Below are 50,461 nucleotides of genomic sequence, written 5' to 3' on the forward strand. Positions count from 1 at the left end.
TGCCATTCAAGCCATCAGGCCAAATCTACCAGGACAATTTCACTGTCTTCAAGGGCCGTAACGCTCAGCACTCGTTCCTGCGCTACCGCTACACCGTCTCGAGCTTGCGCGCGCAAGCCGTTGACTTCAATCACGCCAGTGGCTGGCACCAGATAGGCACGACGACCTTCATCCAACTGATATTCTGCGGTTTCACCCGCCTTGAGGTTGGCCGCGACCAGCCTTGCATCAGCGCGAATCCGCAAGCTCTGGTCGTCACCTTCCTTGCCGCTGGCCAACGTGACAAAGCCTTCGCGCTGGCCTTTCGGGAACGGTTTGGCACCCCACGAGGGCGGTGCGCCGGTTTCCGTTGGCAGAATCCAGATCTGGAAGATTTTGGTGTCCTTGGCTTCCAGGTTGTACTCGCTGTGCGCGATGCCGGTGCCGGCGCTCATGACCTGGACGTCACCCGCCTCGGTGCGGCCCTTGTTGCCCAGATTGTCCTGGTGAGTAATCGCTCCTTCACGGACATAAGTGATGATTTCCATGTCGCGATGCGGATGCTGAGGAAAGCCGGTGCCGGCAGCGATCACGTCATCGTTCCACACCCGCAAGTTGCCCCAGTTCATACGCTGCGGGTCATAGTACTCGGCGAACGAAAAATGGTGATGGGCATCCAGCCAGCCGTGATGGGCGCCGCCCAGCGAGCTGAAAGGTCTGAGTTCAAGCATGATCGTCTCCTCAAAAGGTCCCGTCATGGGGGTGTTAATGGTTGACCCCCAACGCGACACCGGTGGTTTATGACGGCCATCATCTATCAGTCAACAATCGATAAAAAGCGTAAAAAATGCGGTGTTATGATCGAAATATCCGATAAGAAAAGACTCGAAAGCGTCTCATCTCACCTTCAGTTCATCGCCTAAACCAATGACCTGTAAGCATTTCGCTAGAACTGAACGGCAAATACAGACACCATAGCCGCAACAGCCTCACACACTGGAGCCCGTCAGCGTGGCGCAACACACCCCCGATCTCCCTCCCGAACTTCGCCCCTTGGCCGAGATGCCATGGTTCAAACGCCTGGCTGCACGCTTCTTCGGCCACGGTTTGACCCGCCTTCGCGCGCAGCACCGTGCATCGTGGTTGCACGGTCAGGCTGATGGTTTTCGCAGCGGTCATACCGCTGGTGTCGAATATGGCTTTAAGGAAGGCAAGCTTGAGGGGCTGGAAGAAGGCCGTCAGGTGCTGCTGATCCGTGACAGCCGCAACACTGAGCACCGTCCACCGAGCGTCGATAACCATCTGTTCGACGATTGGCGCCTGCCACTGACGGCTGAGCTGAAAAAGCGCATGAAGGCTGATGTCGCCCGCTTGCTGCCTGAGCATGCTCAGCCAAGCACCGCGCAATGGAAAATGATTTTCAGCGAGACCCCGTCAACCTCAGTGGTCGCCGGCGCTGGCGCAGGCAAATCCACCACGTTGGTGCTGCGTATTTTGTTGCTCAACCACTATCTGGGTTTTGAGCTGGATTCGATGACCGTGGTGACCTTCACCCGCGAGTCGCGCAAGGATTTCATCAACAAATTGATCGAGCTGTTCGCGCTCTGGAACCAGACGCTGAGTCTGCGTCAGGCGCGCGAACTGGTGCGCACTTTCCATTCGCGCATTCTGCCGATGGTGCGCAGCTTGCCCGGGTTCGAGCGCTTGCAAGCCTTTGAAAACCTCAGTCATCGAGTTCAAGGTGCAGAGGAGGACGTCGACAGCAATCCGTTCGATTTGCGCATCAACGACGCGCAACGTCAGCAGCTCAACGCCTGCTATCACCGTTTGTTTAACGACGACGAGCGTTTCCGCCAGTTGATTCAGCCGCTGTCTCGCGCCGGGTTGCAGCTCAAGGAGCTGGAACGTGATCACCCGGATGTGCAAAAACGCGTAGCGGTAACGGAGCTGGCATCGCGGCGCGACGAAGTACTGTGCGACGCCATCGAAGATCTGTGGTTCCGCGCTGGCGCCTGGCCGATCAAAGGCATTGAGCCGAACCGTCAGAGTTTCGATATCAACGGCGCAAAATTCCATTGCCACGGCTACATTCCGAGCCTGGATGCGTGGGTGGTGCTCGGTTTTGATTCACGGGAAAACCCGCAGCTAAGTCGACCCAATGCCAAGCTCAGCTTGCGCGCAGAGTGGGCGGTAAAACGCACCCTGTTTCAAGCTTTCTGTCGTAAACCATTGATTTGGCTAGATAGTTACGAGTCATCAAAGCGCGTTTTGGCAACGTTGGCAGGCGACGCCAGTGCCGGGCCGGGCTTCGATTACAAGGTCAAGGGTGAACTGGCTTCCGCGCCGTTGCTCGACTGTTTTGTGGCAGCGGCAGGCTTCATCGAAAACCTGGGCCTGGATGTGCCTGACGCGGTGGGTCGCATGAGTTTTGCCAAGGACGACCCGGATCGTTTCTTCTTTGAGGCCTTGAGTCTGTTCTGGCGCGCCTTTGAAGACCATCTGCTCGATCAGAAACCGCCGGTCATGACCTACAACCGCATGTTCGCGCTGTTCAGCGAGCACTCGCCGGAGAACCTCAAGCTTTTGAGCGACGAGTTACTGAGGCCGCTTTCCCATCTGATGATCGACGAGTTTCAAGACGTTTCGCCGCAGATCGTCTCGTGGATTCGCGCCAGCCTCGCAGAAATCCGCAGCCGTGGCCCGGCCATGCATGTCGGGCGGGGCGCACAGCGTTCATCACTGTTGTGCGTCGGTGATGACTGGCAGTCGATCTACGGCTGGCGCGGCAGTTCGCCGAGTTACTTCATGGCGTTCGACAAGGAGTTCCCGTCGCCAAGCACTACGCGAGTGATGCTCAGCGACAACTACCGCAGTCATCAGCACATCATTGACGCCGCCGAACACATCGTTCGCAGCGCGCCGGCGATCCCGGGGAAAAAAGCCAGGGCCAGCGGCGCGCCCAGGCCGTTGCAGCCAGTCAATGTGCTGGAACGTGACGATCAGGCCTTGGGCCAGCGCCTTGCCGAACACTATCGTCAGGGCCATTCGATCTTGATGCTTTATCGAAAAAGCAGCGATAAGTCATTGATTGAAGAGCATATTCAGTCGGTAGTTAATGTGGATTCGAGCTTGCCTTACGAAGCGCGGCGCCTGAAGCAATTGACCTACCACAGCGCCAAGGGCTTGCAAGCGGATGCGGTGTTTTTGCTCGGCGACTGTCAGCATCTGACCAGTTCGCCTTACAAGAACCAGGTTTATCGCATGGCCGGATTGGGCAAGTCGGGCGACAGCGAGCCATATGACAGCGCGCAGAAGGACGAGATTCTGCGCCTGGCATATGTCGGCATCACGCGGGCGGTCAGCCATTGCTACTGGTATGTCGAACCGCAGGAAGGGCAAGCGGTGAATATGCCTCGAGCGTCCGACCAGGTAGCCAAGGGCAAGCCGTTCTTCGTTGATCATCGAACTACAAAGCAAACCGCTTAAGCACAAAAAAGCCCGCATCGCTGCGGGCTTTTCGTTTTAAATCATTGGTTTATGCGTAATTCTTGAGAGACTCTGGAGGAATGAACGCTTCCAGCTCATCCTCCACAGCCTCGATGATTCGCTCGACATCTGCTGCGTTCATCACTGTCGCACAAGGAATGCCGGCAATGGCGATCATGGTTTCGCCACTGGCACGATCGAACAGACGGGCGATCATGCTGCCCGGCGCGTCCATCGTCGCCTCGAAACCCATCGGATGAAAATGCCAACGCATCAACTGGCATGCGTTGGGGAACGTGACTTTGCTTGACCCTTTATTCATGTGTTGCCCGCCTTCTTCATCGAGCGCTTCCGTTTGCTCATGTTAGGTGGGAAGAGCCTTCATTGGCTCAACCGGTGACTGACATTAAAAGTAGCATCCGGATGTGAAATTCCTGTGAGATTTTTCAGTTCATTTTGCGATTGCTTCGCATTTTTTGATGTAAGTCACGGCCTACGCAATCATCGCCAAAGTGCCATCACGGATTAGTGATTGAAGCCTGTGGCGAACTTGGGCAAGCTCGGTTTTTTTGCGCCGAGTCCTTTATGCACGCCGACGACGACGGCCCAGAACAGACGCAAGCCACGGCAGCCACGGTCATGCGCTATCACCTGAGCTGGAAACACCGCGACCTCGACAGCGTCATGGCGCTGTATCACCCGGACATTCAGTACAACGATTTCTTTCAGAACCGCGTGCTTGGCCTCGACGACTTGCGCGAGTACGTGCGCGTGAGCATGCCGCGAGAATCCGACGAGCTGCTTGAACATTGCGACCGTATTCGCGTCGACGGCAACACCGCGTTCATCCAGTACGAGGTGACCTTGCGCGGCGGCGACGGTCTGGTGTCGTTTCGCTCCAGTGAGGCGCTCACGGTCAAGGACGGGCTGATCTGGCGCGTTAACGAGTACGCCTCGCTGGTGCGCACACAAACGGCTGGCACGGCCTCGCCCAGTCAGCGCCCGGCGGTCAGTCGCCTGGGGCTGTCGCCGCGTCAGCTGAGCTTTATGGCTGAAGACCTGCAGCAGTATTTCGAAAAGCAGCAGCCGTACCTCGATCCTGAACTCGACCTGCAGCGGGTGGCGAAGGAGTGTGGCTACAGCCGCAATCAGATTTCCTATCTGCTCAATCAGGTGCTTGGGCAAAGCTTCTATCGCTACGTCAATCAGGCGCGCCTGCAACATCTGCTGCGTTCGCTCGATAACGCGACGCCGCCGCTGCGCATCGATGAGTTGGCCTTCGCCGCCGGTTTCAATTCGTTGTCGGCGTTCTACAGCTGTTTCCGCCAGCACACCGGCCAGTCGCCGAAGGCTTACGCGAAACAAATTTCTTTGCGGACACGCGCGCAAGACATCCGCTGAGCACAGCCACTAGGATCGACGCCATCGAAGTTCTCAGTGGCGGAGTCTTGCATGCCGGCGTGGCGCACTATCAGTTTGTGGATGGATCAACTTGATGAGCCGCTGACCGCGCGGCCCGAGCTCGAGCGAGATCTGGACGTCGACGTGGCGATCATCGGCGCCGGTTACACGGGGCTGTGGACCGCGTACTACCTGAAGAAACTCGCCCCGGGTCTGGATATCGCCATTGTCGAAGCGCAGACCGCCGGTTTCGGCGCCTCCGGGCGCAATGGCGGCTGGTTGATGGGCAATCTCCTCGGCGAGGATCGGTTGTTGGCCGGCCTCTCGCCAGACCAGCGCCGCGCTTCCTTCGACTTGCTGCACAGCATCCCCGATGAAGTGGAAGTCGTCCTCGAACGCGAAGGCATTGACTGCGATTACCGCAAGGGCGGCGTACTGTATTGCGCCGCGCGTTACCCGGAGCAGGCAACCTCTCTGCGCGAATACCTGAGCAAACTGCATGCCCAGGGCCTGACCGACGACGATTACCGCTGGCTCAACCCCGAACAACTCGCCCGGCAGATCCGCGTGGCCAAGCCTTACGGCGGGATTTGCGCGCCCCATGTGGCGACCATTCACCCGGCGAAACTGGTGCGCGGTCTGGCGCGCACCGTGCAGAACATGGGCGTGAAAATCTACGAAAACAGCCCGGTCACTCATTGGCAGTCGGGCAGTTTGCGCACGGCGAAAGCCAGCGTGCGCAGTCGCTGGGTCGTGCCCGCCGTGGAAGGTTATTCGGTGACTCTGCCGCCGCTGGGCCGTTATCAGTTGCCGGTGCAAAGCCTGATCGTCGCCACCGAGCCGTTATCGGCGGCGACCTGGGACGAAATCGGCCTCAGCCGAGGGCAGGCATTCAGTGAATTCAGCCGTCAGGTCACTTATGGCCAGCGCAGCGCCGACAACCGCTTGATCTTTGGCGCCCGTGGCGGTTACCAGTTCGCCGGCAAGCTGCGCCATAACTTTGATCTGACCCGCGATGAAGTCGAGCTGCGCCGTTATCTGTTCGGCGAGTTGTTCCCGCAGCTGAAAAACGTACAGATCACCCACGCCTGGGGCGGCAACCTCGGCATGTCCCGGCACTTCAAGCCGCACATGCTGTGTGATCGCGCCAACGGTATCGCGCTGTCCGGCGGTTATGGCGGGGAGGGTGTCGGCGCCAGCAATCTCGGCGGGCGCACCCTGGCGGACCTGATTCTTGAGCGCGACACCGAATTGACTCAGCAGCCGTGGGTGCTGCCGGACGGCGGCATCCACGCGCTGCGTGCGTGGGAGCCCGAGCCATGCCGCTGGCTCGGTTACAACGCAATCATCAAAAGTTTCGTCCACGAAGACCAGACCCTGGCCAACCCGGCGACCTCGCCATGGCGGCGCAAGCTTGCGAGCCAGGTCGCGGAGTTCATGGAAGGTTTCATGCACTAAACGCCGTTTATTTAAAAGACAGGACAGACCATGAGCATTACCCAGTTTAAAAACACCGCGACCTTGCAGCTCGACGACTCCAGCCCGGTGGCCGTCCCCCTCGACGAGCCGATCGCGATTGCCTCGACCACCAGCGTCGAGCGCGATGACGGCGTCGAAACTGGCGTCTGGGAATGCACCCCCGGGCGCTGGCGCCGGCAGATCACCGCGCAGGAGTTCTGTCATTTCATTTCCGGGCGTTGCACGTTCACCCCTGACGGTGGCGGCGAGACCCTGCACATACAAGGTGGCGACGCACTGATGTTGCCGGCCAACACGCTCGGTGTCTGGGATATCCAGGAAACCGTGCGCAAGAGCTACGTGCTGATTTTCTGATTGTTTGATCCTTTGATTGCCTGCCAACAAAAAAGAAAACCCACACAGGAATCGATCCATGATCCGCAAGACCCTCGCTCTGGCACCGCTGATGCTCGCTGTTTCCCTTGCTCAGGCAGCGGAAACGGTCAAGGTTTACAACTGGTCCGACTACATCGCGCCGGACACCACCAAGAACTTCGAGAAAGAGACCGGCGTGGGTGTTACCTATGACGTCTACGACAGCAACGAAACCCTCGACGGCAAGTTGATGACGGGTAAATCCGGTTACGACGTGGTGTTTCCGTCCAACCATTTCATGGCCCGGCAGATTCAGGGCGGGGCGCTGAAGAAGCTCGACAAGAGTCAGTTGCCGAACTGGAAAAATCTCAATCCGGTGCTGCTCAAAGCGCTGCAAACCAATGATCCGAACAACGAACACGGTTTTCCGTACCTGTGGGGCAGCACCGGCATCGGCTACAACATCGCCAAGGTCAAAGCCGTACTGGGCGACAATGCGCCGGTGGACTCCTGGGATTTGATCTTCAAGCCCGAGTACATGGAAAAACTGCAGAAGTGCGGGGTAGCGATCCTCGACAACGGCCCGGAATTGCTCCCGGCGGCACTCAACTACCTGGGTCTGCCGCACCACAGCAAAAATCCCGAGGACTACAAGAAAGCTGAAGCGCTGCTGATGAAAGTGCGGCCGTACGTCAGCTATTTCCATTCCTCGAAATACACCAGCGACCTGGCCAACGGCGACATCTGCGTGGCAGTCGGGTTCTCCGGCGACATCCTGCAAGCCGAAAACCGTGCCAAGGAAGCGAAAAACGGTGTCGACATCGGTTATGCGATTCCCAAGGAAGGCGCTGCGATCTGGTTCGACATGGTCGCCATGCCGGTCGATGCCCCGGACGAGAAGGCAGGTTATGCGTTCATGAATTACCTGCTGCGCCCGGACGTGATGGCCGGCATCAGCAACTACGTGCATTACGCCAATGGCAATGAACAGGCAGACAGCCTGATCGACCCGGCGATCAAGAACGACACCAAGGTTTATCCGAGCCCGGAGATGATGGGCAAGCTGTTTGCGCTGGAGGCGATGCCGTTGAACATTGACCGGATTCGCACGCGGGTGTGGAACAAGATTCGTACCGGGAGTTGATCAGTGGGCCGGGCGCGCAGCCCGGCCAGCTTGCTTTTGAAGGTATTGGAATAACGTATTCTGTTTTTATACCTGTCATATCTGACAGGTTTCAGCTGGATCATTTTCCTTTCTAATAAAAAAACGAAGATCGCACCGGTCTTCGAAAAGGGAAAAGGAAAAGGAAAATGTTTAAGCCCGAAATTTTTTCTGAATTACCCGATAGCCATGAAGGCCAAAAAGGGGAGGCCTCAGGCACGATCAAGGGGAAGGTGAAAAACCTGAAGACGGGAAAGGTTCACGACTTCAAGGATCCTTGGATCTGGCGTGATGAACAGCAAGGTACATTGCGTTTTCATGGCGTCGTGGACGATCCGGAAGCGCCAGGGGAACACGTCGCAATCGGGTTACAGCTTTCGAGCGCTTCGCAACCGGCTGGTGAGTTCAAGGTGGGCGATCCGAAAATCCTCCATCTCAGCTATACGAAATATGGTCCGCCGGACGTTTATTTTAGGGCTGAGTCAGGTTTGGTGACGCTCCAGAGACAAGCAAATAATCGTATCAATGGCTCTCTCAAGTTCGAATCGATCACCATTGGTGACAACCAATACGCTGTTGATGTGATCTACGACATCGAAGCACCTTGATCGATTTGTCCCAACGAAAAAACCGTGGGTGCGAGCCTGCTCGCGAAGGCGGTCTGTCATTCAGCATCAATGTTGTCTGACCCGACGCCTTCGCGAGCAAGCTCGCTCCCACAATGGGTTTTCAGTATTTTAGAAGGTGATATCAATACACTGGCATCGCACTTATCAAGTGCGGGAAAGTGAGACGCGTCTAACAAAAAACAACTTACCCATATTTAATATTTAAATAGAAAATCGTCAGACAATTAGGCAAAAGCCCTGCAACTAAAATATTCTTCCTTCCCCACACGCTTTGTTTCCGGCAGTTTCGTGAAACTGCGCGATTTGATCTCAAAAAAATCCTTTACGACAGATTTCAAATTGTGTCAGGTTTCTTACGCCTTCATTGGGCGAGTGATAGGACGACCTCGCCAGAGATCGTTCTGTCGGACAAAAACTGTTCCATTGCTAAACAAGGAAGTGTGTTTATGTCGAAAGTTAAAGCGAATGCTATTGATACTGCCGAACAGGCTTTCCAGCTGTCAGCCTTCAGCTCGGCGTACAACCAGATCAATAGCTTCAGCCATCAATACGATCGTGGCGGTAACCTCACGGTCAATGGCAAACCCTCCTACTCCGTCGACCAGGCCGCCACCCAGTTGCTGCGCGACGGTGCTGCCTACCAGGACAAGGACGGCAGCGGCAAGATCGAACTGACCTATACGTTCCTGACTTCTGCATCGTCCAGCACGATGTACAAGCACGGGATCAGCGGGTTCAGTCAGTTCAGTGCCCAACAACAGGCCCAGGCCAAGCTCGCCATGCAATCCTGGGCTGACGTGGCCAACGTGACCTTCACCGAGAAAGCCTCGGGCGGCGATGGCCACATGACCTTCGGTAACTACAGCGGCGGTCAGGATGGCGCTGCAGCGTTCGCGTATCTGCCAGGCACCGGCGCCGGTTATGACGGCACTTCGTGGTACCTGATCAACAGTGGCTACACGCAGAACAAGAATCCGGATCTGAACAACTATGGTCGTCAGACCCTGACTCACGAGATTGGCCACACTCTGGGCCTCGCCCACCCAGGCGACTACAACGCCGGCAATGGCAACCCGACCTACAATGACGCCACCTACGGCCAGGACACCCGCGGCTACAGCGTCATGAGTTACTGGAGCGAAAGCAACACCAATCAGAACTTCAGCAAGGGCGGTGTCGAAGCCTATTCGTCCGGCCCGCTGATGGACGATATCGCGGCTATCCAGAAACTCTACGGTGCCAACACCACCACCCGTACCGGTGACACCACCTACGGCTTCAACTCCAACACGGGTCGTGATTTCCTCAGCGCTTCGTCGTCGAGTGACAAAGTGGTGTTCTCGGTGTGGGATGCCGGCGGCAAGGATACTCTGGACTTCTCGGGCTTCACTCAGAACCAGAAGATCAACCTCAATGACGCCTCGTTCTCCGACGTTGGCGGCCTGGTGGGCAACGTGTCCATCGCCAAGGGCGCGATCATCGAGAACGCCATTGGCGGTTCGGGCAGCGACCTGTTGATCGGCAACAGCGTGGCCAACGAGCTCAAGGGCGGTGCCGGCAACGACATCCTCTACGGGGCTGGCGGTGCCGACAAGCTGTGGGGCGGTGCCGGTTCGGACACCTTTGTGTTTGCGGCCAGCTCGGACTCCAAGCCGGGTGCGATCGATCAGATCCTCGATTTCGTCAGCGGTCTGGACAAAATCGACCTGACCGGCATCACCAACGGTTCCGGCCTGCATTTCGTGAGCAGTTTCACCGGTTCCGCCGGTGACGCGATCCTCACCTCGTCGGGCGGCAACAGCCTGTTGTCAGTGGACTTCTCCGGGCACGGCGTGGCCGACTTCCAGGTCAGCACCGTTGGCCAGGCAGCGACCAGCGACATCGTGGCGTGATGTAGCAGTGGGAAGCGGCGTGCGATGCGCCGCTTTCTTTGCTTGCATCGTATTTGTCGGTAAGCAAGGCTACACGCCGGAGCGAATATTCCCATGATCAGAAAAGCTTTTACCTACAAGGTAGTGGCGTGGCTTCCGGCGGCGCTCATGATGATTTCAGGAGAAACCAGTATGGCAAGCAGCCTCAGACTTGAAGAACCGTCCGTTTTTGCCGGCCAGTGGCAGGCCACCTTGTTGACTCAAGGTGACGATTCGCAAGCGCAAAAGCAGCAGGACAAGCCCTCCAATACCTGCGTCGTCGAATTGCAGCCAAACCAGACGCTGGGCAAGGGTGCCGACTGCCTCGGCGCATGGCTTGGACAAACCCCGATCGGCTGGTTTCCAGATCCGGACGGTCTGTCGGTCACCGGCAAGGAAGGCTCAAGAATTGTGTTGTTCAGCCGACAACGTGGTGAGCTTTTTTCGGTGACTTTGAAATCGGGCCTGGTGATCACACTTGAACGCGCAGCGCCAACGTCTTGATCGTCCGGCGAGCGACACAGTTTTAATATAAGGCGTGACAGTGTGGTTATAAGCAGATAGTTCAATGGCAACTGCACCGCATTAAATAGCGAAAGTTGTTATGAAAGTGTAAGCAGCCACCTGGAATAAAACTCCAACGGTGCGCGGGTAATTAATTGAAGTCTCGTCAAAGGTTGGCGAGAGATATCTTTCAGGAATAATCAATGAAGATGGCGAAGGCCCCAGCCACCGCTCCCTTATTCAAGGCTCTGGGTGACTATAAAAGTATCCTGATCAGCGTCGGCTGCTTTACCGCGCTGATTAACGTGCTGATGCTGGTGCCCTCCATCTATATGCTCCAGGTCTATGACCGGGTGCTGTCGTCGCAGAACGAAACGACCCTGGCGATGCTGTCGCTGATGGTGGTCGGCTTCTTCGCCTTTATCGGTCTGCTGGAAGTGGTGCGCAGCTTCATCGTGATCCGCATCGGCAGCCAGTTGGAGCGCCGCTTCAATCTACGCGTCTATCAAGCGGCGTTCGAACGCAACCTGTTCAAAGGCGAGGGCAACGCCGGGCAATCGTTGGGCGATCTGACCCACATTCGCCAATTCGTCACCGGGCCGGCGCTGTTCGCGTTTTTCGATGCACCATGGTTCCCGGTCTATCTGTTCGTGATTTACCTGTTCAATGTCTGGCTCGGCGTGCTCGCTACAGCGGGCGCACTGTTGTTGATCGGCCTGGCCTGCCTCAACGAATACATGACCAAAAAACCGCTGGGCGAAGCGGCCGGTTATTCGCAGAAGTCCAGCCAGTTGGCTACCAGCCATTTGCACAACGCCGAAACCATTCAGGCGATGGGCATGCTCGGTTCGCTGCGCAAGCGCTGGTTCCAGGTGCATTCGCGTTTTCTCGGCCTGCAAAACCAGGCCAGTGACACCGGTGCGGTGATCAGCTCCCTGAGTAAAACCCTGCGCCTGTGCCTGCAATCGTTGGTCTTGGGCCTGGGCGCCTTGCTGGTGATCAAAGGCGACATGACCGCCGGGATGATGATTGCCGGTTCCATTCTGATGGGGCGCGTACTCAGCCCGATCGACCAGTTGATCGCCGTATGGAAGCAGTGGAGCGGGGCAAAGCTGGCTTACCGCCGTCTTGATGCGCTGCTGCAAGCGTTCCCGCCCAGCGATGACGCCATGGCGCTGCCGGCGCCGAAAGGTCAGATCACCTTCGAGCAGGTCAGCGCCGGCCCACCGGGGCAACGTGCCGCGACTTTGCAGATGGTCAATTTCAATCTGAATGCCGGCGAAGTGCTCGGTGTGCTCGGCGCTTCCGGTTCCGGCAAATCGACTCTGGCCCGTGTGCTGGTCGGTGTATGGCCGACCCTCGGCGGCACTGTGCGTCTCGACGGCGCGGATATTCATCGCTGGAACCGCGACCAGCTCGGCCCCTACATCGGCTACCTGCCGCAAGACATCGAACTGTTCAGCGGCAGCATCGCCGAGAACATCGCGCGTTTCAGCGAGGCCGACCCGCAGAAGGTCGTCGCCGCCGCGCAACAGGCCGGCGTGCACGAAATGATCCTGCGCCTGCCGCAAGGCTACGACACGCAACTGGGCGAGGACGGCAGTGGCTTGTCTGGCGGTCAGAAGCAGCGCGTGGCACTGGCGCGTTCCATGTATGGCACGCCGAGTCTGGTGGTGCTGGATGAACCAAACTCCAATCTCGACACCGTCGGCGAAGCCGCGCTGGCCAGCGCCATCGCTGCGCTCAAAGCCCAAGGCACCACGGTGGTGCTGGTGACGCATCGTTCTTCGGTGTTGGCCCAGGCTGACAAGCTGCTGGTCCTCAATGACGGTCGTCTGCAAGCCTTCGGCCCGAGTCAAGACGTACTCAAGGCTCTCTCAGGCCAGCAGGACCAACAACGGGAAAAACCTGCACAGGCACCGGGCGGGCTCAGCATGAGCCGACAGTATCAGCCCTCGACCAGGAATTCGGGTGTATGAGCAGCACACGCATGAACACTGAAAACGAAGCGAGCATGGAGCACGCCTACATCACCGAGCGCCCGGAGCGCGATGCGAAGTTTTTCGCGCGCATGGGCTGGATTCTGGCGATCGTCGGCGCCGGCAGTTTCTTCACCTGGGCGGCTTTGGCGCCGCTCGATCAAGGCATTCCGGTGCAAGGCACAGTCGTGGTGTCGGGCAAACGCAAAGCCGTGCAATCGATGAGCAGCGGCGTGGTCAGCCGGATTCTGGTGCGCGAAGGCGAAATCGTGAAGCAGGGCCAGCCGCTGTTCCGCCTCGATCAGACGCAAGTCGCCGCTGACGTGCAGTCGCTGCAAGCGCAGTACCGCATGGCCTGGGCCAGCCTCGCGCGTTGGCAGGCCGAGCGTGACAACCTCAAGCAAGTGACCTTTCCCGCCGAGCTGAGCAATGACCCGGATCCGCGTCTGGCGCTGGTGCTGGAAGGTCAGCGCCAACTGTTCAGCAGCCGTCGCGAGGCGTTCTACCGCGAGCAGGCCGGGCTGCGTGCGAGCATCGAGGGCGCCACCGCGCAACTGGCCGGCATGCGCCGCGCCCGGACCGATCTCAATGCCCAGGCCGACTCGCTGCAACAACAGCTGAGCAACCTGCAACCGCTGGCCGACAACGGCTACATCCCGCGCAACCGCTTGATGGAATACCAGCGTCAACTGTCGCAAGTGCAGCAGCAACTGGCGGAAAACACCGGTGAAAGCGGCCGGGTCGAGCAGGGCATCCTCGAATCACGGCTGAAGCTGCAACAGCACAGCGAGGAATATCAGAAGGAAGTCCGCACGCAACTGGCCGACGCACAACTGAAAAGCGTCACCCTGTCCGAACAACTGACTTCCGCCGGTTTCGACCTGCAACACAGTGAAATTGTCGCCACGGCTGATGGCGTCGCGGTCAACCTCGGCGTGCACACCGAAGGCGCGGTGGTGCGTCAGGGTGAAACGCTGCTGGAGATCGTCCCGCAAGGCACCACGCTGGAAGTGGAAGGGCACTTGCCGATCAATCTGATCGACAAGGTCGGCGCGCATTTGCCGGTGGACATCCTGTTTACCGCGTTCAACCAGAGCAAAACCCCACGCGTACCGGGGGAAGTCAGCCTGATTTCCGCCGACCAGATGGTCGACGAGAAGACCGGCGTGCCGTACTACGTGTTGCGCAGCAGCGTCAGCGATCAGGCCATGGAAAAACTCAACGGTCTGGTGATCAAGCCCGGCATGCCGGCAGAAATGTTCGTGCGCACCGGCGAACGTTCACTCCTCAATTATCTGTTCAAACCGCTGCTCGACCGGGCCGGCTCCGCGTTGACCGAGGAATAAGGATGTTCGGCTGTATGAATAAGCTTTCCATGCTCGCGGCGGTAATGATGCTGGTCGCGAGTCACTCTGCGGTAGCGGCCATGGGGCCATTCGAGATTTACGAGCAGGCGTTGCGCAATGACCCGGTGTTCCTCGGGGCGATCAAGGAACGTGATGCGGGTCTGGAAAACCGTGCGATTGGCCGCGCCGGTCTGCTGCCACGTATCGGTTACACCTACAACAAGGGCCGCAACTCGTCGAAAGCGACGTCTCTCGATGAGCGTGCGCGTAACCGGACCGACGATCGCAACTACAGCAGTTACGGCTCGGCCCTGACCCTGCAACAACCGCTGCTCGACTACGAGGCTTATGCGGCGTATCGCAAAGGTGTCGCGCAGGCGTTGTTTGCCGACGAGAACTTTCGCGGCAAGAGTCAGGAGTTGCTGGTTCGCGTGCTGGACAACTACACCAAGGCACTGTTTGCGCAGGATCAGATCGACATCGCTCAGGCGAAGAAGAAGGCGTACGAGCAGCAGTTCCAGCAGAACGAACATATGTTCAAGCAGGGCGAGGGCACGCGCACCGATATTCTCGAGGCGGAGTCGCGCTATGAGTTGGCAACCGCCGAGGAGATCGAGGCGCGCAACGAACAGGACGCCGCGTTGCGGGAACTGGGCGCGCTGGTCGGCGTACCGGCGGTGGACATCGGTGATCTGGCGCCCCTCGATCAGAACTTCCAGACCTTCGCGCTGATGCCGGCCAATTACGACACCTGGCACGAAATGGCGGTGAGCAATAACCCGAATCTGGCTTCGCAGCGCCAGGCCGTGGAAGTGGCGCGTTATGAAGTGGAGCGCAATCGCGCCGGGCACCTGCCGAAAATCAATGCCTATGCGTCGATGCGCCAGAACGAATCGGAAAGCGGCAACACTTACAACCAGCGCTACGAAACCAACACCATCGGTTTTGAAGTGAGCGTGCCGTTGTATGCCGGTGGCGGGGTCTCGGCTTCGACGCGTCAGGCCAGCCGCACCATGGAGCAGGCCGAGTACGAACTCGATGGCAAGACGCGCGAAACGCTGATCGAACTGCGTCGGCAGTTCAGTGCCTGCCTGTCCGGGGTGAGCAAACTGCGCGCGTATCAGAAAGCACTGAGTTCGGCCGAGGCGCTGGTGGTGTCGACCAAGCAGAGCATTCTGGGTGGTGAGCGGACTAACCTCGATGCGTTGAACGCCGAACAGCAACTGTTTACTACACGCCGCGATCTGGCGCAGGCGCGGTACGACTACCTGATGGCCTGGACCAAGTTGCATTACTACGCCGGGACCTTGAACGAGCAGGACCTGGCGCGGGTGGATGAGGCTTTTGTGGTCGCTCACCAGCCCTCACCCTAACCCTCTCCCAGAGGGAGAGGGGACCGATCCGGGGATATTGCAGAAGTACACCGACTTGAACGAGCGTCACCGAATCCAACACCGACCTGGTTTTTCAGGTCGATGCATGACGCAAGACCCCTCGGTCAGCTCCCTCTCCAGGGGGAGAGGGCTGGGGTGAGGGGATGAGCGACCCGGTTTTCCAGGTTGATGTATGACGCAAGACACCACCTTCGGCTCCCTCTCCTTGGGGAGAGGGCTGGGGTGAGGGGATGTGCTTCATCGAATCCATAATCGACGCGGTTTTTCAGGTCGATGTATGACGCAAGACATCGCGGTCGGCTCCCTCTCCCTTGGGGAGAGGGCTGGGGTGAGGGGATGTGCTTCATCGAATCCATAATCGACGCGTTTTTTCAGGTCGATGTATGACGCAAGACACCACGGTCGGCTCCCTCTCCTTGGGGAGAGGGCTGGGGTGAGGGGATGTGCTTCATCGAATCCATAATCGACGCGGTTTTTCAGGTCGATGCATGACGCAAGACACCGCGGTCGGCTCCCTCTCCTGGGGGAGAGGGCTGGGGTGAGGGACACAGGCAACACCGCAAAAGAACCTGCATAAAACAATAAAAGTGAGTGGTGAACATGGACGTACGCATCAAGCCGATTTCGGTCGGCACCCTGCTGTTTGTGGTTTCTGCAACCCAGGCTCAGGCCCAATACCTCGAAAGCGGCCAACCCGGCGATCCCGGCAGTTGGCGCAGCGTTGAATTCCTGCGCGACTGGGGCTTGAGCCGCATGCAAGCCGAGCAAGCCTACGCCGCCGGCATCACCGGCAAAGGCGTGAAAATCGGCGCCCTCGACTCCGGTTTCGATGCCGCCCACCCGGAATTCGCCACTGACCGCTATCACCCGGTACTGGCCAGCGGCAGCTACATCGACGGCTCACCGTTCAACGTCGACGGCACTCTCAATCCCAACAACGATTCCCACGGTACTCACGTGGTCGGCACCATGGGCGCCTCGCGTGATGGTACCGGCATGCACGGCGTGGCGTACAACGCGCAGATCTATGTCGGCAACACCAACAAGAACGACAGTTTCCTGTTCGGCCCCAACCCCGATCCACGCTATTTCAAAGCGGTATACGACGCCCTCGCCGATGCCGGCGTGCGCGCGATCAACAACAGTTGGGGCAGCCAGCCGCCGGATGTCAGCTACCGCACACTGACCGATCTGCACGCCGCATACGCCCAGCACTGGAACAAAGGCACCTGGCTCGATGCGGCAGCGGATGTCTCCCGACGCGGCGTGATCAACGTGTTCAGCGCGGGCAACAGCGGCTACCCGAATGCCAGCGTGCGTTCGGCGCTGCCGTACTTTCAGCCGGATCTGGAAGGTCACTGGCTGGCCGTGTCGGGCCTCGATCAGGGCAATCAGCAGAAGTACAACCAGTGCGGCCTCGCCAAATACTGGTGCATCACCACGCCGGGAGCGAAGATCGACAGCACCATTCCCGGCGGCGGTTATGCGATCAAGTCCGGCACTTCAATGTCGGCGCCGCATGCGACCGGCGCACTGGCGCTGGTGATGGAACGCTACCCGTACATGAACAATCAGCAGGCCCTCGAAGTGCTGCTGACCACCGCGACGCAACTGGATGGCTCGGTCACCGATGCGCCGACCGAGCGGGTCGGTTGGGGCGTGGCCAATCTGAATCGGGCGATGCGCGGGCCGGGGCAGTTGCTCGGAGCGTTCGACGCCAATCTGGCGGCCGGACAGCGCGATGTCTGGAGCAATGACATCTCCGACAAGGCGCTGATCCAGCGTCAGGCCGAAGACCTCGCCGAACACAATGCCTGGCAGCAAACCCTGCAGGACAAGGGCTGGCAGAACGGCGTTCCGGCGGGCGCCAGCCAACAGGATCAGACCGATTACGCGGTTGGCAGCGCCCGTGACGCGGCGGCGGCGAGCCGGGTGTACCAGGGCAGCCTGATCAAGTCCGGCGGCGGTCAGTTGCTCCTCACCGGCGACAACACTTATCGCGGTGCGACCACGGTCAATGGCGGTTTGCTTACGGTCAACGGTTCGCTGACTTCCGCCGTGACGGTCAACGACAGCGCCACCCTCGGCGGGTCCGGTCGGATCGGCGCGTTGACCGCCAACAGCGGTGGCCGAGTGGCGCCGGGCAACTCAATAGGCACCTTGAACGTGGCCGGCGATGTGACATTCGCGCCCGGTTCGACTTACGCCGTTGAACTGTCGCCGACCAGCAGCGACCGCATCGTTGCCGGCGGCACCGCCACTATCAGCGGTGCCACGGTCAGCCTGTCGCTGGAAAACAGCCCGGCGCTGCTCAGCAGCACCGAAGCGCAAAGCCTGCTCGGTCGCCAGTACGACATCCTGCAAGCGGCCGGTGGCATTCAGGGCCAGTTCGGCGCGGTGCTGCCGAATTACCTGTTTATCGGCGGCAGCCTCGACTATGCCGCCACCGGCATTCAGCTCGATATCGTCCGTAACGCGACCTCCTTCAGCAGCGTCGGGCAAACGCCGAATCAGCGCTCGGTGGCCGCTGCCGTCGAAGGCTTGGGGGCCGGCAACGCGGTGTACGAAAGTCTGCTGCGCTCACCTGATGCGAGTTCTGCGCAACAGGCATTCCAGCAGTTGAGCGGTGAAATCTACCCGGCGTTGAGTTCGATGCTGATCAACGACAGTCGTCAATTGCGCGACGCGGTGGGCGAGCGTCTGCACGATACAACCGCTGCGCAAAGCAACGGCTGGATCAAAGCCCTCGGCGCGTGGGGCACGACCGATTCGAGCCATGAGACGGCGGGCTACAACACTTCGATTGGCGGGCTGCTGGCCGGTGTCGATGGCGCGCTGGATGAGCAGACGCGCATCGGTCTGGTCACCGGTTACAGCGACAGTTCGCTGAGCATGGGCTCGGGCACGCATTCCTCGGCCAAGGTCGACAGCTATCACCTGGGCGCTTACGCCGGTCGTGAAATCGGCGCCTGGCGCTTAAGCACGGGCGCGGCCTATAGCTGGCATCGCGCCGATGTGAAACGCGACCTGCAATACGGCAACGTCGGTGGCAAACAGAACGCCAAGGTCGACGCGGCGACCACGCAAGTGTTCGGCGAAGCGGCTTACCGCTTGCACCTGCAACCGCTGGCGCTGGAGCCGTTCGCCAACCTGGCCTACGTGCATCTGGACACTGAAGGTCTGACCGAGAAGGGCGACGCCGCCGCACTGAAAAGCTCGGGTGATCAACGTGACGCCGTGCTCAGCACCCTCGGCGTGCGGGCGATCAAGACGTTCAATCTTTCGCCTGCGCAATCACTCGACGTGAGTGGCCATCTCGGCTGGCAGCACAGCCTGAGCGACATCGATTCCGAACAGCATCTGCGCTTTGCCAGCGGCGGCACGCCGTACGCGGTGGAGAGTTCAGCGCTGGTGCGCGACGCCGCGCTGGTCGGCGTGCAGGCCAGCCTGGCGTTGAGTAAAGACGTGCGCGTCAATCTTGATTACAACGGACAACTGGCCAATCGCGAAAAGCTTCATGGCGTTGGCTTGAGCCTGAACTGGCAGTTTTAAGCAAGTTAACCCGGTCCCTGCAGGCGCTGCCGCAGGTTGTGTGAACACCCGTGGTGGCGAGTGTGTTTACAACTGAAGACAACGGATTTTTCGCAACATCACTAAGGAAGGTCGCTGGATGAATAACAACAATACCCCCGCGCAAACGGGTGGCCGCTTTGCCCTGAAAACCCTCACGCTCGCCGTGCTCTGTGCCATCGGCACAGCCCATGCCGCGCCCTATGTGGAGGGCGGTCGCACGGGCGATCCGTCGAGTTGGCGCAGCGCCGAGTTTCAGGCCGATTGGGGCTTGGGCGCGATTGGTGCCGATCACGCCTACGCCGCTGGCTATACCGGCAAAGGCGTAAAACTCGGCATCTTCGACCAGCCGGTCTACGCCGCGCACCCGGAGTTTTCCGGCAGCAACAAAGTCGTCACCCTGGTCACCAGCGGGATCCGCGAATACACCGACCCGTACATCCCGGTCAAAGCCGGCGATGCGTTCCGCTATGACGGTTCACCCTCGGTCGGTTCCGACGGCAAACTCGGCGCCCACGGCACTCACGTTGGCGGCATCGCCGCCGGTAGCCGTGATGGCGGGCCGATGCACGGCGTGGCGTTCGGGGCGCAGATCATCAGCGCAGACAACGGTGACCCGGGCCCGGAAGACGGCATCGTTCGCGGCAACGACGGTGCGGTGTACAAGGCCGGTTGGGATGCGCTGATCGCCAGCGGCGCGCGGATCATCAACAACAGCTGGGGCATCGGCATCACTGACCGTTTCGACCTCGGCGGCCGCGATCCGGCATACCCGCATTTCACCGTCAATGACGCGCAGTTGCAGTTCAATGAAATCCGCACACTGCTCGGCACCAAACCCGGCGGCGCCTACGACGGTGCGATTGCCGCCGCACGCAGCGGCATCGTGACAATCTTCGCCGCCGGCAACGACTACAACCTCAACAACCCGGACGCCATCGCCGGCCTCGGCTATTTCGTACCGGACATCGCGCCGAACTGGATCACCGTCGCCGCGCTGCAGCAGAATCTGGACCTGGCCAGCGCCAACCCGTACATCATGAGCACGTTCTCTTCGCGCTGCGGCTACACCGCGAGTTTCTGCGTTTCGGCACCGGGCACGAAGATCTTCAGCTCGATCATCGAAGGCACCAACGCCGACAACCTGACCACCGGCTACAAAAATTACAACGGCACCTCGATGGCCGCGCCACACGTGGCCGGCTCCATGGCGGTGCTGATGGAACGCTTCCCGTACATGAGCGGTGATCAGGTCGCCACGGTCTTGCGCACCACCGCCACCGACCTCGGTGCGCCGGGCATCGACGCTTTGTACGGCTGGGGCATGATCAACTTGCGCAAGGGCATCGACGGCCCGTCGATGTTCGTTACCGAGCAGGACATCCCGGAGGAATTCCGCATCGATGGCGCTTATGGCTCCGGTCAGTTTGTCGCGGACCTGCCGGGCATCGGCGCGATCATCGATCAGGGCAAACCGACCGAACGCGTGTGCACCGACATCACCTGCGGCCTCGACACCTGGCGCAATGACATTTCCGGCCACGGCGGTCTGACCAAGCAAGGTATCGGCACGCTGGTGCTGACCGGCAACAACACTTACAGCGGCCCGACGCTGGTCAATCAGGGACGTCTGGCTATCAACGGTTCGCTGCAATCGGCGGTCACGGTAAACGACGGCGGGATCCTCGGCGGCAATGGCCGCATCGGCGCACTGTCGGTGAACAGCGGCGGTACGGTGGCGCCGGGTAACTCCATCGGCACCCTGAACGTAAACGGTGACGTGACCTTCGCGCAGGGTTCGACCTACGCGGTAGAGCTGTCGCCGACCAGCAGCGATCAGATCATCGCCACCGGCAAAGCGATTATCGACGGCGCCACCGTGAGCATGTCGCTGGAGAACAGCCCGACACTGCTGACCACCAACGACGTGCAAAGCCTGCTCGGCACGCGCTACAACATCCTGCAAGCGGCCGGCGGCATTGAAGGGCGCTTCGGTCAGGTGCTGCCGGATTACGCCTTCCTCGGCGGTACCCTTGCGTATTCGGCGGATGGCATCCAGTTGGCGGTCGGTCGTAACGAGGCCTCGTTTGCCAGCGTCGGTCTGACGCCAAACCAGCGTGCGGTCGGTGCGGCGGCAGAACGGCTGGGCGCCGGCAATGCGCTGTTCGAAACCCTGTTGCTGTCACCGAATGCGGCGTCGGCGCAGCAAGCCTTCCAGCAACTGTCCGGCGAGATCCATCCGGCCATTGGCACGATGCTGATCAACGACAGCCGTTACCTGCGCGAAGCCGTGGGCGAGCGTCTGCGTGAGCGTGATCTGTTCAACGCTGGCGCACCGACCGATGATCGCAGCAACGTCTGGGTCAAGGTCTTGGGTTCGTGGGGCGAGAGCGATGGCGGGCATGACAATGCCGATTCCAACAGCTCCATTGGCGGCCTGCTGGCCGGTGTTGACGGCTTGATTGCTGAAGATACCCGTCTCGGTTTCGTTACCGGTTATAGCGACAGCTCATTGAGCATGGGCAGCGGCACGCATTCGTCGGCGTCGGTCGACAGCTACCATTTGGGTGCGTACCTGGGGCATCAGATCGATGCGCTGCGTCTGACCGTCGGTGGCGCCTATAGCTGGCACCGTGTCGACGTCAAACGTGACCTGCAGTTCGGGGACGTGAGCGGAAAACAAAAGACCAAGCACGATGCCGCCACCACTCAAGTGTTCACCGAGGCCGCTTATGATCTGGGCCTGCAACCGATGAACCTGGAGCCGTTCGCCAATCTGGCTTACGTGCACCTCAATACCGAAAGCTTCACCGAGAAGGGTGATGCGGCGGCATTGAAGGGCGGCGAGGACAATCGCGATGTGGTGCTGTCGACCCTCGGTGTGCGCGCCAAGCGCAGCTTCGCGCTGTCGGATCAGCATCAGCTCGAACTGGGCGCGAGCCTCGGCTGGCAGCACAACCTGAACAACGTCGATGCGGACAGCCACCTGGCGTTTGCCAACGGCAACAGCGCGTTCACCGTGCAGGGCGTGTCGATGGATCGTGATGCCGCGGTGGTCGGTGTGCGTGCGGGTCTGGCGCTCAACCGCGATGTGCGGGTGAACCTGGATTACAACGGCCTGATCGGCTCGAACGAGAAGGACCACGGTGTGGGTCTGACCCTCGACTGGCAGTTCTAAGGCGTACCGGCAGCTCTTGCACAGAGCTGCCGGTTTTTGAAGGAAGAGAGAGCACAACATGGGACTGTTCGATTATAAAAATGCCGATGGCAAAGCGTTGTACAGCGATGCCATCGCACTGACGCTTTACGCCTACACGCCGACCGGCAAGCCTCTGCCGGCCACCGCCTGGGCGCCGCTTTCGGCGACGGCGCTGGGCTACCAGGGCAAGGTTGGGCCGCAGGGCACATTCTTCGGTGAGAAGGACGGCTTCACCAGCGCCGAGGCCGAAGTGCTCGGCAAGTACGACGCTGCCGGCAAACTGATCGGCATCGGCGTTGCCTTTCGTGGCACCGGCGGGCTGGGTTACAGCGACACTTTTGGCGACCTGAAAAACAATCTGCTGGCCGCCATCGGCCCGTCGGATTACGCGAGCAACTACGCGAAAAACGCCTTCGACAACCTGCTCAAGTCTGTCGCCGCATTCGCCATTGCCAACGGCATCGCCGCCAAGGACGTCCTGCTCAGCGGCCACAGCCTTGGCGGGCTCGGGGTCAACAGCGTGGCCGAGTTGAGCGCGAGCAACTGGGGCGGCTTTTTCACGGATGCCAACTACATCACCTTTGCCTCGCCAACCCAGAGCAGTACCGGCAATAACGTGTTGAACATCGGGTTCGAGAACGATCCGGTGTTCCGTGTGCTCGACGGCACCACGTTCAGCAGCGCGTCGATGGGCAAGCACGACAAACCACACGATTCGACCACCGACAACATCGTCAACTTTAACGACAACTACGCGTCCACTGCGCAGAACCTGGTGCCGTTCAGCATCGTCAATCCGCTGAACTGGTCGGCGCACAGCTCGCTGGGCTATGCCGATGGTTTGAATCGGGTGATCGATTCGACGTTCTACAACCTGACGCACAAAGACTCGACGATCATCGTCTCCAATCTGGAAGAAGCGTCCCGGGACAAAACCTGGGTCGAGGATCTGGGCCGCAGCGGCGAGTCGCACACCGGCAGCACCTTCATCATCGGCACCCAGAGTAGCGACTGGCTCAAGGGCGGGGCGGGCAACGACTTCCTGGAGGGCCTGGGCGGCGATGACCGTTTCCGTGATGACGGCGGCTATAACATCCTGCTCGGTGGCCAGGGCCACAACACCTTTGAACTGCAGAAACCGCTGCAGAACTTCAGCTTCGCCAACGACGGTGACGGCACGCTGTACGTGCGCGACGCCTACGGCGGCATCAGCATGACCCGCGACATCGGCGCGCTGGTAAGCAAGGAGTCAGGTTCATGGTGGGGCAGCAAGGAGATCACCTGGGGCGTTACCGCCAAAGGTTTGACCAACGGCAACGAGCTGACCCAGTACAACCACTCGCTCAGCGGCGATGGCTACAGTAATGCGCTGCATGCCACGGCTGACGGTGACTGGCTGTTCGGCCTCGGTGGCGACGACAAGCTGATCAGCGACAAGGGCCATGTGACTTTCGTTGGTGGCGCTGGTAACGACGTGATGACCGCCGTGGGGGGCAACAACACTTTCCTGTTCAGCGGTGCGTTCGGTTTCGACGCCATCAATGGTTATCAGGGCAGCGACAAACTGGTGTTCATGGGCGTCGAAGGCGCGGGGCAGGGCTACGACTACAAGCAGCACGCGGCGCAGACCGGCAACGACACCGTGCTGAAGATTGGCGAATATGCCGTGACCCTGATCGGGGTGGGAGTGGCTAACCTGTCGGACTCGGCGTTCGTCTTCGCCTAGATCCAATGTGGGAGCGGGCTTGCTCGCGAAGGGGCCGTGTCAGTCAACATTGCTATAGCTGATACGCCGCTTTCGCGAGCAAGCCCGCTCCCACAGGGGAAGATCTGCAACAAGTAGTACTGAAATGCTCCGGGGCGTCCCCGTGGGGCGCTCTGGCTGTGAGCTATCTCTAACAATTCCAACAAGAGAGAGGCAATAGCAATGGGTGTGTATGACTACAAGAACTTCGGCACAGCCGATTCCAAGGTGTTGTTCAGCGATGCCATGGCGATCACGCTGTATTCCTATCACAACCTCGACAACGGTTTCGCCGCCGGCTATCAGCACAACGGTTTCGGCCTCGGCCTGCCCGCCACGCTGGTCACGGCGCTGCTTGGCGGTACCGATTCCCAAGGCGTCATTCCCGGCGTTCCGTGGAACCCCGACTCGGAAAAACTCGCCCTCGACGCCGTGAAACAGGCCGGCTGGACGCCCATCACCGCCTCGCAGTTAGGCTACGACGGCAAGACTGACGCCCGGGGAACCTTCTTCGGCGAGAAGGCCGGTTACACCACCGCACAAGTGGAAATCCTCGGCAAGTACGACGCCCAGGGCCATCTCACCGAACTCGGCATTGCCTTTCGCGGCACCAGCGGCCCGCGGGAAAACCTGATCATCGATTCCATCGGCGACGTGATCAACGACTTGCTGGCGGCCTTCGGTCCCAAGGATTACGCGAAAAACTACGTCGGCGAAGCGTTCGGCAATCTGCTTGACGATGTGGTGGCGTTCGCCAAGGCCAACGGTCTCAGCGGCAAGGACGTGTTGGTCAGCGGCCACAGCCTCGGTGGCCTCGCGGTCAACAGCATGGCGGACCTGAGCGGCGGCAAGTGGGGCGGTTTCTTTGCCGATTCCAACTACATCGCCTACGCCTCGCCAACCCAAAGCAGCACCGACAAAGTGCTCAACGTCGGCTACGAAAACGACCCGGTGTTCCGCGCACTCGACGGCTCGACCTTCACCGGCGCCTCGGTCGGCGTGCACGATGCGCCCAAGGAATCGGCCACCGACAACATCGTCAGCTTCAACGATCACTACGCCTCGACCGCGTGGAATCTGCTGCCGTACTCGATCCTCAATATTCCCACCTGGATCTCGCATTTGCCGACTGCCTATGGCGACGGCATGAACCGGATCATCGAGTCGAAGTTCTACGACCTGACCAGCAAAGACTCGACGATCATCGTCGCCAACCTCTCGGACCCGGCGCGGGCCACTACCTGGGTGCAGGACCTCAACCGCAACGCCGAAACCCACAAGGGCAGCACGTTCATCATCGGCAGTGACGCTAACGACCTGATTCAGGGCGGCAGTGGCAATGATTATCTGGAAGGCCGCGCCGGTAACGACACCTTCCGCGACGGCGGTGGTTACAACGTCATCCTTGGCGGGCAGGGCAGCAACACTCTCGACCTGCAAGGCGCGGTGAAGAACTTCGACTTCGCCAATGACGGCGCCGGCAATCTGTATGTGCGCGATGCCAACGGCGGGATCAGCATCACCCGCGACATCGGCAGTATCATCACCAAGGAGCCGGGCTTTCTCTGGGGCCTGTTCAAGGACGATGTAATCCACAGCGTCACGGCCAGCGGCTTGAAGGTCGGCAACAACGTCACTGCGTACGAGTCCAGCGTCAAAGGCACCGGCGGCGCCGACACGCTGAAGGCGCATGCGGGTGGCGATTGGTTGTTCGGCCTGGACGGCAACGATCACCTGATTGGCGGGGCGGGCAATGACGTGTTTGTCGGTGGCGCCGGTAACGACCTGATGGAGTCGGGGGGCGGGGCGGATACGTTCCTGTTCAACGGCGCGTTCGGGCAGGACCGGGTGGTCGGCTATACGTCGAATGACAAACTGGTGTTTCTTGGCGTGCAAGGTGTGTTGCCGGCGGAGGACTTCCGTGCCCATGCCGCATCTGTGGGACAGGATACGGTGCTGACGTTTGGCAGCGATTCGGTGACGTTGGTCGGGGTATCGCTGAACAGTCTGAGTGCTGACGGTGTTGTGATTGCCTGATGTTGATCGGGCGCCAGTAAGGGCCCTTTCGCGAGCAAGCTCGCTCCCACAGGGGATTTGTGAACGACACAGATCCAGTGTGGGAGCGGGCTTGCTCGCGAAGAACGATAACGCGGTGTTAAAAGTGACTCGGTAGCCACTACCTGACTCAAACCCCTGCGAAAACAGGAAATGCGGCCTAAAGCCAGCACGTGCGCACACGTTCTATAGCTGGCCGCCATTGAGTACAGGAGATTCAAACGTGAAAGGTTTCAAGGGGTATGTCGGATTCGTCGCGCTGGCGCTGTGTTCGGCCAATGCCTGGGCTGATCTGCCTCAAAGCTCGATTCTGAATCGTTACGGCATCACTGCCGACCAACTGCCGAGCCCGCCGAAAACCGAGGCGCTCGAACCGATTGAAGAGAAAAGTCGCTTTCAGATTCAGCCCGAACAGCCGTTCGTGACCATACGTCTGGGTGACGGCAAGCAGCCGCAAACCACCGGCAATCTGAGCATTGATCGCATGGCACAGCAGGATCTGGAACGCTGCCGGCGCTTACAGGGTGAAGTGGTCAAACGGGGCGGCACGTACATGCCTTGCGATGGCAGCATTCCGGGCATGCCGGCTTTCGAATAACACCACAACTCTTGTTTAGGCGCTGCCGCAGGCAGCGCCTACAGAGATCGCGGGATGTCAGTCTTCCTCGCGCACGGTCGCCACTTCATCGGCGCGGACCTTCACCTTGGCCCCGGAAATATCTTCGAACTCATAGAAGCCGTCCTTGGTTTTGGTTTTCGGCATGTCCTTGGTCAGGTACTGGGTGCCGTTCTGCAGGGTGACCACCGTCGCGGTCGAGCAACCGGCCAGTGCCAGCGCAGTAACGATGGCGAAAGGGATGCCCAGCGACTTGATTTTCATAACCACCTCTAAATCCTCATTCGATGTCATGCCGAGCATTGTCGGCCCTCTAACGCGGTTGGTGCCATCCCCGAGAGAAAAGTTCGATAGCCCGACAAAAAAATGCCATTGATCACTTTCCGTTTGCACCGGGAAGGGCACAGCTGGTATCTGTACGCATAACCAGTACTCGCTCGCCATGGCCCAGAATTCCCGTGACTGCCAACCCCCTCGACGACCCGTTCTATTACCTCAACAACTTCCGGCAAGTGCTTGATTGGCTTGAGCTTCGCTATGCCGATGTGATGAGCGCTACGGAACATGGGTTCATTCGTGACTTCAAAGCCTTGCCCCGTGCGTCGCAGGGTTTGCTGGTGCGAATGGTGATGCGCAAGGGCGTGCATTTTCGCGCCGGAAAACTCAATTACGTCGAGATCGGTGATATCGCGGAAGCCGCGCAACCCCTGCTGGAGCGTGGCTGGATCGACGAATACGCGCCGCTGGCCCTTGCCGAGTTGTTCGACGTGTTGCTCAAGGCCGAGATCCTGCAAGCATTTGCAGCCTTCATCGAGCAACCCAAGGGCCGCAAGGACGATTGGCTGCCGCTACTCGCCGAGCAGTTTGCAGACACGCGCAGCCTGCGCGACTGGGCACCACAGCTCGGGGATCGTCTGTTCAGCCTGACCATCATGGACCTGTGCGACCGCTTGCGTTTGATGTTCTTCGGCAACCTGTATCAGGACTGGTCGGAATTCGTCCTCGCCGACCTTGGCATCTTTACCTATGAAAAAGTCGAATTCTGCGCCGACTCGCGAGGCCTGCGCAGTCGCGAAGACGTTGACGCGTGTCTGTTCCTGCACAACTGCCAATTGCGTTTCGAGGCCGGTGAGCCGCTGGACAGCATCGTCGAGCAGGTCAGCGCCTTGCACTTCGACAACCCGTGGCTGCAACGCCGGCGTGGCAAGGTGCTGTTCCAGATCGGCCAGTATTGCGAGCGCATCAGTGAATTTGCCCTCGCCCTGAGCATTTACCGCGACTGCGCCTATCCCGGCGCGCGTTTGCGCATGATCCGCGTGCTGGAACGCAGCGGTGAATATTCGCTGGCGCTGGAACTCGCCACGCTGGCGGAGCAGGCACCGGAGAGCGCCGTCGAGCAGCAGGGCCTGCAACGGATTCTGCCAAGGGTGCGGCGCAAACTCGGTGGCCCGCCACTCAAGCGCACAGCGGCCAGACCGGTCGAGCGTCTGGACCTGCAATTGCCGCGCAGCGATCCTGCGTTGTCCGTGGAGTATTACGTGCAGGCGCATTTGCACGATGACGACGGACCGGTGCATTACGTGGAAAACAGCCTGATCAACTCACTGTTCGGCCTGTTGTGCTGGCCGGCGATCTTCGCGCCGTTGCCCGGGGCGTTTTTTCACCCGTTCCAGCGTGGCCCGGTGGACTTGCTCAACGAAGACTTCCAGCAACGCCGCGCCGAACTGTTTCAGGCTTGTCTGAGCGAACTCGACGACGGCCGCTATGCCGCCACCATACGCCAGCGCTTTGTCGACAAATGGGGCGTTCAGTCGCCGTTCGTGTTCTGGGGCGCGATGAATGAACAACTGCTGGACCAGGCGTTGGCCTGTCTGCCCGCCGAACACCTCAAACACTGGTTCAACCGTTTGCTGCTCGACATCAAGGCCAACCGCGCCGGCATGCCCGACCTGATCCAGTTCTGGCCGCAGCACAAGACCTACCGAATGATCGAGGTCAAAGGCCCCGGCGATCGCCTGCAGGACAACCAGTTGCGCTGGCTGGAGTTCTGTCACCAGCATCAAATGCCGGTGGCGGTGTGTTACGTGCAATGGGCGGAGCAGAGCGCTTGAGTTACAGCATTGCCGTGCGCGCACTGTGTGAGTTCACCGCCAAGACCGGCGACCTCGATCTGCGCTTCACCCCATCACCCACGGCACTGGAAGGCATCGCCGGGCACCGCACCGTGGCTTCGCGGCGCAGCGAGAAATACCAAAGCGAAGTGGCGCTGGAAGGCGAATTCGGGCAATTGAAGGTCAAGGGCAGGGCGGACGGTTACGATCCGGCGCAACAGTGTCTGGAAGAAGTCAAAACCTACCGTGGCGACCTGAGCAAACAACCGGCCAATCACCGCCAGTTGCACTGGGCGCAGGCGAAGATATACGGCTGGTTGATGTGCCGCAAACTCGAACTTGAGCAGATCAATCTGGCGCTGGTGTATTTCGATATCGTCAGCGAGAAGGAAACCTGCCTGGTCGAGGCCTTCAGCGCCGACAGCCTCCAAGCCTTTTTCGAACAGCAATGCACGTTGTTCCTGCAATGGGCCGAACAGGAAATGGCCCATCGCGAGGCGCGCAATCTGGCGGCGCAACAACTGGCGTTTCCCCATGCCGATTTTCGTCCCGGGCAGCGCCATCTGGCCGAATCGGTGTTCAAAGCCGTGAGCACCGGCCGCTGCCTGATGGCCCAGGCACCGACCGGCATCGGCAAAACCCTCGGCACGCTGTTCCCGATGCTCAAGGCTCTGGCGCCGCAGCAACTGGACAAGGTGTTCTTTCTCACGGCGAAAACGCCGGGGCGCAAACTGGCGCTGGATGCCAGTCAGGTGTTGTTCGATCAGTCGCCAACCTTGCCCTTGCGCGTGCTGGAAATGGTCGCCCGGGACAAGGCCTGCGAACACCCGGACAAAGCCTGTCACGGCGAATCCTGCCCGTTGGCCCAGGGCTTTTATGATCGCCTGCCGGCCGCGCGGGCAGCGGCCAGCCGTATCCGCCTGCTCGATCAAGCGGCCATGCGCGAGGTCGCCGCGCAACACGCGGTGTGCCCGTATTACCTGAGTCAGGAAATGGCCCGTTGGGTCGACGTGGTGATCGCCGACTACAACTATTACTTCGATTTCAGCGCATTGCTGTTCGGGCTTGCCCAGCTCAATCAATGGAAGGTCGCAGTGCTGGCGGACGAGGCGCATAACCTCGTCGAGCGCGGCCGACAGATGTACAGCGCCAGTCTCGATCAGTTCACATTGGGTAGCGTGCGCAAATCCGCGCCGGCGCCGCTGAAAAACTCCCTGCAACGGATCAACCGGGAATGGAACGCGCTGCATGCGCCGCAATTGGCGGCGTATCAGGCGTACGACAAGGCCCCGGAAAAACTTCTGCAGGCGATCTCGCTGTGTTGCGCAGCCATTGGTGATTACCTCAATGAGCATCCGCAGGGTCTCGACAGCGCCTTGCAGAATTTCTATTTCGACCTGCTGCAATTCGCCCGGGTGGCGGAGCTGTATGACGAGCATTACCTGTTCGACATCAGCAAGCGCGACCTCGAGCGCAAAAAGCCGCTGTCGCAATTGTGCCTGCGCAACGTGGTGCCGGCCGCGTTCATCGGCCCGCGCCTGAAAGCGGCGCGCAGCAGCGTGCTGTTCTCCGCCACCCTCAGCCCGCGCCACTATTACGCCGACTTGCTCGGCACGCCAGCCGACACTGTGTGGATCGACGTCGAATCGCCGTTTTGCGCCGATCAGTTGCAGGTGCAGATCGTCAGCCGCATCTCCACGCGTTTCAATCATCGCCAGGCTTCGCTGGAGCCGATCGTCGAATTGATCGCGCGGCAGTTCAGCGAGCGTCCCGGCAACTACCTGGCGTTTTTCAGCAGCTTCGATTATTTGCAGCAAGTGGCGTCGTTACTGGCCGAGCGTCACCCGCACATCACCCTGTGGCAGCAATCGCGGGGCATGCTCGAAGGGGCGCGGCAGGCCTTTCTCGATCAGTTCACCGCTCACAGCCAAGGCGTCGGCTTTGCGGTGTTGGGCGGTGCATTCGGCGAAGGCATCGATTTACCCGGTGCACGCTTGATCGGCGCGTTCATTGCCACGCTCGGGCTGGCGCAGTTCAATCCGGTCAACGAACAACTCAAGCTGCGCATGGCGGCCATCTTCGGCGCCGGTTACGACTACACCTACCTGTACCCCGGCGTGCAGAAAGTGGTGCAGGCCGCCGGGCGAGTCATCCGGACCCGTGAGGATCGCGGCATGGTGATGTTGATTGACGACCGCTTTGCCGAGAGCCGGATCAAACAGCTGTTGCCGCGCTGGTGGACGATCAAACATGAGATGGCCGCTTCCCAATTCGCCGGATTAACGCATACTTCTGCTCATGACAACGGCTGGTGAGTGTGATGAGCGAAAAGAACAAGACCGCGGCGATCGAAGAGATGCGTTTTCGTCTATTGATCGATGCGGTGGTCGACTATGCGATCTACATGATCGATCCCGACGGCATCATCACCAGTTGGAACTCCGGCGCCAAACGCTTCAAGGGCTATGAAGAAGCGGAAATCCTCGGCGAACATTTCTCCCGCTTCTATACCGCTGACGATCGCGCCGCCGGCCTGCCGCAGCGCGCGCTCGATACGGCGATCCGTGAAGGACGTTTCGAAGGCGAGGGCTGGCGGGTGCGCAAGGACGGCACCAATTTCTGGTCGCACGTGGTCATCGATCCGATTATTGATCCCAGTGGAAAACTGCTCGGTTACGCCAAGATCACCCGCGACCTGACCGACCGAAAAATGGCCGAGGAAACCCTCAAGCAAAGCGAACAGCAGTTCCGCTTGCTGGTGCAGGGCGTCACCGACTATGCGATCTACATGCTCAGTCCCGAAGGCCGGGTCAGCAACTGGAACCAGGGCGCGCAGCGGATCAAGGGCTATCTGCCGGAAGAAATCATCGGCCAGCACTTTTCGATCTTTTATACCCCTGAAGACCGCGAACTCGGTGAGCCGCAGCGGGCGCTGGAAATCGCCACCCGCGATGGCCGCTTTGAAAACAAGAGCTGGCGCATGCGCAAGGACGGCACGCGGTTTCTCGCGCATGTGGTGGTCGATGCGATTCGGGGCGACACCGGCACTCTGCTCGGCTTTGCCAAGATCACCCGTGACATCACCGAAACCCACCAGGCACAGCAGGCGCTGGAGAAAACCCGCGAAGCGCTGTTCCAGGCGCAGAAGATGCAGGCCATCGGTCAGCTCAGCGGTGGCGTCGCCCATGACTTCAATAATCTGCTGACGGTGATTCTCGGTAACCTGGAGATCCTGCACAAACGCGTGGGTGATGATCCGAAAATCAGCCGCCTGCTGGAAAACGCCACCCAGGGCGCCTTGCGCGGCGTGTCGCTGACTCAGCGCATGCTGGCCTTTGCCCGCCGTCAGGAACTGAAGACCGAGTCGGTCGATATTGCGCAATTGGTCCAGGGCATCACCGGTTTGTTGCGCAGTTCTCTGGGACCGGGTATCCGTGTCGACACGCGCTTTCCCGACGATCTGGAGCCGGTGCTGGCGGACACCAATCAGTTGGAGCTGGCGTTGCTCAACCTCGCGACCAACGCCCGCGATGCCATGCCCGACGGCGGCACGGTGAGCATCAGCGCTCAACCACAAGTGGTGCTGGAACTGGGGCATTCGGACCTGCCAGCAGGGCGTTACGTCTGCCTCAGCGTTGTCGATACCGGGGAGGGCATGGATGCGCATACCCTGGCCTCGGCCAGAGATCCGTTCTTCACCACCAAAGGTCTGGGTAAAGGCACCGGGCTGGGCTTGTCGATGGTTCACGGCTTCATGGAGCAACTCGGTGGCCGTTTCATCCTCAAGAGTGAAAAGGCTCAGGGCACCACGGCGGAGCTGTGGATTCCGGTAGCCGTTGCAGGCATGACCAACAAACCGACGCTGCCACACGCCGAGCCGGTGGTGGTGCCGAGGCTCAGCGTGCTGGTCGTGGATGACGATTCGCTGGTGTTGACCAGCACCAGCCTGCTGCTCGAAGACCTCGGCCATCGAGTGGTCAGTGCGACGTCCGGTGCACAGGCACTGGCGCTGTTCGATCAAGGCGAGGTCATCGACCTGATGATCACCGACATGGCCATGCCGAAGATGAGCGGCGCACAACTGGCCCACGCCGTGCGTGTGCTCAAACCGGATCTGCCGATCATCCTGGCCACCGGTTACGCCGAGCGTCTGGAAGGTTTTGCCGCACAACTGCCACGGTTGCCCAAGCCGTTCACGCAAATGAATCTGGTGGCGATCATTGCCCAGTCGATGAAGTGACACACCGGTCAATCCGGCTGAACTTGCGCGCCAACGGGGACTTCTAAAGGTTTTCACCACTTTGGAGCGTGCATCTTGTGCCTCGCATACTGACCGAGCCCACCGCTGAAGAAACCCTGACCGAACATAATGCCAAGATGTTCGGTTCACCCAAGGAACGGCTGGATTTCTATCGGCGGGAGATCCAGTACGAAACCAGCATCCTCGCCAACCGTACCGACGCCTATCTGGCGGCGCAGTCGTTTCTGGTGATTGCTTTCGCCTCTTGTATGGCCAACCTCAACCCGGAATGGGGCAAATTGTTCACACTGGTGGTGCCGCCGTTTCTGGCACTGCTCGGGCTGCTCAGCTCGCTGAACGCCTGGCCGGGGATTCGCGCGGCGTACGACATCATCGATCACTGGCATTTCAAGCAGAGCAACTTGCTCCACAGCGAGCCGCTGATGGGCCTGGCGTATGACGAGTCGCCGTTGTTCAGTGAGATGGAGTCGAGCCACAAGGGGTATCGCAAGTCGTTGTTGTTCTCCGTGCGCACGCCTTGGATCTTTGCGACGTTCTGGGTGTTGCTGGGGAGTTATGCGGTGTTTATTCAGGTGACCAATCCGGGAGGGTGATTGGTCTTCACGCAAAAGCCCGGCTTTATGTAGCCGGGCTTTTTCATTTTTGCTTGGATTTTGTGGCGCACTTTAGATCGATCCCCCTCACCCCAGCCCTCTCCCCCAAAGGGGGCGAGGGGGAAGGGAGCAGATCTTCGTTGTACTGAAGATCCGCGTTCAACCCGGTATTGCAGGTCGGCGTATCTCGACCATTCACCCCGGTCAGTTCCCTCTCCTGGGGGAGAGGGCTAGGGTGAGGGGGCTTTCAGCTCATTCCACGGTCTCAAGCTCTCGACGCAATGCCGCCGAGTTCTGCGACGACATCGGAATCGGCGGGAAGTCTTCGTTCAAGACGCACAGATGATCGATGGCGTCTTCAAACATCGCATCGGCTTTCTTGCGCAACGCGCGGTAGCGCTCGAACTGTTCAATGTCCAGATCGGCCACATCGAGCAGCGCATTGGCCGCGCGGTTGAGGGTGTGGGCGTTATCAAACAGTTGACGATTGCGTTCCAGAGCCAGTGCTCTGCAAGCCTTGATTTGCGCAGGAGTCGAGCATTCTTTCATGACCGTGACCTTTTTCTTCAAGGATTCCGTTTCATAGGCTGAGTGCCGCAGGGGAACCGAACCTGCCGGGCCCCGCCGGATACATCGGCGAGGGGTTATGCTTGTGACTGCCGGCGATCAAGCGGGGATCCATTTTTTTACAGAAAAAAGTTCGATCGATCTGCTGCTGAAAATCCTTGGAAATAATCAGTTTTTTCGTTTTTTGCGCTGTTCGTAGCGGGCCAGGATCGGTTGCGTGCTGATGCCGTGGAGCAAAATGCTCAGCGCCACCACCGACAAGGTCAGGTCAGTACACAAAATGGCCACGGAGTCGGTCAGCCCGTGATTCAACGCATAAAACAGATAGAACAGGCTACCGATCCCGCGAATGCCGAACCAGCCGATCAACATCCGTTGTCGTGCCGGCAGCAATGCGCCCCATGGCATCAGCGCGACGCAGGCCGGACGAATCAGGCAGAACAGCACACCGCCGACCAATAACGCCCGCCAATCCCAGTGCGCCACCAGCACAACGCCGAGCAGGGTTACCAGAAACACTTCCATGGCGCGCTCGACCAAGCCACCAAATGACAGCATGTCGCCCATCATGATCCCGGCGGCAACCTGGCTGCTTTCCAGCCGTTCGGTGTCGCCATGTACCGCATGCTGTGGTTCGACGTTCTGATGACCGACCACCGGTTGCACCAGATGCTCGGCGGGCGGTTGGCCAGCGCCCGTGGATTTGACTTCGACCTGACGCAATCCCAGACCCGCGGCGAACACCGACAGAAAGCCATAGCCTCCAATCGCCTCGGCAACGACATAGGCCAGCGCGATCAGCGACAAGGCCAGATAATCATTCGGGCTGAGCGTGCTGTCGTCGTTGTGGATACGCAACGCCAGGGTCACCCGACCAATGCCGCGGCCCATCCAGTATCCGGTCAGCAGTCCTGCGGGCACCGCCCACAACAAGCTGCGCAACACCCAACCCTGCCACTCGGCGGCAGAGCCATCGCCGTGGATCAACAACAAGCCGAGAATCACGAACGGAAAGGCTACACCGTCATTGAGTCCGGCCTCTCCCGAAAGGCCGAAACGCACGCTATCGACGTCCCGCGCATCGTTGACCTGCACCAGCGCCGCCAGCACCGGGTCGGTGGGGGCCAGAATCGCGCCGATCAATAACGAAGGCCCCCACGGCAGCTGAAACGCATAGTGCAGCAGCAGACAAACGCCGGCGATGGTCACTACCATCACGGGCCCGGCGAGGCCAAAAGCGATCCGCCAACGCTTGTCCCGCAGCGGCAGGCGCAGCTTCAGACCGCAGACAAACAGGGAAAAGAGCACCGCGACTTCCGTCAGGTGCTCCATCCACAGCGAGGCGTTTTCCAAGGACAGTTTCAGCAGATCAAGGCCGCTAGGGCCGATGGCGATCCCCAGCAGCAGACAAACTGCGGAGGTGGTCACCGGCATCCAGCGCAGGTAGGACGAGGTCAGTGCCAGCGTCAAAAGCACCGCCCCGAGCACGGCGACCCACACGATAAAACTCATGATCTGCCGCCCTCAAAGGTCCGATGTGACGGCAATCGCACCGGGTCAGCCCACGGTCGTGCGCAGGTACTCAGGAGTGAGCACGTTGAACCACAGCAGAATCATCGAGACCAGAATGGTCACCATCACCAGCAAACCGACGCCCCACACGCACGCCGCGTTGAGCAGGCCCTGTTCCTTGCGCTCGTGCATAAAGGTTGGCAGGCCGACGAACAGCAGAAACGTCGAATACACCGAGGCCGCACCGAGTACCAGAATCGCCAGCCAGCGGCTCGGGTACAGCCCGGCGATGCCGGCGACAAAGAACGGCGTTACGGTGTACGCGGCGAAGCCGATGCATTGGTTAAGCATCGGGCGCGTATCAAATGACCGTGACATCCAGCGAATGAAACCACCCATCACCGCGACCCCGGCAACGATGGCGATGTACAGCAGAACGCTCAATTGCAATGCGCTGGCACTGCTTAGCCTTACCGTTTCACCAGCGGCCAGACTCCAGCCGACATAGGTGGTGCCGATGAACAGGCACACTGCCGGTATCAGCGCCAGTATCAGCAGATGGGCGAGGTAATGCCGGGGATGGGCTTCTTCTTCGCGGCGGATGTCGGTCCAGGCGAAGTTGGGTTGGGTGAAGAGCTTGATGAGAGGGGCGGACATGACGACCTCCTGATCCTGGCGACCGGTTGGGGCTCTTAAAGGTATGGAGAGGTCTTGGGGGCGGCAGTTCAGTTTTTCTGTTCGCCACCGATTATCCGGATTCACAGCGCCGCGCAGGCTGCGATCTTTTGATCTTGATTGAAAAGCAAAATCAAAAAATCGCAGCCTGCGACAGCGCCTGCAGGGCTATGGATGCCGGGAGTTACAGCATCGGTTTACCACCGGTCACACCATAGCGCTGGCCGGTGATGTAACTGGCTTCGTCCGAGGCCAGCAGCACATAGATCGGCGCGACCTCCACTGGTTGGCCGGGGCGGCCGAGCGGGGTGTTGCCGCCGAAGTTCTGCACTTCTTCATCGGGCATGGTCGAGACGATCAGCGGCGTCCAGATCGGACCGGGCGCCACACTGTTCACGCGGATTTCCTTAGGTCCAAGCATCTGCGCCAGGCCGCCGGTGAAATTGGCGATCGCGCCTTTGGTGGTGGCATAGGCGAGCAGGGTGGGTTTGGGCATGTCCGAGTTGACCGAACTGGTGTTGATGATCGACGAACCGGCGCGCATGTGTTTGATCGCCGCCTGGCACAGCCGGAAGATAGCGGTGATGTTGACGTCGAAGGTCATCACCCACTCGTCGTCGGGGATTTCTTCGAAGTTTTCATGGGTCATCTGGAACGCCGCGTTGTTGACCAGCACGTCGATGCGGCCGAAGCGCTCCACAGTCTTGTCGACCAAGGCCTGGCAATGGGCCTTTTGCGCAATATCGCCCGGCAACAACAGGCACTGACGCCCGGCCTGTTCGACCCAGCGCGCGGTTTCCTTGGCATCTTCGTGTTCATCCAGATACGCCACCGCCACGTCGGCCCCTTCACGGGCGAACGCAATGGCCACGGCGCGGCCGATGCCGCTGTCGGCGCCGGTGATCAGGGCGATCTTGCCGGCCAGGCGCCCGGAGCCAACGTAGCTTTGTTCGCCGCAATCAGGATACGGCTCCATCTTGCGTTGCGAACCGGGAACGGCCTGGGCTTGTGCGGGGAAGGGAGGTTTTGGATAGTCGGTCATCGCGGTTCTCCGAGGTTTCAGGACAAGTATGGGTGGTTGACCCGGTGCGTTTGCCGTGAGTTCGATCGGATTTCCAACGCATTTCCCGAGCTGGAAATGCAAAACGACTGTGGGAGCGGGCTTGCTCGCGAAAGCGGTGGTTCAGGCAACATTGACGTCGGCTGACACTCCGCTTTCGCGAGCAAGCCCGCTCCCACAAGGGATCATCTGAGTTTTCAGATAATGCGCTGAGTCAGGGCGCGCTCCATGCGGGCGATGCCTTCTTCCAGCAACGAGCGCGGGCAGCCAAAGTTCAGGCGCACGAACTGCTGGTGTTGATCGCCGAAGTCCAGACCCGGACTGAGGCCCACTTTCGCCTGTTCAAGGAAGAACCGCTGCGGGTTGTCCAGATCCAGCGCCGAACAATCCAGCCACGCCAGATAGGTGCCCTGCGGCAAATTGATACTTATGCCGGGCAAGCGGCTGCGCACCGCTTCAACCAGCCAGTCGCGGTTGCCTTGCAGGTAGGTTTTCAGTTCGGCCAACCACGGCCCACCTTCGCTGTAAGCCACGCGGGTGGCTTCCATGCCCAGCGGGTTGACGCTGTCGACCATGCCGCAACGGGCGTGGTTGACGCGTTCGCGCAGGGCGGTGTTCTGGATGATCATGAACGAGGTCTTGAGGCCCGCGATGTTGTAGGCCTTGCTGGCCGACATCAGGGTGATGGTGCGCTCGGCGATCTCTGCGCTCAGCGACGCCGTCGGAATGTGCACGCGACCGTCGAAGCACAGCTCGGCGTGGATTTCGTCGGAGATGATCCAGGCGTCCTGTGCCGCGCAGATGTCGGCCACGGCTTGCAGTTCTTCACGGCCAAACACCTTGCCGATCGGGTTGTGCGGGTTGCTCAGCAACAGCGCGCCGCCACCGTTCAGCGATTCGCGCAGCACGTCCAGCGGCGTGGCATAAGTGCCATCAGCCTGCGTAACGAATTCCAGTTCAACCTTGTTCAAACCCCAATGTCCCGGTGCGTGGCGCAGCGGCGGATAGTTCGGCACTTGCACCACGACGTTCTGTTGCGGCTGCACCAGCGCTTTCAAAGCCATGTTGAAGCCTGACTCGACACCCGGCAGGAAAATCAGCTCCTGCGGTTTGACCTTCCAGGAAAACTTGTTCCAGAGGTCGGCGACGATGGCTTCGCGCAAGTTGTCCTGGGCCACGCTGTAACCCACCAGTGGATGCAGCAAGCGTTGCTGTAGCGCCTCGATCACAGCAGGCGGCGCGGCGAAATCCATGTCAGCGACCCACATCGGCAGCACGTCGGCCGGATAGCGGCTCCACTTGGTGCTGCCGGTGTTGTGGCGGTCGAATACCTGATCAAAATCGAAAGTCATGCGCGGTCTCGTGAAGGCGGGTTGTTCATGGGCGCCATGATAAACCCATGACCCTGCAGGAACACCCAAAACCTTGTGGGAGGGGGCTTGCTCCCGAATGCGCTGGGTCAGAAACAACAATGTGACTGACCCAGCGCATTCGGGAGCAAGCCCCCTCCCACAGGTTTCCCGGCGTATGACCGATTGTCGCCGACGGTCGGTTTTCACACAGAGTGTGAGGTCATTGTCTACAGTGAAAAAGTCGGCGCACGTGTGCCGCAACCGTGATTGTCCAGTTAAAACCCGGCACCAGTACCGGGTTCCACCTGATCAGGAGTGCACGATGGATCTCAGCCGTCGTCAATTCTTCAAGGTCGCCGGTATCGGCCTTGCAGGCTCTAGCCTGGGCGCGTTGGGCATGGCCCCGACGCCAGCCTTCGCCGAGCAGGTGCGCCACTTCAAGCTCGCCCACACCCATGAAACCCGCAACACCTGTCCGTATTGTTCGGTCGGCTGTGGGTTGATCATGTACAGCCAGGGCGATGATGCGAAGAATGTCGCGCAAAGCATCATTCACATTGAGGGCGACGCTGACCACCCGGTCAACCGCGGCACCCTCTGCCCGAAAGGCGCAGGCCTGCTCGACTTCATTCACAGCCCGGGCCGTTTGCTCTACCCGCAAACGCGCAAGCCCGGCAGCAGCGAATGGACGAGGATCAGTTGGGACGAGGCGCTCGACCGCATCGTCGACCTGATGAAAGCCGACCGCGACGCCAATTTCATCGAGAAAAATGCCAACGGGCAAACGGTGAATCGCTGGCTGACCACCGGTTTCCTCGCGGCATCGGCGGCGTCCAACGAAGCCGGTTACATCACCCAGAAGGTGATTCGCAGTCTCGGCATGCTGGGGTTCGACAACCAGGCGCGTGTCTGACACGGCCCGACGGTGGCAAGTCTTGCCCCGACGTACGGCCGTGGTGCCATGACCAATACCTGGACCGATATCGCCAACGCGAATCTGATCCTGGTGATGGGTGGCAACGCAGCAGAAGCGCATCCGTGCGGCTTCAAATGGGTGACCGAGGCCAAGGCGCACAACGCCGCGCGGCTGATCGTTGTCGATCCGCGTTTTACCCGGACCGCTTCGGTGGCCGACTATTACGCGCCAATTCGCACCGGCACCGACATCGCCTTTATGGGCGGGCTGATCAATTACCTGCTGACCGAGGACAAGATCCAGCACGAATACGTGCGTAATTACACCGACGTGTCGTTCATCGTCAAAGCCGGTTATGGCTTCGAAGACGGCATCTTCAGCGGTTACGACGTCGCCAAGCGCAGCTACACCGACAAATCCGGCTGGGGTTACGAGCTGGGCGAGGACGGCTTCGCCAAAGTCGACCCGACCCTGCAGGATCCGCGCTGCGTCTATCAACTGATGAAGCAGCATTACAGCCGCTACACCATCGACCTTGCCAGCCAGATCTGCGGCATGCCGGTCGACGCCATGCAGAAGATCTGGGAAGAGATCGCCACCTGCTCGATTCCGGGCAAGACCATGACGATTCTCTACGCTCTCGGCTGGACCCAGCACTCGATCGGCGCGCAGATCATCCGCAGCGCGGCGATGGTGCAACTGCTGTTGGGCAACGTCGGCATGCCCGGTGGCGGCGTCAATGCCTTGCGCGGTCACTCGAACATTCAGGGCCTGACCGACCTTGGCTTGCTCTCCAATGCGCTGCCGGGCTACCTGACGCTGGGTACCGACGCCGAGCAGGACTACGGTCAGTTCATCCATAAACGCACGCAGGTTCCGCTTAGACCGGGGCAGCTTTCCTACTGGCAGAACTACAGCAAATTCCACGTCAGCCTGATGAAGTCGTGGTACGGCGCCAACGCCACCGCCGAGAACAATTGGTGCTACGACCATTTGCCGAAACTCGACATCCCCAACTATGACGTGCTGAAGATGTTCGACCTGATGAGCCAGGGCAAGGTCAACGGCTACTTCTGCCAGGGCTTCAATCCGATCGCCGCGCTGCCGGACAAGAACCGCGTGATGGGCGCGTTGGCCAAGCTGAAATGGCTGGTGGTGATGGACCCGCTGGCCACCGAAACCTCGGAGTTCTGGCAAAACGTCGGGCCGTACAACGACGTGAAAAGCGCCGAGATCCAGACCGAAGTCATTCGCCTGCCGACCACCTGTTTTGCCGAAGAGGACGGTTCACTGGTCAACAGCAGCCGCTGGTTGCAATGGCATTGGAAAGGCGCCGACGGCCCGGGCGAAGCGCAGACCGACATTCGCATCATGGCCGAACTGTTTCTGCGCCTGCGCAAGCGCTATCAGGCCGAGGGCGGCAAATTCCCCGATCCGCTGCTGAAACTGACGTGGCCGTACAAGATCCCCGACGAGCCTTCGCCGGAAGAACTGGCCAAGGAAATCAACGGCAGTGCCGTGGCCGATTTCACCGATGCCACCGGCGTCGCGGTCAAGGCCGGCGCGCAACTGGCCGGGTTTGGCTTGCTCAAGGATGACGGCAGCACCGCGTCCGGTTGCTGGATCTTCGCCGGCAGCTGGACCGAGGCGGGCAATCAGATGGCCCGGCGCGACAACGCCGACCCGTTCGGCATGCATCAGCATCAAGGCTGGGCATGGGCCTGGCCGGCCAACCGGCGGATTCTCTACAACCGCGCTTCGGCGGACGTCGCCGGCAAACCGTGGGATCCGAAAAAACGCCTGGTGTGGTGGAACGGCAAGGCCTGGGGCGGCACCGATGTGCCGGACTACAAGGCCGACGTGCCGCCTGAAGCCGGGATGAACCCGTTCATCATGAACCCCGAGGGCGTGGCGCGGTTCTTCGCCGTCGACAAGATGAACGAAGGGCCATTCCCTGAGCACTACGAGCCGTTCGAAACGCCGATCGGCATCAACCCGCTGCACCCGCAAAACAAGCAAGCCACCAGCAATCCGGCGGCGCGGATCTTCGACTCGGTCTGGGAAACCCTCGGTGAGGCCAAGGACTTCCCGTACGCCGGCACCAGTTACCGGCTCACCGAGCATTTCCACTTCTGGAGCAAGCACTGCAAGTTGAACGCGATTGCCCAACCGGAGCAGTTTGTGGAAATCGGCGAAGTGTTGGCGAAAGAGAAGGGCATTGCCGCCGGTGATCGGGTGCGTGTCAGTTGCAAACGCGGGTTTATCGAAGCGGTGGCGGTGGTGACGAAAAGGATCCGGCCGCTGCAGGTCAACGGCCAGGTCGTGCATCAGATCGGTATCCCGCTGCATTGGGGGTTCACCGGCCTGACGCGTCACGGTTACTTGACCAACACCCTGGTGCCGTTCCTCGGCGATGGCAATACCCAGACCCCGGAATCCAAGTCATTCCTGGTCAACGTGGAGAAACTGTAAATGGCCAGCCAAGACATCATTGCCCGCTCGGCCACCACGACTGTGCCGCCGTCGGTGAGGAATCAGGAGGCGGTGGCCAAGCTGATCGACACCACCAAATGCATCGGCTGCAAGGCCTGTCAGGTCGCCTGCTCGGAATGGAACGAACTGCGCGATGAGGTCGGCCACAACCACGGCACCTACGATAACCCGCAGGATTTGACCGCTGAAACCTGGACGTTGATGCGTTTCACCGAGCATGAAACCGACGCCGGCAACCTCGAATGGCTGATCCGCAAGGACGGCTGCATGCACTGCGCCGAACCCGGTTGTCTGGCGGCGTGCCCGAGTCCCGGGGCAATCATCAAGCATGCCAATGGCATCGTCGATTTCGATCAGGATCACTGCATCGGTTGCGGTTATTGCATCACCGGTTGCCCGTTCAACATTCCGCGCATTTCGCAGAAGGATCACAAGGCCTACAAATGCACCTTGTGTTCCGATCGCGTGGCAGTCGGGCTGGAACCGGCCTGCGTGAAAACCTGCCCGACCGGCGCCATCGTTTTCGGCACCAAGGAAGACATGAAGGAACATGCCGCCGAGCGCATCGTCGACCTGAAAAGCCGTGGCTTTGAAAACGCTGGTCTGTATGACCCGGCCGGTGTTGGCGGCACGCATGTGATGTACGTGTTGCACCACGCGGATACGCCGACGATCTACGCCAACCTGCCGCAGGATCCGGCAATCAGCCCGTTGGTGGGCCTGTGGAAGGGCATCAGCAAACCTTTGGGCCTGTTGGCCATGGGCGCGGCAGTGCTGGCCGGGTTCTTCCATTACGTGCGCATCGGCCCGAATCGCGTCGAAGAGGACGAACATCCGACGCCGCCCGATACCTCGGTGCACGTCGTTGATCCGGCGGTGCACACCTTCGATCCACGCGGGGAGGACCGGACATGAGCAACAAGACGATCCTGCGTTACAGCGCCAACCAGCGCACCAATCACTGGTTGGTGGCGATCCTGTTTTTCATGGCCGGGCTGTCCGGGCTGGCGTTGTTTCATCCGTCGCTGTTCTGGTTGACCCACCTGTTCGGCGGCGGGCCGTGGACGCGGATTCTGCACCCGTACATGGGCATCGCCATGTTCGTGTTGTTCCTTGGTCTGGTGTTCAGCTTCTGGCGCAGCAATTTCTTCATCGCCAATGACCGGCGGTGGCTGCGGCGCATCAATCGGGTGATGGTCAACGACGAGGAAAGCGTGCCGCCGGTAGGCAAATATAACGCCGGGCAGAAACTGCTGTTCTGGACTTTACTGCTGTGCATGCTCGGTTTGCTGTTCACCGGGCTGGTGATCTGGCGTGCGTGGTTCAGTGCGTATTTCGGCATCACCGTGATCCGCTGGGCGATGCTGTTGCATGCGCTGGCCGGGTTCATTCTGGTGCTGAGCATCATCATTCATATCTACGCCGGGCTGTGGATCAAGGGCTCGGTGGACGCGATGATGCATGGCTGGGTGAGCCGCGCCTGGGCGAGGAAACACCATGAACTCTGGTATCGCGAGGTAACCCGCGATGAGCGTCATCCCGACGTGCCGGAGCGACCGATCACCAAAAAGGGCTGACGTTTGCCAACCATTCTTGAACCTGGGGAAATCGAAGCGGCGGCCTGTTCGCCGCCGTTTCTGCATCTGCCGCCTTCGAATCTGTTTGCACTGCGGGCCTCTCGACTGGAGCAACTGGCCGAGGGGCATGCGCTGTCTGAATATTTGCGGCTGATTGCCGGGTTGTGCCGGGTGCAGCAGCAGGTGTTTGACGATCCGCCGCTGACGGCGCCGTTCGATCAGCAGCGGATTGAAGCCTGTCAGCAGCATGGTTTGCCGCCATTTGCCGCCGACACCTTGGTGCGCGAAGACGCATGGCAGGGGTATCTCGATGCCTTGTTGAAACGCTATGCGCCCGTTGAACAGCCTGCCGTTGTCGACGCAGTGGACACGATGCGCGCCGCCAGTTCCGGCCAGTTGCGCGCGTGGGCCGTGGCGTTGGTCAGTGGCCAGTATTCGCTGGTGCCGGCGCAACTGGTGCCGTTTCTCGGCGCCGCGCTGCAAGTGGCGTGGAGTCACTGGCTGCTCAGCGCGGCAAATCTGCAACTCAAACCCGGCGACAGCCTCAGCCAATGCCCGGCCTGCGGTTCACCGGCCATGGCCGGGGTCATTCGCCATCGCGGCAAGCACAACGGTTTGCGTTATCTGGTGTGTTCGCTGTGTGCCTGCGAATGGCACGTGGTGCGAGTCAAGTGCGTGTATTGCGAGTCGAGCAAGGGCCTTGATTATCTGAGCCTTGAGGACGATCGCCATGCCGCCAATCAGGCGCCGTTGCGGGCTGAAGTCTGTCCGGGTTGTAACAGCTATCTGAAACTGGTGTATCTGGAGAACGATGCCGATGCCGAGGCATTGTCGGCGGATCTCAGCAGTTTGCTGCTCGATATGCGTCTGGCCCAGGACGGTTATCAACGGCTGGCACCGAATCTGTTGCTGGCACCGGGAGACGAATGACAGCAGGGTCTACACTCTGGCCGAACGATCTGTTTCCAGGAGTGGCTGATGTCCCTGCGGTTACCTTCCATTGATGGTTTGTTGCGTCACCCAGCGAGTGCGCCGTTACTTGAGCGTCACGGACGTGAGTCTCTGCTGGCCAGTCTGCGTCAATTGCTGGATGAACTGCGTTCGGACGTGTTGAACGGGCAATTGTCGGCCGCCGAAATCAGCCCCGAAGTGCTCGCCGGCCGCGTCAGTGAACGGCTGGCCCAGCAACAACGCAGCCACGTGCGCCGGGTGTTCAACCTGACCGGTACGGTGCTGCACACCAACCTCGGTCGCGCTCTGTTGCCGGACGAAGCCATCGACGCGGTGCAAATGGCCGCGCGTTATCCGCTCAATCTGGAATTCGATCTGGCCAGCGGCAAGCGCGGCGATCGCGATGATTTGATCGAAGGCCTGATCCGCGAACTGACCGGCGCCGAAGCCGTCACTGTGGTCAACAACAATGCCGCCGCCGTGCTGCTGACGCTCAACAGTCTGGGGGCGCGCAAGGAAGGCATCATTTCCCGTGGCGAGCTGATCGAAATCGGCGGCGCCTTCCGCATTCCCGACATCATGGCCCGCGCCGGTGTGCGTCTGCATGAAGTCGGCACGACCAATCGCACCCATGCCCGCGACTACGAAGCGGCGATCAGCCCGCGCAGCGGTTTGATCATGCGCGTGCATGCGAGCAACTACAGCATCGAAGGTTTTACCGCCCGCGTGCCGACCGCTGAACTGGCCGCGTTGGCCCATCAGCATGGCTTGCCGTTGCTGGAAGATCTGGGCAGCGGCAGTCTGTTGGACCTGACCCGCTGGGGTTTGCCGGCCGAACCGACGGTGCGTCAGGCGCTGCTGGATGGCGCGGATATTGTCACGTTCAGCGGCGACAAATTACTCGGTGGCCCGCAGGCGGGGTTGATCGTCGGCCGTAAAGAGCTGATCGCGAAGATCAAGAAGAACCCGTTGAAACGTGCGCTGCGCGTGGACAAGTTGACCTTGGCGGCGTTGGAGGCGGTGCTGGGTTTGTATCGCGATCCGGATCGCCTCGCTGAACGTCTGCCGAGCCTGCGCCTGTTGACCCGCCCGCAAGCCGATATTTTTGCCCAGGCTTCACGCTTGCAACCGGCGTTTGCTGAAGTATTGGGCGAGGTTTGGCAGGTCAGCGCAGTCGAGGCCCTGGGCATGATCGGCAGCGGCAGCCAACCGGTCGCGCGTTTGCCGAGTGCAGCATTGTGTTGCCGCCCGCAAGTGTCGAAGCGTTTGCGCGGGCGCTGCCTGTTGAATCTGGAAGCGGCGTTGCGTGCGTTGCCGATTCCGGTGCTCGGGCGCATTGGCGACGATGCGCTGTGGCTGGATCTGCGTCAGCTCGACGATGAGCCGGCGTGGCTCGGGCAATTGCCGCACCTGCAGGTCGATCCGTGATCGTCGGCACCGCGGGGCACATCGACCACGGCAAGACCTCGCTGTTGCAGGCGCTGACCGGGCAAACCGGCGACCGCCGCCCGCAGGAACGTGAACGCGGGATGACCATCGACCTGGGTTATCTCTACGCCGAACTTGAACCCGGCGCCGGGTTGACCGGGTTTATCGATGTGCCCGGCCACGAGAAATTCACCCACAACATGCTTGCCGGCGCGCAGGGCATCGACTTGGTGTTGCTGGTGGTTGCCGCAGACGACGGCGTGATGCCGCAGACCCGCGAGCATCTGGCGATTGTCGAATTGCTTGGCATTCCCCGCGCGCTGGTGGCGATCAGCAAATGCGACCGGGCCGGAGCGGGCAGGGTGGAAGAGGTTCAGCGGCAGGTGCTGGATCTGCTTGAGGCCGGGCCGTTTGCCGAAGCGCCGATCGTGCTTGTGTCGAGCGTGACCGGGCAGGGCGTTGATGAACTGCGCGAGACGTTAGTGCAGACGCAACGTGAAGTATTGGCGCGCAGTCGCGAAGGTGGTTTTCGCCTGGCCATCGACCGCGCCTTCAGCGTCGCCGGCGCGGGGATCGTCGTGACCGGGACGGCGTTGTCGGGCGCGGTGGCCGTCGGCGACAAACTCAGCCTCGGACCTTCCGCGAAAACCGTGCGAGTGCGCGGCCTGCACGCACAGAATCAAGCCGCCGAACAGGCCTTCGCCGGGCAGCGAGTGGCGTTGAACCTGAGCGGTGAACGCCTCGAACTGGCGCAGATCCATCGCGGCCAGTGGCTGCTGAGCGAATGGCTGCACGCCCCGACGCAACGGGTCGACATCGACTTTCATTTATTGCCCGGCGAACGCACCTTTGAACACTTTCACCCGGTGCACGTGCACCTCGGCACACAGGACGTCATCGCCCGGGTAGCCTTGCTCGAAGGCCCACGCTTGAGTCCCGGCGAGCGCATGTTCGCGCAATTGCTGATCAATGCGCCGGTGCACGCGGTGAAGGGTGATCGGCTGATCCTGCGCGACCCGAGCGCGCAACGTACCTTGGGTGGCGGCCAGGTCCTCGACCCGTTCGCCCCGACGCGACAACGTCGTAGTCCGGAACGCCTGGCGCAGCTGCGCGCGTTGGTCTCGGCCGACGAGTTCGAACAGGTCTTGCCTGTGCTGCTCAACTACAGCGCTGGCGGCCTCGACCCGCTGCGCCTGGAGCGTCAGTTCAATCGCCCGCGCTCGACTTGGGCGTTGGCGGCCAACGTGCGGATGATCGACACCCGGCAAGGCCCGGTCCTGTTCAACGTGCAGCGCTGGGCGCAATTGAAGTTCACCCTGCTGGAGCAACTCGCACACTTTCATGAACTGGAACCCGACCAGATGGGCCCGGATCGCGATCGCCTGCGCCGCTTCAGTGGTCTGGCGCTGGAGCGTTCGACGTTTGTCAGTCTGCTGGATGAGTTGCTGGCGGCCGGATCGATTCAGGCGAGCGGGCCATGGCTGCACCTGCCGGATCATCAGGTGCGATTGAATGCCGAGGACGAAAGCCTGTGGCAGCAGGTGCAGCCGCTGTTTGAAAACGCAGGATTCGATCCGCCGTGGGTGCGTGACGTGGCCAAAGTGCTGGGGCAGGACGACGCCGTCGTGCGCCTGCTACTGCGCAAACTGGCGCGGCTCGGTCTGATGCATCAAGTGGTGCGCGATCTGTTTTTGAGTGATGTTCAATTGCGCCAAATGGCCGACGTGCTGCTCAAACTCGCCAGGGAAAATCCGCAGATCCAGGTGACAAGCTTCCGCGATGCGCTAGGCTTGGGACGCAAACGCTGTATTCAGTACCTCGAATATTTCGACCGCGTCGGCCTGACCCGACGCCTCGGCGAATCCCGCCAGATCCGCCCCGACAACGCGCTGGCCCACGCCGACGCACCATGAGTTCAAGGAAGGCAATCGCGCCCGGTGGCGCGGCCGGGCTTCAAACCCGGTTGGGGACGGCATCCGTTCCCGGGCAGGTTCGACTCCGGCTGCCTTCCGCCAGTTGCTGTTCAGCACGACCGCGAGCCAGTGTGGAAGCGAGCCTGCTCGCGAAGACGTTTTTTCAGTCGACATCTCACTGACTGACCCACCGCCTTCGCGAGCAGGCTCGCTCCCACACATCTGGCGCTGTAAACGCAGCCGTGTGACCGACAGAAATCCCCTGTGGGAGCGGGCTTGCCCGCGAAGGCGTCAGCAGCCACACCGCCTCATTCAAGGCTTGTCATGAGATCCTCGTTACTGCGGCAATTCCAGGCTATCCATCACCCGATTCACCGCCAGTTCCCCAAGCATGATCAGCTGCGCGATCCCCAACAGCGTCCTGCGTTGCGACGCGGGTACAAGATGAGCGAAGTCATGGGCGATGGTTCTGGCTGAAGCGAGTGTTTCGCTGGCATCGGCCAGCAGTTCCTCGTTTTTGAAGTCTGCGGTGACGGCGTACATTCGACGGGTTTTGCGGGGCGGAGGGGTGGCGCCGGGTGGGCAGAGGTAGTGATCGAGGGCGCGGTCGGCGGCTTCGTGGAGTTTTTTTGAATCGAGGGATTCGTAGGGGGAGGTGGGGTCGGTTTCGGGTGGGTTGGGTGTTGGTTTGATCATCGGTGAAGCCTCTAGAGTAGTGAAGCTGCCACCGTTCGCTGCTAACGAAGAAGGTGGCGGCTATACGCGGGTTAGCAGACCAGGACTCTAGAACCCGGCGCACCGAAGTGCCCCACGCAAAGCCGCCATAACGGCAACGGACATTGTGCGTCTAGAGAAAATCCGGGCTGCTAAACCCGATCACTGAACAATCAGCGACCGATCCACAATAGAACCCGCCCTCAAAGCGCACAAGCCGGCGGATTCTGGCGTAGCTGTAGGCAATGGCGCAAGGATTTGTAGCCCTGCTACCGTATCTGCAGGTGTCCTTTAAACTCATCGTTTAAAAAACAAAAGATCGCAGCTATCGGCAACTCCAGGAGACGTAAATCCCTGTAGGAGCTGCCGATGGCTGCGGTCTTTTAGTATTTCAAGACTGATTAAATAAATCCGTGCCAAAATTAGTCACGGTAACTTCTACACAGTTATCTGTGTTGCCGAAGGCTGCGACCTTTTAGTCTAAAAAACGGAAACCGTGGTCTGGCCCCGTTTAATCTCTGTTTAAATAAATCCGTCTCTAAATGGGTCGTAAAAGCGAGCCTTAAAAGACCTCCAGTGAAGGAGGTCTTTGAGATGGACTTATGTTTTCCGTACTAACTCACTGGACCCTTGTATTTGCTAAGGACGAGTTTTCTTGGTGACTAGGGTATGTATCTTGTAGATAGCCCCCATGTCTGTTTCTTTTGTGCTCCATCCATCCGGTTTTTGCATCACCATCAATGTAGTCAGGGGGTACCCTGGCGGCGGGCCACCAGCATGCCAGTGCAAACGATCTGTTTTTTGAATCTGTTGGGGGAATATGGAATTGAGGTAGGGAACATCTTGTGGGGATGTTGGCGTTGCTCCTATAGATTGGGCCCATTGAACTGCCTGAGTGGGATACATGGTGATGGGATTTTCAATCAACCAGGTGATGTTGCTAATCGTTACTTTGACGGAGGCTGTCCGGTTGTCGGCGTCAGTAACCGTTATTGTTGTTTCGCCATTCCCGGTCCCAGTGATTCTGCCGGCCGAATTCACCACCGCGATTTGATCATTGCCGGAGGTGAAGGTGTAAGGTGGGGTACCGCTCGTAGGGTACCAGTCCTTGAATGTGTCGGAGGGAGGCGGGTCGATTCGGACTAATTTATCTATCAGTCCGCCTGTGGCGAGGTAATTGTGGCCGGTTATCTGGATAGGTGTCGTATCGATAATCAACGCTTGCACAACCCTTAGCGCCCATGGAGCGGACGGTTGCCCCGAACCATCCCGTCTTTTTACTGTAAAACTGTAGTCCGCCGGAGTCAGGTTGGTGAGCTGTTTGTTCCAGATGCCTGTCGATGGATCGGCGGTGGCAGGGCCCCTGCTCTCGGTGTGGTTGAAAATCTCCAATTCCTCGCCCGGGTTGGCGGTGCCGCTCAATGTGATGGTGGTATCGGATGTGAGTCCATTGTTCGGAATGTCTACCCCTGCGGAGTCCTTCACCGAATCAATGGCAGGCGCCACCGCATTGGAAAGGGTGAGGGTTCTA

At 60.0% G+C, this 50,461-nt stretch carries 36 protein-coding genes and 1 tRNA gene; 27 read left to right on the plus strand and 10 right to left on the minus strand.

From position 1 onward, the window contains the following. Positions 1-14: 14 nt before the first annotated feature. Positions 15-710: a pirin family protein gene (locus ACM6IV_RS03405; protein ID WP_414868723.1), complete on the minus strand. Its 696-nt coding sequence runs from the start codon at positions 708-710 to the stop codon at positions 15-17. Positions 711-990: 280 nt separating this feature from the next. On the opposite strand from ACM6IV_RS03405, the gene ACM6IV_RS03410 reads away from it, so the two are divergent. Continuing rightward, complete coding sequence (locus tag ACM6IV_RS03410; RefSeq protein ID WP_414868724.1) at positions 991-3,465, plus strand: UvrD-helicase domain-containing protein; 2,475 nt, start codon at positions 991-993, stop codon at positions 3,463-3,465. Between the two features lie 49 nt (positions 3,466-3,514). Here the strand turns inward: ACM6IV_RS03410 and ACM6IV_RS03415 are convergent, their stop codons facing one another. After that, positions 3,515-3,787: a DUF1652 domain-containing protein gene (locus tag ACM6IV_RS03415; RefSeq protein ID WP_047597212.1), complete on the minus strand. Its 273-nt coding sequence runs from the start codon at positions 3,785-3,787 to the stop codon at positions 3,515-3,517. 263 nt (positions 3,788-4,050) lie between these two features. Here ACM6IV_RS03415 and ACM6IV_RS03420 point away from each other — a divergent pair, with 263 nt between their 5' ends. From ACM6IV_RS03420 to ACM6IV_RS03490, 15 genes are all read left to right on the plus strand, one after another. After that, a complete protein-coding gene (locus ACM6IV_RS03420) occupies positions 4,051-4,866 on the plus strand; it encodes a helix-turn-helix domain-containing protein (protein ID WP_414868725.1) in 816 nt (271 codons plus the stop codon). 51 nt (positions 4,867-4,917) lie between these two features. Then, on the plus strand, positions 4,918-6,324 hold the full coding sequence (locus ACM6IV_RS03425) for an NAD(P)/FAD-dependent oxidoreductase (RefSeq protein ID WP_414868726.1): 1,407 nt from the start codon (positions 4,918-4,920) through the stop codon (positions 6,322-6,324). A 30-nt stretch (positions 6,325-6,354) separates the two neighbouring features. After that, the gene (locus tag ACM6IV_RS03430; RefSeq protein WP_414868727.1) at positions 6,355-6,699 is read left to right on the plus strand and encodes a cupin domain-containing protein; all 345 of its coding nucleotides are present in this window, start codon (positions 6,355-6,357) and stop codon (positions 6,697-6,699) included. A 58-nt stretch (positions 6,700-6,757) separates the two neighbouring features. After that, complete coding sequence (locus ACM6IV_RS03435; protein WP_150692390.1) at positions 6,758-7,843, plus strand: polyamine ABC transporter substrate-binding protein; 1,086 nt, start codon at positions 6,758-6,760, stop codon at positions 7,841-7,843. 167 nt (positions 7,844-8,010) lie between these two features. Then, a complete protein-coding gene (locus tag ACM6IV_RS03440; RefSeq protein ID WP_414868728.1) occupies positions 8,011-8,469 on the plus strand; it encodes a hypothetical protein in 459 nt (152 codons plus the stop codon). Between the two features lie 467 nt (positions 8,470-8,936). Then, complete coding sequence (locus ACM6IV_RS03445) at positions 8,937-10,382, plus strand: serralysin family metalloprotease (RefSeq protein WP_414868729.1); 1,446 nt, start codon at positions 8,937-8,939, stop codon at positions 10,380-10,382. A gap of 93 nt (positions 10,383-10,475) precedes the next feature. Next, a complete protein-coding gene (locus tag ACM6IV_RS03450) occupies positions 10,476-10,904 on the plus strand; it encodes an AprI/Inh family metalloprotease inhibitor (protein WP_414868730.1) in 429 nt (142 codons plus the stop codon). Positions 10,905-11,107: 203 nt separating this feature from the next. Further along, complete coding sequence (locus ACM6IV_RS03455) at positions 11,108-12,883, plus strand: type I secretion system permease/ATPase (RefSeq protein WP_414868731.1); 1,776 nt, start codon at positions 11,108-11,110, stop codon at positions 12,881-12,883. Then, the gene (locus ACM6IV_RS03460) at positions 12,880-14,229 is read left to right on the plus strand and encodes an HlyD family type I secretion periplasmic adaptor subunit (RefSeq protein WP_414868732.1); all 1,350 of its coding nucleotides are present in this window, start codon (positions 12,880-12,882) and stop codon (positions 14,227-14,229) included. Before ACM6IV_RS03455 ends, ACM6IV_RS03460 begins: the two co-directional genes overlap by 4 nt. A gap of 2 nt (positions 14,230-14,231) precedes the next feature. Continuing rightward, positions 14,232-15,602, plus strand: a complete 1,371-nt coding sequence (locus tag ACM6IV_RS03465; RefSeq protein ID WP_414868733.1) for a TolC family outer membrane protein — start codon at positions 14,232-14,234, stop codon at positions 15,600-15,602. A 621-nt stretch (positions 15,603-16,223) separates the two neighbouring features. Then, entirely contained in the window at positions 16,224-19,175 is a 2,952-nt protein-coding gene (locus ACM6IV_RS03470) for an autotransporter domain-containing protein (RefSeq protein WP_414868734.1), read from the plus strand. Positions 19,176-19,293: 118 nt separating this feature from the next. Beyond that, positions 19,294-22,371 (plus strand): autotransporter domain-containing protein, encoded by a 3,078-nt coding sequence (locus tag ACM6IV_RS03475; RefSeq protein WP_414868735.1) that lies wholly within the window; start codon positions 19,294-19,296, stop codon positions 22,369-22,371. A 58-nt stretch (positions 22,372-22,429) separates the two neighbouring features. Then, positions 22,430-24,118: a polyurethanase gene (locus ACM6IV_RS03480; RefSeq protein ID WP_414868736.1), complete on the plus strand. Its 1,689-nt coding sequence runs from the start codon at positions 22,430-22,432 to the stop codon at positions 24,116-24,118. Positions 24,119-24,319: 201 nt separating this feature from the next. Further along, positions 24,320-26,173: a polyurethanase gene (locus ACM6IV_RS03485; RefSeq protein WP_414868737.1), complete on the plus strand. Its 1,854-nt coding sequence runs from the start codon at positions 24,320-24,322 to the stop codon at positions 26,171-26,173. Positions 26,174-26,414: 241 nt separating this feature from the next. Next, positions 26,415-26,789, plus strand: coding sequence for a hypothetical protein (locus ACM6IV_RS03490; RefSeq protein WP_414868738.1), 375 nt, complete (start codon positions 26,415-26,417; stop codon positions 26,787-26,789). 57 nt (positions 26,790-26,846) lie between these two features. Here ACM6IV_RS03490 and ACM6IV_RS03495 read toward each other — a convergent pair whose 3' ends face one another. Then, positions 26,847-27,071 (minus strand): YgdI/YgdR family lipoprotein, encoded by a 225-nt coding sequence (locus ACM6IV_RS03495; protein ID WP_414868739.1) that lies wholly within the window; start codon positions 27,069-27,071, stop codon positions 26,847-26,849. Between the two features lie 194 nt (positions 27,072-27,265). Here ACM6IV_RS03495 and ACM6IV_RS03500 point away from each other — a divergent pair, with 194 nt between their 5' ends. The 4 genes from ACM6IV_RS03500 (at position 27,266) to ACM6IV_RS03515 (ending at position 33,772) form a co-directional block, all read left to right on the plus strand. Next, positions 27,266-28,918: a VRR-NUC domain-containing protein gene (locus tag ACM6IV_RS03500; RefSeq protein WP_414868740.1), complete on the plus strand. Its 1,653-nt coding sequence runs from the start codon at positions 27,266-27,268 to the stop codon at positions 28,916-28,918. Then, positions 28,915-31,233 (plus strand): helicase C-terminal domain-containing protein, encoded by a 2,319-nt coding sequence (locus ACM6IV_RS03505; RefSeq protein WP_414868741.1) that lies wholly within the window; start codon positions 28,915-28,917, stop codon positions 31,231-31,233. The genes ACM6IV_RS03500 and ACM6IV_RS03505 overlap by 4 nt, the downstream gene beginning before the upstream one ends. Positions 31,234-31,238: 5 nt before the next feature. Beyond that, positions 31,239-33,158, plus strand: a complete 1,920-nt coding sequence (locus ACM6IV_RS03510) for a PAS domain S-box protein (protein WP_414868742.1) — start codon at positions 31,239-31,241, stop codon at positions 33,156-33,158. A 77-nt stretch (positions 33,159-33,235) separates the two neighbouring features. Next, positions 33,236-33,772 (plus strand): hypothetical protein, encoded by a 537-nt coding sequence (locus ACM6IV_RS03515; protein WP_414868743.1) that lies wholly within the window; start codon positions 33,236-33,238, stop codon positions 33,770-33,772. A gap of 252 nt (positions 33,773-34,024) precedes the next feature. On the opposite strand, the gene ACM6IV_RS03520 is transcribed toward ACM6IV_RS03515, so the two are convergent. The 5 genes from ACM6IV_RS03520 to ACM6IV_RS03540 all read right to left on the minus strand — a co-directional run bounded on the left by ACM6IV_RS03520 (position 34,025) and on the right by ACM6IV_RS03540 (position 38,938). Continuing rightward, positions 34,025-34,321: a hypothetical protein gene (locus ACM6IV_RS03520; RefSeq protein ID WP_414868744.1), complete on the minus strand. Its 297-nt coding sequence runs from the start codon at positions 34,319-34,321 to the stop codon at positions 34,025-34,027. Positions 34,322-34,507: 186 nt separating this feature from the next. Then, positions 34,508-35,851, minus strand: coding sequence for a cation:proton antiporter (locus ACM6IV_RS03525; RefSeq protein ID WP_414868745.1), 1,344 nt, complete (start codon positions 35,849-35,851; stop codon positions 34,508-34,510). 45 nt (positions 35,852-35,896) lie between these two features. Next, the gene (locus ACM6IV_RS03530) at positions 35,897-36,508 is read right to left on the minus strand and encodes a Yip1 family protein (protein WP_414868746.1); all 612 of its coding nucleotides are present in this window, start codon (positions 36,506-36,508) and stop codon (positions 35,897-35,899) included. 202 nt (positions 36,509-36,710) lie between these two features. Continuing rightward, the gene (locus tag ACM6IV_RS03535) at positions 36,711-37,568 is read right to left on the minus strand and encodes a glucose 1-dehydrogenase (protein ID WP_414868747.1); all 858 of its coding nucleotides are present in this window, start codon (positions 37,566-37,568) and stop codon (positions 36,711-36,713) included. 215 nt (positions 37,569-37,783) lie between these two features. Continuing rightward, positions 37,784-38,938, minus strand: coding sequence for a MalY/PatB family protein (locus tag ACM6IV_RS03540; RefSeq protein ID WP_414868748.1), 1,155 nt, complete (start codon positions 38,936-38,938; stop codon positions 37,784-37,786). 322 nt (positions 38,939-39,260) lie between these two features. Here ACM6IV_RS03540 and fdnG point away from each other — a divergent pair, with 322 nt between their 5' ends. The 7 genes from fdnG (at position 39,261) to ACM6IV_RS03575 (ending at position 48,318) form a co-directional block, all read left to right on the plus strand. Then, on the plus strand, positions 39,261-42,326 hold the full coding sequence (fdnG, locus tag ACM6IV_RS03545; RefSeq protein WP_414868749.1) for a formate dehydrogenase-N subunit alpha: 3,066 nt from the start codon (positions 39,261-39,263) through the stop codon (positions 42,324-42,326). Continuing rightward, the gene (gene fdxH, locus ACM6IV_RS03550) at positions 42,327-43,262 is read left to right on the plus strand and encodes a formate dehydrogenase subunit beta (protein WP_414868750.1); all 936 of its coding nucleotides are present in this window, start codon (positions 42,327-42,329) and stop codon (positions 43,260-43,262) included. Beyond that, positions 43,259-43,924: a formate dehydrogenase subunit gamma gene (locus ACM6IV_RS03555; protein WP_414868751.1), complete on the plus strand. Its 666-nt coding sequence runs from the start codon at positions 43,259-43,261 to the stop codon at positions 43,922-43,924. The genes fdxH and ACM6IV_RS03555 overlap by 4 nt, the downstream gene beginning before the upstream one ends. A gap of 3 nt (positions 43,925-43,927) precedes the next feature. Then, on the plus strand, positions 43,928-44,854 hold the full coding sequence (fdhE, locus tag ACM6IV_RS03560; protein ID WP_414868752.1) for a formate dehydrogenase accessory protein FdhE: 927 nt from the start codon (positions 43,928-43,930) through the stop codon (positions 44,852-44,854). A gap of 45 nt (positions 44,855-44,899) precedes the next feature. After that, positions 44,900-46,303, plus strand: coding sequence for an L-seryl-tRNA(Sec) selenium transferase (gene selA / locus ACM6IV_RS03565; RefSeq protein WP_414868756.1), 1,404 nt, complete (start codon positions 44,900-44,902; stop codon positions 46,301-46,303). Continuing rightward, a complete protein-coding gene (gene selB, locus ACM6IV_RS03570) occupies positions 46,300-48,216 on the plus strand; it encodes a selenocysteine-specific translation elongation factor (protein ID WP_414868753.1) in 1,917 nt (638 codons plus the stop codon). Before selA ends, selB begins: the two co-directional genes overlap by 4 nt. Positions 48,217-48,222: 6 nt before the next feature. Then, positions 48,223-48,318: transfer RNA gene (locus ACM6IV_RS03575), tRNA-Sec, on the plus strand. 234 nt (positions 48,319-48,552) lie between these two features. Here the strand turns inward: ACM6IV_RS03575 and ACM6IV_RS03580 are convergent. Both ACM6IV_RS03580 and ACM6IV_RS03585 read right to left on the minus strand, forming a co-directional pair. Then, positions 48,553-48,912, minus strand: a complete 360-nt coding sequence (locus tag ACM6IV_RS03580) for a DUF6124 family protein (RefSeq protein WP_414868754.1) — start codon at positions 48,910-48,912, stop codon at positions 48,553-48,555. 657 nt (positions 48,913-49,569) lie between these two features. Then, the coding region (locus ACM6IV_RS03585; RefSeq protein ID WP_414868755.1) for an Ig-like domain-containing protein at positions 49,570-50,461 on the minus strand (892 nt) is incomplete at its 5' end.

This window comes from Pseudomonas sp. IT-347P (assembly GCF_949768005.1).
In the GTDB taxonomy this organism is placed as follows: domain Bacteria; phylum Pseudomonadota; class Gammaproteobacteria; order Pseudomonadales; family Pseudomonadaceae; genus Aquipseudomonas.

Coding starts and splice junctions, on each gene's coding strand:
- ACM6IV_RS03420 (WP_414868725.1), top strand. CDS start 4,051: ATGCACGCCGACGACGACGGCCCAGAACAGACGCAAGCCACGGCAGCC.
- ACM6IV_RS03460 (WP_414868732.1), top strand. CDS start 12,880: ATGAGCAGCACACGCATGAACACTGAAAACGAAGCGAGCATGGAGCAC.
- ACM6IV_RS03525 (WP_414868745.1), bottom strand. CDS start 35,851: ATGAGTTTTATCGTGTGGGTCGCCGTGCTCGGGGCGGTGCTTTTGACG.
- ACM6IV_RS03435 (WP_150692390.1), top strand. CDS start 6,758: ATGATCCGCAAGACCCTCGCTCTGGCACCGCTGATGCTCGCTGTTTCC.
- ACM6IV_RS03465 (WP_414868733.1), top strand. CDS start 14,232: ATGTTCGGCTGTATGAATAAGCTTTCCATGCTCGCGGCGGTAATGATG.
- ACM6IV_RS03555 (WP_414868751.1), top strand. CDS start 43,259: ATGAGCAACAAGACGATCCTGCGTTACAGCGCCAACCAGCGCACCAAT.
- fdxH (WP_414868750.1), top strand. CDS start 42,327: ATGGCCAGCCAAGACATCATTGCCCGCTCGGCCACCACGACTGTGCCG.
- ACM6IV_RS03450 (WP_414868730.1), top strand. CDS start 10,476: ATGATCAGAAAAGCTTTTACCTACAAGGTAGTGGCGTGGCTTCCGGCG.
- ACM6IV_RS03485 (WP_414868737.1), top strand. CDS start 24,320: ATGGGTGTGTATGACTACAAGAACTTCGGCACAGCCGATTCCAAGGTG.
- ACM6IV_RS03580 (WP_414868754.1), bottom strand. CDS start 48,912: ATGATCAAACCAACACCCAACCCACCCGAAACCGACCCCACCTCCCCC.
- ACM6IV_RS03415 (WP_047597212.1), bottom strand. CDS start 3,787: ATGAATAAAGGGTCAAGCAAAGTCACGTTCCCCAACGCATGCCAGTTG.
- ACM6IV_RS03495 (WP_414868739.1), bottom strand. CDS start 27,071: ATGAAAATCAAGTCGCTGGGCATCCCTTTCGCCATCGTTACTGCGCTG.
- ACM6IV_RS03510 (WP_414868742.1), top strand. CDS start 31,239: ATGAGCGAAAAGAACAAGACCGCGGCGATCGAAGAGATGCGTTTTCGT.
- ACM6IV_RS03445 (WP_414868729.1), top strand. CDS start 8,937: ATGTCGAAAGTTAAAGCGAATGCTATTGATACTGCCGAACAGGCTTTC.
- ACM6IV_RS03425 (WP_414868726.1), top strand. CDS start 4,918: ATGCCGGCGTGGCGCACTATCAGTTTGTGGATGGATCAACTTGATGAG.
- ACM6IV_RS03475 (WP_414868735.1), top strand. CDS start 19,294: ATGAATAACAACAATACCCCCGCGCAAACGGGTGGCCGCTTTGCCCTG.
- ACM6IV_RS03530 (WP_414868746.1), bottom strand. CDS start 36,508: ATGTCCGCCCCTCTCATCAAGCTCTTCACCCAACCCAACTTCGCCTGG.
- ACM6IV_RS03540 (WP_414868748.1), bottom strand. CDS start 38,938: ATGACTTTCGATTTTGATCAGGTATTCGACCGCCACAACACCGGCAGC.
- ACM6IV_RS03470 (WP_414868734.1), top strand. CDS start 16,224: ATGGACGTACGCATCAAGCCGATTTCGGTCGGCACCCTGCTGTTTGTG.
- ACM6IV_RS03520 (WP_414868744.1), bottom strand. CDS start 34,321: ATGAAAGAATGCTCGACTCCTGCGCAAATCAAGGCTTGCAGAGCACTG.
- ACM6IV_RS03430 (WP_414868727.1), top strand. CDS start 6,355: ATGAGCATTACCCAGTTTAAAAACACCGCGACCTTGCAGCTCGACGAC.
- ACM6IV_RS03405 (WP_414868723.1), bottom strand. CDS start 710: ATGCTTGAACTCAGACCTTTCAGCTCGCTGGGCGGCGCCCATCACGGC.
- ACM6IV_RS03455 (WP_414868731.1), top strand. CDS start 11,108: ATGAAGATGGCGAAGGCCCCAGCCACCGCTCCCTTATTCAAGGCTCTG.
- ACM6IV_RS03440 (WP_414868728.1), top strand. CDS start 8,011: ATGTTTAAGCCCGAAATTTTTTCTGAATTACCCGATAGCCATGAAGGC.
- ACM6IV_RS03535 (WP_414868747.1), bottom strand. CDS start 37,568: ATGACCGACTATCCAAAACCTCCCTTCCCCGCACAAGCCCAGGCCGTT.
- ACM6IV_RS03480 (WP_414868736.1), top strand. CDS start 22,430: ATGGGACTGTTCGATTATAAAAATGCCGATGGCAAAGCGTTGTACAGC.